A 57,671-nucleotide genomic window follows, 5' to 3' on the forward strand; every position below is an offset into this window, starting at 1 on the left:
TTGTAGTCCCACTGAAACGGTCCGTCGTTGTGGGTTAGGCTTGAGACGGACTCCTGTCCCGGATGGTCGTGGCCGGGGATACCGCAGGTCACGGTGCCGTCGAAGGCGACGTTTTCCAGGCTTTTGGCGGAGGCGATCCCGCCGATCCGGATCTGTTCGTTTCCGGCAGCGTGGTCAAGCGCGATCCTGGCCCGTTTCACGGCCAGCACTTTTGAAATGTTTCCGGTGAACAGAATGTTGCCCTTTGCGTTGCCCTGGAAAATCTCGCTCAATGCCTCGAACTGATCGTCCCCGGCATTCTCGTCGATATAGATGATGACGCTCCAGGGCGTGCCTTCTTCTTCATCGCTGTAGCGGCCGGCCATACTCACGGCGATACCGGAGAGGTCGACGCCGTCCGCGCTTCCCCTGTCGATTTGCCATGACAACAGAAAGTCGCAGATACCGTAAGTGGAAAGACCGTTCGCGACCCCGTTCTGCCGGCGGCAGGGGCATATGGCTTCACAGTTGCAAGCCTCGAAGTAGCTGCCTTGAATGTGGTATTCGTTGACGCTTGCCATTTCCAGTTCCTACCCTCCCATGAACTGCGATGCGGCGACCGCAATACATTACACGGCTTTACGCTGAGCGCATCCCCTACGTGACCGCCCTTGCCGTTGGTGGAGCCGGGTATTGGCGTGCCTGGGCCGCTAAGGCCGTACCGCGTCCGCCGTGCCCTGGATGAAAGCGATGATGCGGGTCAGTTCGTCCTCGCTGAGTTTGTCCGCGAAGTTGGGCATGCCGCGCTCCTTCAGGGCGTCGCTGAAGACGATCGCTGCCGCGTTGGTCAGGATACCCGCTTCGGAGTAGGCGAGGTTGGGGATGTTGCCGCCGTTATTGATGCCCGGCACGCCGTGGCAGAACAGGCAGTTGGAGACGTAGAGACCGGCACCCTCCGTCACGTGCTCCGGGTCGTAGGTAACGCCGGCGACCAGGGTGGTGCGGGTATTGGTCACCGTCGCCGGCATCGGGGCCTTGGCGCCGACGGCGAAGGTATAGATGCGCCCCGGCCCCACGCGTTCGGTCGCGCGCTCCAGCATGCCGTAGACGCCGCCCCAGCCGACCGCGACGCTGACATACTGCCGGCCGTCGACCTCGTAGGTCGCGGGCGCCGCCACCACGCCGGAACCGACGGGGGTCTGCCACAGGGTCGCGCCGCTGCCGGCGTCATAGGCGATGAAGCGGCCGTCCGCCGTGCCCTGGAACACCAGGTTGCCGGCGGTGGTCAGGGTGCCGCCGTTCCAGGGGGAGACGTATTCCTGGCGCCAGGCCTCCTCCTGCTTCACCGGGTCCCAGGCCAGCAGATGGCCGAAGGGCTTCGCCTTGGGCGCGACCGTGTTCAGCATGTGGCCGAGGTTCCAGCCGAGATTGCTGTGCGGACGCCCGGGCAGATGGGTGTCGAGTTTGAAGTCCGGATCATGCTGCTGTGTCAGGGGCACGCCCTGTGCGGGGATATAGACCAGCCCAGTCTGCGGATTGAACGACATGGGGTGCCAGTTGTGGGCGCCGAAGGCGCTGGGGATCGTCTCCCAGGCCTTGTCCTTGGCACGGGCGCCGGGCGCCTCGATGGGCCGGCCGTTGGCGTCATAGCCTTCGGCCCAGGTCACCTCGACGAAGGGCTCGGCGGAGAGGAATTCGCCGTTGGTGCGGTCGATGACGTAGAAGAAACCGTTCTTCGGTGCGTGCAGCAGCACCTTGCGCGTCCGTCCGTCGATGGGCAGTTCGGCCAGGATGATGTGCTGGGCGGAGGTGTAGTCCCAGCTGTCGCCGGGCGTCTGCTGATAGTGCCAGACATAGGCGCCGGTATCCGGGTTCAAGGCGACGATGGAGGCAAGATAGAGATTGTCGCCGCCGCCGGGGCTGCGCATGTGGCGGTTCCAGGGGCTGCCGTTGCCGGTGCCGACGTACATCAGGTTCAACTCGGGGTCGAAGGCCATGGAATCCCACATGGTGCCACCGCCGCCGGCCTCCCAGTACTTCGCCGAGGGGTCCCAGGTGGCGGCGGCGCGTGCCATGGAGATGTCCTCGAAAGGTTTGGCGGGATCGCCGGGCACCGAGAACCAGCGCCAGATCTGCGCGCCGGTCTCGGCGTCATAGGCAGTGATGTAACCGCGCACGCCGAACTCGGCGCCGCCGTTGCCGATAATCACCTTGCCGTTGTAGATCCGCGGCGCCCCGGTGATGGTGTAGGACTTGGCGCGGTCGATGACCGTGTCCTGCTCCCAGATCGGCTCGCCGGTTGCCGCATCGATGGCGACAAGGCGGCCGTCATAGGTGCCGACAAAGACCTTGCCTCTGTGCAGCGCCACACCACGGTTCACCACGTCGCAGCAGCCCTTGTAGGCATAGTCGCGCGGTACTTTCGGATCGTAGACCCAAAGCGCTTCGCCGCTACGCGCATCGAGCGCGTGGACGATGCTCCAGGACGCGGTGACGAACATCACGCCGTCGACGACGATGGGCGTGGCCTCGACGCCGCGGCGCGAGTTCAGGCCGTGGGACCAGGCAAGGCCGAGTTCGCCGACATTTTCAGTGGTGATGCCATCGAGCTTGCTGAAGCGCGTTTCCGCGTAGTCGAGGCCATGGCTCGGCCAGTGACGGCTTTCGGCTTCATTGGCCAGCACGGCTGCCTTGTCGACCCCGGCGGTGATTTCTCTGATCTTGTCAGCGGAAAGCGTTTGGGCGGTCAGTTCCGTGGCCCCCGCGACCAGGCCAACCGCCATCGTCAGCACCGCAATGCACCGCATTTTCGTCTCCCGGTTTCGCGGTCATCGACTGCTCTGTCTCCAGATGCGCCGTGACCTTGTTTATTATCTTGGGTTTCTTCTTTTGGCTTCACCGGTGAGCCCTTTAGTACTGCCCCGGATATCGGCAAAGCACGCTGTGATGGTAGCCGGAACCGCGTTGCAACGGAATAGCGAACCGCTGTGCCAATTTCTCGTCAGACTTGCTTGTGCATTGCTATGGGGGCTGGCGATGCAGCATTAGCGGATGGTGATCATCACTGATGGTGTGGTCCGGAAGCCACGTCAAAACCGCTGCGTCCGCTGCGGTTATGCCAGCGTCACGCTGTAGGCGGTGTCGCCGGTGTGGCAGAGGGAGATGCGCCATTCGACCGGCCGCCCGTCGAGCGCCAGGGCGATGCGGTCGATTTCCAGAAGCGGGTGGTCCCGTTCCAGGTCGAGTTGACGGGCGACCTCCGGACTGGCAGGCACCGCGCGCAGCCGTTCCAAGGCCTTGCCGACGGTGATGCCGTAGTCGCGGGCGAAGAGGGTATAGAGGGTATTCGGTAGTTCGCGGCCATCGTGGAGTTCGGGAAACAGCTGGTAGGGCAGGGCGATGCGCTCGAAGATCACCGGTTTCCCACTGATCGATCTGACGCGGGTGATGCGGATCACGGGGGCTTCGGCCTGGATCTGAAGCCTGGCGGCCTCGTCCTTGCGCGCCGTACCCAGGCCGCGGCGCAGAACGCGGCTTTCCGGCACAAGCGGTTGTCCCTCGCGGTCGGTCATCTTGAAAAAATGAAAGAGGGCGTGTTCCTGATCGTGTTCCGCCACGAAGGTACCGCGTCCCTGACGCCGGACCAGCAGGTTGTCTGCTGTCATTTCGTCGAGAGCCTTGCGCACTGTGCCCTGGCTGACACCCAATTCGGCCGCCAGCTGAAATTCACTGGGTAGAAGGTCCCCGGGTTTCCAGAAGCCACCGATCAGGCGTTCCACCAGAAGCTCTTTCACCTGCTTATAAAGCGGGCGAAAGCCGGGGATCGTGGATGCTTGGGTCGCCAAGTTTGACATTCCCCTAACCATGCGCGGCAGAGAGCTGAAATCAGTCTCTCGGTTCGAAAAGCCCTTGTCTTATATAAGATATAACATATAATTCCATATCCTTGAACAACAGATTGCCCGCCGCTGACCGATTGGCCCTTGGGCTGCCCGGGGGGCTCGCGATCTTTTTCAGGCTTTGAGGCAATCAATAAAGGGAGAGCATCCGAAGATGTCTGCACCTGATTTCATCGTGCATGATGCCGAAGACACGGTCGGGGTGATCGTGAAAGAGGGCATCGATGCCAACAGCACGCTTTCCGGCTGGATTCTGGAAGACGATTCGCGTTTCGAGATGGCGTGCATCGACGCCATTCCGCTGGGCCACAAGATCGCTCTTGGCGATATTGCCGAGGGGGACACCATCCTCAAGTACGGCCATGACATCGGCAAAGCGGTGGCGGGAATCGCCAAGGGCGGCCATGTCCATACCCAGAACGTCAAGACGAAGAGGTGGTAAGATGAGCGCTCAGAAAATTCACGGTTATCGCCGGGAAAATGGGCGCGTCGGCGTCCGCAACCACGTCGTCATTCTGCCATTGGACGACCTTTCCAACGCCGCCTGCGAGAAGGTGGCCAACAACATCGACGGCTGCCTGGCACTGCCGCATCACTATGGCCGGCTGCAGTTCGGTGAAGACCTGGAGCTGCATTTCCGCACCCTGATCGGCACCGGCAGCAATCCCAACGTCGCGGCGGTCATCGTCATCGGCATCGAGCCTGTCTGGACCGCCCGTGTCGTTGACGGCATTGCCAAGACCGGCAAGCGGGTCGAGGGCTTCGCTATCGAAGGCCACGGCGAGATCAAGGTGGTCGCCGATGCCTCGCGCAAGGCCAAGGAGTTTTCGCAGTGGGCGACCGAGCTGCAGCGCGAACCCTGTGATCTAGGCGAACTCTGGGTCTCCACCAAGTGCGGCGAGTCCGACACCACCTCCGGGCTGGCATCCAACCCGACCGTCGGCAACTTCATCGACAAGTTCGACGAGCTTGGTGCGACGACCTGTTTCGGCGAAACCTCGGAGCTGACCGGCGCCGAGCAGGTCTGTGCGACCCGCGCCGCGACGCCGGAAGCGGCGGAGAAGTTCCTGAAGACCTGGCAGGCCTACATGGACGAGGTTATCGAGCCACATAAGACCAGCGACCTTTCCGACAGCCAGCCGACCAAGGGCAACATCGCCGGCGGCCTGACGACCATCGAGGAAAAGGCTTTCGGCAACCTGCAGAAAATCGGCAAGAAGACGAAGTTCATCGACGTCCTGCAGCCGGCCGAGCAGCCAGCAAGCGGGCCGGGGCTCTACTTCATGGACACCAGCTCCGCCGCTGCGGAATGTGTGACCCTGCAGGCCGCCGCCGGTTTTGTGGTACATCTTTTCCCGACGGGCCAGGGCAACATCATCGGCAATCCGATCGAGCCGGTGATCAAGCTGACGGCCAACCCGAAAACGGCGCGGGAGATGGGCGAGCATGTCGATCTCGACGTCTCGGGCATTCTGCGTGGTGAGATGAACATGGACGAAGCCGGGGATGCCCTGATCGACATCACCCTGCGCACCTGCAACGGGCGTCTGACCGCGGCAGAGGCCTTGAAGCATCGCGAGTTCGTCATGACCAAACTCTATCGCAGCGCCTGATCGGTTCCGACGCAGGCACAAAACAAGGGGGAAGCGGCGTGAGCGAAGGTGAACGCTTTACGCTGGCCGAGGCACGCGACTTGGCGGTCAAGGCTTTGGTGACGGCCGGCACGGCGGAAGGAAACGCCCTGTCGGTCGCCACCGCCCTTGTGGCCGCCGAGGCCGACGGTCAGAAAGGCCATGGCCTGTCGCGGCTGGCCAGCTATGCCGGCCAGGTCCGAACCGGGAAAGTGAAGGGCGCGGCCGAGCCGCAGATCGAGCGACTATCGGCTTCGGCGATCCGGGTGGACGCCGGCGCGGGCTTTGCATTTCCGGCTTTGGATTGCGCCCGGGACGCCCTGGTGTCGATGGCCCGCAGCCAGATGATCGCGGTGGCGGCGGTCTATAACTCCCACCACTTCGGCCAGGGCGGCTATCATGTCGAGCGGCTGGCGGAGCAAGGGCTTGTCGGGCTGATGCTCGGCAATTCGCCGCAGGCCATTGCTCCTTGGGGCGGCACGCAGGGGCTCTTTGGTACCAATCCGATTGCGATGGCCGCGCCACGACGCGAGGCGCCGCCACTGGTTATCGACCTTTCCCTCGCCAAGGTGGCGCGCGGCAAGGTTATGGCCGCCGCCAAGACGGGCCAGGAGATTCCCGAGGGCTGGGCCCTGGACGCGGAGGGCCGTCCGACCCGGGACCCGGAGGCGGCGCTGGCCGGCACCATGATCCCGATGGGCGAGGCAAAGGGCGCCGCGCTGGCGATGCTCGTCGAAATCCTCTCGGCAACCCTGGTGGGCGCCAACCATGGGTTCGAGGCCTCTTCATTCTTCACCGCCGAGGGGCCGCCACCCGGTGTGGGACAATTGCTCCTGGCGTTCGATCCGACGCCGCTCTCCGGCGGTGGCTTTGCCGATCGCCTCGAAATCTTGGTTAATGCACTCCAGTCACAGCCGGGCGCCCGCCTGCCCGGGACCCGTCGTTTGACGGCGAGAGAGGTTGCCGAGCGTGACGGGCTACTCGTTCCGGCTGCAATTGTGGCAGAGATCAAGGCCTTGTTGCGCTAAGGCAGGCGGTATTGCCGGACCTCACGGTCCCTATCCAAGCTTGTAAAACCTTTCCGGCGGCTACCTCTATTACTCCAACAATTTGACTAATCAACTTGTTGATTGGTGATGGTAAGTCCATGCTATCCTATGCTTTAGGGTGGAATTGCGGGGCGGTACGCTAGCTCATGTATCGGCAGGGAGAGCAGATAAGGCGAGCCATTGAGGCGGCGCGGGCGAAGAAGCGTCGTCATGCCCGACGAAGGCGGTGGACTCAGGCCTGGGTTGATGGTGCCTCTTTGCTCCGCGTCGGACGATTGTCGGCGAGCGAGGCCGCTGGTGTTTAGGGACGAACGACGATCGGCGGGTTCAGGACTTCTTGCGAAAACCGCTGGTGGCTGGGTCAGGAGAGGGCTTCTTTGGATGGTTGCCATCCTGGTTGTGTCTCTTCGTTTCGCCGATCCGGAGCCGCTTCCGACCTTTCGGGACGCATTTTTCGATTTTGCCCAAAGGCTTTTGCCTGCGGGTGCCGAGGAGCCTGCCGAGAACCTTGTCATCGTGGATATCGACGAGCGGAGCTTGGCGGCGCTTGGCCAATGGCCCTGGCCGCGTGATCTGCTGGCCGATCTTGTCGGCCGGATCGCCGCCGGCAAGCCATCCGTTCTGGGTATCAACATCATCTTTTCCGAGAGCGACCGCCTGTCGCCGGAAAATCTGCTGAAACGCTTTCCCTTGGATGCCCCTTTGCGCGAGAGCCTGGCGGCTTTGCCGTCCAACGACAGCATGCTGGCGGCCAAGCTGCGCACGCTGCCGGTTGTGCTGGCCGCAGCGACGGCTGGTAATGAGGTTCCGGTTGCGGAAGGCGGCGCTGTGCAGACGCCGGTCCTGTTGCGGTTGGGCCGGCAGACGGGCTCGGAACTGCGACGCTATCCGGCTTTGCTCCGGAACCTGCAAGTGCTGGAGGACGCGAGCGCCGGTGTTGGTGTTGCCAGCCTGGCATTGTCCGGCGATGGCGTGATCCGCAAGCTGCCCGTCGTGATGCTGGTGGGCGATGCCATCCTGCCGAGCTTTGCGGTCGAGGTGCTGCGTATCGCCAAGGGAGCCGAAGCCATCTCGGTTGAGATCGACGGGCCGGGCGTGACCCGTGTGACCTTGGCCGAGACGACGATCGAAACGGCTTTTCCCGGTCATGTCTGGCTGCGAGACCGCAGCGCCGAATCGTTCTCGCGAATCTCCGCCGCGGCCTTGTTGGCGGACGAGGTTCCGCTTTCCCGCCTGCAGGGGCGTATCGTGCTTCTCGGCTCTACCGGGGTAGGCCTTGGCAAAAGCTTTATAACCCCTGGCGGAGAGTTGCGCGCGGCCTTGGACGTCCAGGCGCTTTTTGTTGAGAACCTGGTGAATGAGAGCTACCTGATCCGGCCCCACTATGCGGCGGTTTGGGAAGGAATTGCGGCCGCCCTCTGCTTCGCGCTGGTTATCGCCTTCACCTCCCGGCTCTCCGGTTATGTCAGTCTGGCAGCCGCTTTTACGGGATTGGTTTTCCTGTTTGCCGTTTCCCTCTATGTATTTGACCGGCATGCGACCCTGCTTGATCCGAGCTACGCTGCCCTGGTCCTTGTTCTCAGTTATCTGGTGATGCTGTCGCTTGGCATTGTGGAAGCGCAGCGGCTACGGCGCCGCAGCGACGAGGAAAGGGAGATGGCCCTGGTTCTGGCCGAAGCGGCCAATCGGTCGAAAACCAGCTTCCTGGCGAATATGAGCCACGAACTGAGGACGCCGTTGAATGCGATCTTGGGTTTTTCGGAAATGATGAAACGCGAGATTCTTGGGCCGGTTTCACCGCCGAAATACCGCGATTATGTGAGCGATATTCACCACATGGGCCAGCATCTGTTGTCACTGGTCAATGACATATTGGAGATGTCGAAGGTCGAGGCGGGCGAGAGCCAGATCACGGAATCGGAGTTTCCGGTGCGCGAGATCCTTGAAGAATGTATGCGAACGGTAAAGACGGCTTACCAGCATCGTGCCACCAGGATCGTTCAGGAGAGCACGCCGTTCTCGCCTCTGCTTTGGGGCGACCGGCGGATGTTCACGCAGATGGTTCTGAACCTGCTTTCCAATGCGGTGAAGTACACACCCAGTGGAGGCCAGGTAAAGCTTACCGGCAAGGTAGGCGATGACGGTGCCTATCGCCTGTCGATTTCCGACACAGGCATCGGTATGTCGGACAAGGAAGTGACCGAAGCCTTTGAGCCCTTTCGCCGCGTCGACCATGCCCTGGCATCCAACCTTGAGGGCATTGGGCTGGGCCTGCCCCTGACCAAGGCGATGATTGAAATGCATGGCGGAAAGCTGGAGGTTGCCAGCGTTAAGAACCACGGTACGACCGCAACCCTGGTTTTTCCCGCCGAGAGGGTTCGCAGTCCGATCGAACGAGTGAGCGAAGAGGAAAAGCGCTATGAAGAGTCCGCTTGAAATGCGCCGGGTTATCCCGGGACTGATGCTGACCTCGGCACTGCTGTTGCTTGGGGGAACGCCCACAGCGGCGCAGCAGGAACAGGTCGCTCTGGTCAAGGTGATTGCGGGAGAAGCCTATGCCCTGCGGGCCGAGCAGCGCGCCGAACTCGACGTTGGCGAGGCGATCTTCGCCAAGGACATCGTGGAGACCGCCGATGGATCCGTCGGTCTGACCTTCAAGGATGGATCGCGGATTTCGATCGGTCCCAACTCGCGGGTTCAGTTCACACAGTTCCAGTTCGCCCCGGCGGAGGGGCAACTGTCTTTCCTGATCGAGTTCTTCCGTGGAACCATGCTTTACGTCTCGGGCGTGATTGCAAAGCTCTCACCAGACGCTGTGAAGGTGAAGACGCCGGTGGCCACGGTGGCTGTGCGCGGAACCCGTTTCCTGGCAGAAGTTGAGGGAGATTGATCTATGCTGCGCGCCCTAGTTACGCTGATAATTCTGCTCGGTCTTTCAGCCTGTGCCGGGAACAATCGTTTCGTGCTGCTGGAGGAGGAGGACGGCAGCGTCGGTTCGATCGTCATCGAGAACGAGGCGGGTTCGCAACTGGTCGATGAGCCGCGGGAGACGACCCGGGTCGGCAGTGCCACGACCGCGCCAAGCGAACCGAAGGTCATCAGCGAGCAAGAGATTGCGGAGACCTGGGGCTCGACGATCGAGGCCAGTCCCCTGAAGCCGAAGACTTTCATTCTGTATTTCATTGTCGGATCGAATCGCCTGACCCCGGATTCACAGGCTCAGTTGCCGGCGATTCTGGAATCGATCAAAGAGTATCCGGCCGCTGAGGTTTCCGTTGTCGGGCATACCGACCGCACCGGATCGGAACGGCGCAATGCCCAACTCGCGCTGGATCGGGCAGAGACGATCCACGATCTCCTGATAGCCGAGGGCCTGGACGCGGGCCTGGTCGATGTCGATTCCCACGGTGAGAGCAACCCCTTGATCCTGACCGAGGATGAGGTCGCCGAGCCGCGTAATCGCCGCGTCGAGGTGACCGTGCGCTAACCTTGTCCCGGCGAGCGCAAGACCCTCTTCGGAGTGGTAGGGACTGCCTCTGAGAGAGCCTCGTATTCGGCCATATTCTCCCGACCTCTGTCCCGGGAGGGACATCGCGCTCTATTGAACCTTTTTGGCCGTTGCGGCGACCAATAGCGGATGCCGTTTTGCCTGCAAGGCGGTGTCCTGCCCGCAGCGACCGGAGGATCAACAGGTGGTCGAATCTCTCATTCTGCGCTTTCTGGCGCTTCGCGCCCTGGTGGCCTTTACCTTGGTCGCGTTGTTGATCGTCGCCCTGATCAGCGACGTCGGGGCCAGTAAGGTGGGGGCCAGCGAGGTGGGAACCGGTCAGCCGGAGCTGGAGGAATGCGGTCGTGTCGGCGAAGTTCCGAACTAAAGTCTCTTATCTTGGCTACGCTGCGATGCTTTTCCTCGTCGTGATCTACTGGCTGATGGTGCTCTTACGGAGCGCCATCTATGCGTTTCATAGCCCCGTGGAGGAGCCGTCAAATATAGTTGACTACGGTCGCGAAGATGCCTGGTTCGAGATCGCGGTTTTCCTGTCGGACGCTGCGGATTACGTCATTTTTCTAAGTGTCGTCTGTGCGGTGCTGGCTTTTGCATCGTCTGTTCTGCCGGCTGGCAAAGCAGCGACGGCTAAACAAGACTATCCCCTCTACCAAAGCCACAGGGCATATCAACGACGCTATGGGACGATCGCGCTTTGCTTTCTCCTGCTCTTCCTTTTGACGCTGCAGCCATTCGGTTTTTATCTCGAGATCGCGGCAGTCGCGGTGCTCGCCTGGTCTTCCTGGATCATCGTTAAAGGGTGGCGGGCCCTTGCCGGCGAGAGGATCGTGACCGGGCCGCCAGCATGGTGGTTGGGCCTGGCTGCCAATCTGCTCTTCGTCGCTGGGGTTGTTGCACTTTTAGCTGCCGTTGAACTCGTCGGCCTTCGGCTGCGATAACCCAAAAGCCGGATTAATTTGAGGAACCCCACGATGGCATCGAGTTGGATGGTAACGACCTCTTATCTGGCTTATGCGGTCGGCCTCTTGTGCATGGCCGCGAGTTGGTTTGCTTTCCTGGCTGTCTGGGTCGTCTATCGACAGATTGACGCAGGCAACCTGGAGGAATCTTGGCGCGCGACCGGCCATCTTGTCGCGCGGTCTTCATGGCTTGCTCTGTGGCTTTCTGCTGTTTCGATTCTCTCCGGCTTCGCGGCGGCCTTGCCGGGTGGGGTGGAGGCCGGTTCTCTCGGACAGACCCATCGGTCATTTCTTCTGCGTCTGGCGCCCATCGCGGCGCTCTGTTTTGGCTTGGTCTTTCTGGCTGAGGGGCGGATGGGGTCGCTTGACGCCGATCTTCTTTCCGTTGCTGCCTTGCTTTGGTGTTTCTGGCTGCTCGCCGCCGGTTGGCGGGCGTTCTGCACCGATGTCACCGTTGCCGGCCCCTTGGGATGGCAGGTCGCACTCGCTGTCAGTCTTGCCGTCGGGGGTTTCTGCGTTTGGTTCTTCTGTTGCTTTCGCATGACCCGCCTCTTTTAGGTTTACCGTGCCGCTCGTTTGCCGGTCCGTTCCCCGAATGCGCCATTGACGGCAGGTTACAAGCGGTCGCAGGCTCTAACCTGCGGTCGGTGAGGGAAGAGGGATCTATGGCAATTGTTCCGCAGATAGTTCAGGGGTCTTACGATGCCGCGCTTTTCGACTTCATTGCGAAAAGCGAGGGTTTCGTGGCGCGGGTCTACAGCGATCATCGCGGCATACCGACACTGGGGCTGGGTTATGCCCTCTTGGTGGACGCGCCGGGCTGGCCGAAACGGCAGGGACTTGGCGACGATCTTTCCGCTATCGGCGTGACATTGAGCGAGGCCGATGAGGCCCTGCTCGATTCACTCAGCCGCGCTCTGGCCGGCGGCGCGGTGGACGAGGCAAAAGCCCTGGTAGCGCCCTGGAAACCAGGCGAGGACCCGGCCGCCGGCAATGCTTTCAGTTTTCTGATCACCCGTGAGCAGGGCCGGGCGCTCTTTGAGCGTATCCGGCCGGATTATGAGGGCATTCTGACCCAGCGTCTGGGCCGCCCTTTGCTGCAGGCGCTTGCCGGGTCGCAGGAGTTGATGGTGCTCTTCTCCCTGACCTACAACAGCCCCGCTTTGATCGGCCCCGGCCTGACCGCGGCCCTGCGCGAGGGCGCGCGGGAGAGGGCCTGGTACGAGATCCGCTTCGGTTCCAACCGTGAACGGCACCGCGGTCTTCAGAACCGGCGCGATCACGAAGCGGAGATGTTCGGCGCCCTGAATGCCCAGCCTACGGCGGCCGAACAGCTTGCCTTTCTTCAACTGATCGATACGCGGCGCGACAAGATCACGCGCTATCTTGGGCAGGTGGGCTTGGAAAGGGACGGGATAGAGACTGTCCTGGCGGGCCTGGAAGACAGTGCCCGCACGACGCGCCTGGCTTGAGGGGCGCGCGCTTTGTTGTGCCGCGACGGCATTTCGCCCGCGAAATTTAGCGAGTCATCGTGTTAGCTTGCCGACCGTAAAGATAATCGGTGCTTCGGGAGGGCAAGCTATGGCGAAAACGCGTGTCGGTGTGATCGGTCTCGGTTCCATGGGGTTTGGCATGGCGGTGTCGGCACAGAAAGCCGGCCTGGAGGTTGTCGGGTTCGATCTCGCTGCCGAGCGCCGGGACGCGCTGGTGGCAGAGGGTGGCAGCGTCGCTGCCTCCTTGCGCGAGCTTGCCGGGGGTGTAGACGTTCTGGTTTCGGTCGTGGTCAACGCGGCCCAGACCGAGGCTGTGCTTTTCGGCCCGGACGGCGTGGCTGAAGTGATGCCGGAGGGGGCGGTCTTCGTGTCCTGCGCAACGGTCGCGCCGAAGTTTGCCGGCGAGGCCGCCGCCCGTTTGGAAGCCGGTGGCCGGCACTACCTTGATGCCCCGATGAGCGGTGGCGCAGTCGGCGCCAATGCGGGGGCGCTGACCTTCATGGCCTCCGGCAGTGCCGCGGCCTTCGAGCGTGCCGATCCGGCGCTGCAGGCCATGGGCAAGAAGATCTACCGGCTCGGCGATACCGCGGGGCGGGGGTCTTCGATGAAGCTGATCAACCAGTTACTGGTCGGCATTCATATTGCGGCTGCCGGTGAGGCCATGGCGATGGCGGTCAAGCTGGGGCTCGATCCCGAGGAGGTCTATGAGGTGATCAGCAATTCAGCCGGCGCGTCCTGGGCCTTCTGCGACCGCGTTCCCAGCATGCTGACCGGCGACTACAGCCCCAAGTCCGCGGTCAGTATTTTCACCAAGGATCTTGGGATCGTGCTGGATACGGCGCGGGCCGAAGGCTTTCCCGTCCCGCTGGCGGGTAATGCTTTGCAGTCCTACCTGATGGCGGAAGCGGCGGGCATGGCCGGCGATAATGATTCTTCGGTGGTGCGGGTCTATGCAAAACTGGCGGAGCTGGATCTGCCGGGCGGCTGAGTGCCGATGGCTTGGGTCCATCGGCTGCGTCAGTCTTTGGCCCCCGGTGCTTCTCCGAGCTTGACCCTCTCTTCCAGCAGGCTCCACAGTGCTTCGATCATCGGGCCGCGGGGGGCCTTCAGCCGATAGGCCGTTATCATAACCTCCGGCGCCAGGTGCTCCCCCGGCAGACGGACCAGGGCACCGGCGGCCAGATCGGTCGCAACCAGTTCGGCCGGCAGCCAGGCCACGCCGGTTCCATGCAGGGCGACCCTGCGCAGGCTCTCGCTCAAGGGGCTTTCAAAGACCGTCCGGAACTTGCCTGAGTAGCGGTAGAGAATCGGCGCCACGATCTTCTCGGAGAACGAGAAGCTGGTATAGGAGAGGATCGGGATGGGCTCTTTTGCTCCCTCCAGCCAGTTCTCAGGCAGCGCCGCCGCAAGGGCGGGGGAGGCTACGGGAATCATCTGGTCCCGGCCGATCCGCAGAACGCTCAACTGAGAGAGGGTTGCCGCGTCCAGCTTCACCATCGCGCTCTCGTAAGACAGCACGACGTCCGACAGGCCGGCCTGCAAAGAGTCGAAGTAGGCTTCGATGTCCTGGATTGAGGGCAGGATCGAGAGAGATCCTTCGGGATGCAGCCGGGCAAAGCGGGCGGCAATGCGCGGCAGCAAGCTCAAGGCCAGCGTGTGAAGCGTTACGATGCGCACCGCCGTCTGGCTGCGGGCGTGCATCAGGCGCAGGTCTTGGCGTGATAGATTGATATCCGCGATGAGGGCCTGCGCCCGGGGCAAGAATTCTTCGCCCGCCGTGGTCAACTGAACCGGGAAAGAAGACCGGTCAAACAGCGTTACCCCCAACCAGTACTCAAGCGAGCGTATCCGGCGCGAGTAAGCGGGTTGGGTGACATTGCGTTCATCGGCCGCCCGGCTGAAGCTTCCGGTTCGGGCAAGCGCGACAAAATCATCGAGCCATTTCAGTTCCATCTGCCACCAACAATAGCAGCATCGCTTTGGCTCAAAAGAGCAAAGGTCAGAGACTGTCTTGTAACGGCCAACCGCCAACGGCCGGTTGAGTCTTCACGGTTGGCTGCCACTCCCGGGAATCTAAAAAAGCTCATCAGCGGTACCATCGCGCGTGGACGGCCTGGAAGTCTGCATTGACTCTGTAAGTCATCGAACCTCGTCAATCATTGCTGCACGGGCCTTTAGCTTTGCGCGGATCTGATCCACCGGTCAACGGGGCGGTCGCTGGAAAAGTAAGATAACTGACTGGAATGATTGGCATTCCAAGTCATGCCGTATCGGCATAACGATCCAACGCAAAGGTATTGGACAACCCCCTCCGAAGAAAACCAACTAGCAGGCATAAAACCAAGCGTGACAGGGAGACGCAAACAACATGAAACTGAGATGGACTCTGATGGCCGTGGCGGCGACGCTTGCCGTGGCCATGCCGGCGCAGGCCCAAAAGGCCAAGGATACGCTGATCGCCGCTTTCCCGCGCGAGGTGAAAACCACCGACGGGCTCTACTCGACAATCCGGGAGAACGACATCCTCGGGTTGCTTGTCGACGACGCGCTATACTACGTGGATCCGGAAACGCAGCAGCCCGTTCCGCTTGCTGCGCAGGGTCATGAGTTCACTGACGACAAGACGTTGGTCGTCACGCTGCGCCCCGACGTGACCTTTCACGATGGCTCCCCGTTGACCGCTGCGGATGTCGTCTACTCTTTCAGGCATATCGTCAGCGAGGCGGGCGAGACCCGCTATGCCACCCGGATCGGGCGCTGGCTGGAAAGCATCGAGGCTGTCGACGACACTACGGTTCAGTTCAATATGAAGCACCCCTACGCAATGGTGCTTTACGATCTGAGTTACTATTCCAAGCTGCGCAAGCTTGGCGCCTATGAAGTCGACGGGGTCATCACCCCCAACGCCCAGCAAAACCAGGTCAACGGAACCGGCCCCTATCGGGTTGTGGATTTTCAACCGGGCCAGAGGATCGAGTTGGCGCTCCATGACGGCTATCGCCAGGATAGCCCCAAAGCCATGGCATCGATTCAGAACATCGTCATCCGGATGATCCCGGATTTCTCGACCCAGGCTGCGGAGGTCATGTCAGGCGGTGTTCAGTGGACCTTCAACGTCCCCACGGATATCGCAGAAAACGTCGGCCGCACCGGGCGTGCTCAGTTCGTTGCCGGCCCTTCGATGCGTGTCGGCTACATTGCGCTGGATGCCATGGGCCGCTCCGACCCCAATGCACCGACGAGAGACGTGCGCGTGCGTCAGGCGATGAACTACGCCATCAATCGCGAGGATATCGTTTCCAACATCACCGGCGGTACGGCGCGGCCCCTTTGGACTGCCTGCCAGCCGATCCAGTTCGGCTGTACGGAAGATGTGCGGACCTACGACTACGACCCCGAAAAGGCCAAGGCGCTTCTGGCGGAAGCCGGTTATGCCGAGGGTTTCGACCTGGAGTACTGGGCGGCCCGCGACCGTCCCATTCAGGAAGCCATCGTGAACTACTGGCAGGCGGTGGGCATCAATGTAAGCCTGCGCTATGTGAAGTCTGTCTCCAAGCCGCGTAATGCCGGCGAACTGACGGCCTTCTACGGCTCATCCGGATCATTCTCCATCCCCGATGCGGGCGCGATCATGCCGGACCGCTTCATCCTGGATGTTGCGCGCGTCTATACCGGCGATCAGGAACTGAGCGACCTTGTGGCGAGCGCCAACGCGACCTATGACGCGGCGGTGCGAGAGGCGCGGTTCCATCAGGCGGTCAAGCACATTGCCGAACAGGCTTATTGGGTGCCTGTGCAGAAGTATACCCAGAACTTCATGCTGTCGAACGACCTGGTCTACGTGCAGCCGGAAGACGGCATGCCGCGGCTGTTCATGGCCAAGTGGAAATAGTGAGTCGTATCGGTCACGCAAGGCTGGCCCCCAAGCTTAGGTTTGGGGGCCGCCGTTCAACGGCAATGGCAGTATGTTAATCTATGCTCTAAAGCGCGGCGCTCTGGCACTGTTGGTCGCCTTCACGATCAGCCTCGTCGCCTTTTTGCTGCTCAACTTCGCCACCGATCCGGCCAGTCTGATGGCCGGCGATGAAGCCGATATCGCCGATGTCGAACTGATCCGCAAGCAGTTCGGGTTCGACCGCCCGCTCTATGTACAGTACTTCTCCTGGCTGGGCAGTGTATTCCAGGGTGATTTCGGCGACAGCCTCTATTGGCGCTCGCCGGTCGTCGACCTGGTCGTGCGGCACTTCCCGGTCACCTTGGCCCTGGCCGGGTCGTCCATTCTGGTGACGATCCTGGTCGCCATCCCTCTCGGTGCGGCGGCGGCGCTGAATCCAAACACTCTGATCGACCGGATCGCATTGAGCCTGGCCGTGGCCGCTCAGGCGGTTCCGAATTTCTGGCTCGGCGTGATGGCGATCATGCTGTTGGCCGTGACGTTTCCGATCTTCCCGGTATCCGGCGCCGAAACCTGGTGGCACTTCGTGCTGCCGGCCTTTGTTCTCGGGCTCTCCTCGGTTCCCTCCGTGATGCGTCTGACGCGCACCGGATTGTTGGAGGTCATGGCCTCCGATTACATTCGTACGGCCCGGGCAAAGGGTTATCGCGGCCTCGGGCTGCTGCGGCGTCATGCCATGCGCAATGCGCTTTTGCCGGTAGTAAGTATTCTGGCGGTTCAACTCGGCGAAAAGCTTGGCGGTTCGCTGGTCACGGAAAGCGTTTTCGCCATCAACGGTCTGGGTCGCCTGGCCATTGAAAGCATCATCGGGGGTGACGTACCAACGGTGCAGATGCTTGTTTTCATCTTCGCGCTCACGTTCGTTCTTTTCACCTTTCTGGCTGACCTCCTCAATGCCTGGCTCGACCCACGGATAAGGCTCGGCTGATGGCGGCTCTCGACACTGAACTGGAGCTTGTCGGTGAGGACTCGCGTCATGCCCTGGTTCGCCGCGCCTTGCAGCATAAGGGCTTTCTCTTCGGAGCGGCCGTTATTGCCGTGATCTGCGCCATGGCGTTGCTGGCCCCGCTTCTGGCGCCCTTCGACTATACCCAGCAGAATCTCGGTAACCGGCTCGCCTATCCGGTCTGGGCCGGCGGCAGTTGGGACCACCCTCTCGGCACGGATCATCTCGGCCGCGACTATCTCAGTCGCCTTCTCTTCGGAGCACAGATCTCGGTCATCGTCGGCTTCTCGGCGGCGGTTATCGGCTGCGTGATCGGTGTCTCGTTAGGCGTACTCGGCGGCTTCTTCGGCGGCCGGGTCGATCACGCGGTGAGCTTTCTCCTTTCCTGCCAGTTGGCCATGCCAACACTGCTCCTCGGCATGGCCATGGTATTTCTGATCGGACCGTCGGTGACGGTTGTGATCTGCGTCATCGGTGTCCTGCACTGGAACCTCTTTCTGGTCGTCACCCGCGCGGCGACACAACGCGTCCGTCAGCTTGAATTCGTCACCGCATCGAAGGCTTTGGGGGCGGACAAGTTCTCCATCATATGGCGTGACGTCTTGCCTAACCTGACCAGTCATATTCTGGTGATCTTCACCTACGAAGTCGGCAAGGCCATCCTGGCTGAAGCCGCCTTGAGCTTTCTCGGTGTGGGTATACCGGCACCGACACCATCCTGGGGCCTGATGATCGCCGAAGGCAAGGACGCCATGTTCTTCCAACCTTGGCTGGTTGCCATCCCCGGTTTCGCGCTGTTCCTGCTGGTGATCGCGATCAATCTGATGGGCGATGGCCTGCGCGATGTTACCGCGCCGGAGGCCCGGCACTGATGGATCAGCGTGAAGTGCAGCGGCCCGCCGTCACCATCGAGGGCCTGACCGTTACCCTGCCCATTCCCGGTGGCGTGCTGACAGCCGTGAAGGATATGTCGTTCAGCCTGAAGCGCGGCGAAACCCTGGGCATTGTCGGCGAAAGCGGATCGGGCAAGTCGATGACCGCCCATGCGTTGATGGGCCTGCTGCCCAGCGCCGCCCAGTGGACCGCCGAGCGGGTGGAGCTTGGCGGGCACAACCTGCTGACCATGTCGCAGAAGGCGCTGGCGACGGAGGTGCGGGGCCGGGAGGTCGGCATGATCTTCCAGGAGCCGATGACGGCCCTCAATCCGGTCTATTCAATCGGGCGCCAGTTGGCGGAAGGCATGACGCTGCACGGCGGAACGGCGCGCGCTGCCAAAGCGCGGGCGATCGAACTGCTGAACGCTGTCGGTCTGCCCAACCCCGAGGAGCGGTTCAATCAGTATCCGCATCAGTTCTCCGGCGGGCAGCGCCAACGCATCGTGATTGCCATGGCGCTGATGAATGAGCCGGACGTGCTGATCGCCGATGAGCCGACGACGGCCTTGGATGTGACGATACAAAAGCAGATTCTGGACCTGCTGAAAGACCTGCAGGATCGGCTCGGCATCGCCATCATTCTTATCAGCCACGACTTCGGGGTGGTCGCCAATTTCACCGACCGGGTGATGGTGATGCTGAAGGGCGAGGTGGTGGAGCAGGGGGCGACCCGTCAGGTCGTGAGCGATCCGCAGCACGACTACACGCGCCGGCTGATCGACAGTATTCCCAGGCCCTCCGGCCGGATTGCCCAATCCAAACTGCGTCAGCCAATGATAACCGTGGAGGGCGTCAGCCGGAGCTACTACGTGAAGCGCGGACTCTTTGGTCCGGTGCGGGAGATCGCCGCGGTCAATGCCCTGTCGCTGACGGTCGGCAAGGGAGAGACCTTGGCCGTGGTGGGGGAGAGCGGTTCGGGGAAATCCACTCTGTCGCGCCTGATTCTGGGTCTGGAGGCGCCGGACAAAGGACGTATCACGCTCGATGGGGTCGATGTCGGGCAGGTCCCGCAGCTCAAGCGCGCAAGGGTGGTTCAGCCAATTTTCCAGGACCCCTATGGGTCGTTGAACCCGCGCATGTCGGTCAGCGAAATCATCCGCCGGCCCCTGGATATCCACGGTATCGGCTCAAAGGAGGAGCGGCGGCAGAGCGTTCAGGCGGTTATGGAACAGACCGGTCTGACGGCCCGCTTCACCCACGCCTATCCGAACCAGATGTCCGGCGGCCAGCGCCAGCGCGTCGCCATTGCCCGGGCCCTCATCCTTAGGCCGGAGGTGGTGATCTGCGACGAACCGACCAGCGCTCTCGACGTCTCCATTCAGGCGCAGATACTGAGCCTTCTGACGGAGCTGCGCGAAGAACTGGGCCTCACCCTGGTTCTGATCACCCATGACCTGGCGATCGTCGAGCAGATGGCCGACCGGGTGGTCGTCATGCAGAACGGCAAAATCGTAGAAGAGGCCCATACCGATCAGCTGTTTGCCGCGCCGCAGCAGGCCTACACGAAACAGCTTCTGGCGTCGGTTCCAAGCCTTGAGTCGATATCGCGATAGCCTGCGCTGCGTTACCAGCCGTCGACCCGGGGCCAGACCTGACCGTCCGTGGTGTGATAGGCGCCGTAGCCTCCTGCGGCGGTCAGGCAGGCATGGCCCGGGAGTACCCGTACCGTGGAACCGATGGGCAGGCGTTCGTACCATACCGGATCTGCGACCTGAACGGTTCCATGCTCCTGATGCACCGCGTTGATCGACAGGCCGCTGGGCTCCAGCGTCTTCGTATCGCAGAGCCAGCCGTAGTGTGCGCTCGAAAGGAAGGCATTGGCGCCGATGTCCTTGGACATCGCAAGGGCGCCCGCATCCAGTGTCAGGACGCCGGCCTTGCGATTGTGGCCGATCACCGTGGTGAGGACGCTGAGCGCCATATCGTCGAGTGTGCAGATGTTGCGGCTGAGCTGTGACAGATCGCAGAACAGATAGACCCCTGCGCGTACCTCTGTGACACCATCAAAGCTGTCGGCGTGCATCACCGTCGGTGTCGACCCGATGCTGACAACCTCCACGGCCATACCCGCGGCACGCAGCTGCCCGGCTGCTGCGTTCGCGGCAGAAATCTCGGCCTTGGCGACCGACTTCACTTCGGCGATCTGATCCGTTGCGTAAGAGTGACCGGCATGGCTGATGACGCCGCGCAGCTGTAGCCCCAGGGCGCGCCCGATTGCGATCAGTTCGTCGGTCTCGGCCGGTAAGCCGCCACGATGCTCCCCGCAATCGATCTCAATCAGGGCCGGCGCCGTGACTGCGCTTTCGGCCAGGGCTTGTGCCATCTCGATGGAATCGACACAGAGCGTGATCGTTTTCCCGGTTTCGGCCATGATGCCGGCCACCCGGGCAAACTTGTTGGGCGTTATCCCGACCGCATAGAGCAGGTCGTTGAAGCCGGCACGGGCGAAGTACTGTGCTTCTGCAAGCGTCGATACCGTGACATGCGACATCCGTCCGCCGGTCGCGATCCTGGCGACCTCTGCGGACTTCGTGGTCTTCAGGTGCGGCCGCAGCGCGACATTCCTGGCCGCGCAGTGTTCGAGCATCCGCTCGGCGTTGCGTCGGAGCCGTTGCGGATCGAGAATCAGGCAGGGCGTTTCGAAGCCGTCGAACATTCAGGCATCCTTGGCGATTGCCAGAACACGTTCAACATCCGAAGCATTGTTGTAAAGGTGAAAGCCGAAGCGAAGCATGCCGCGGCGAATGGAGAAGCGCGCGCCCTGGGCTTCCAGAGCCCGTGCAATCCGGTTCAGCCGTTCGTCTCCGGTTGTGTAGGTATCGCCAAGCCCCATCTCGCCGACCGTCACCAGATGCGAGCGGCGCGTGGATGGCTCGGCCATCGATACTTTCAGCCCAAGCTCTGCAAAGCCCTCGCGCAGCCGGTCGGCCAGGGCGAGCACATGGCGTTCGATGGCGGGGGTGCCGATCTCCAGAATTTCGCCGAGGGCAACATCCGCCACCGCGATGCCGGTCCAGTTGTAGTTGCCGATCTCGAAGCGGGTTGCGTCGGGCGCATAGGTAAAACCGGTTCCCTCAAATTCGCTCTCATGCCCAGAGTGCATGACGGAGTGCCGGGCGACGAAGGCCGGGCGCAGGCGATCGTTCCATTCGGCATTCACGTAGAGAAAGCCCAACCCCATAAGCCCCAGCAGGCCCTTTGAAGTCGATGTCGCCAAGCCGTCGGCACAGACGTCGTTCACATCGATGTCGAGAACGCCGCAGCTCTGAACGCAGTCGATCAGAAAGAACGCGCCCTTCTCACGGGCGGCCAGGCCGATGCTGCGCAGATCGGTTCGAAAGCAGGGGGTCAGGCTGACTGATGAAGCCGTTACAAGCCTCGTCCTTTCGTCGATGGCTTCGGCCATACGCTCTGCGTCGATATGACCGTTTTTATGCGGAACCTCCCGCATTTCCACGCCTCGGTCACGCAGCGCGAGCCAAAGATAGATGTTGTTGCCGTGTTCCAGTTCGGGCGTCAGGACGACGTTGTCGCCCGCCTCCCAGGGCAGGGCGGTGGCGATGGAGTTCAGGCCTTCGCTTACGTTCTTGAGTACGGCGATCTCATTTGGGTTTGACGCTTTCACAAGTTCCGCGAATTGCGTCCGGCAGCGGTCCAGCATCGGTTTGCGTTCCGACTTCGCCATGTCTGACAGCCAGTGCCCCTCTATCATGCGGTCGGCGGCCGCTTTCGAGGCGTTGGAGATAACCCCGCGCGACCCGACATTCAGATAGATCTGGCGCTCTGCAGCCGGAAAGCGGCTGCGCCAGGTGGGCCATATCTCTGCAGTCTGGACGGTGGTTGTCATGGCGGAAACTTCGTGATTGAAGGGATGGCGGAAAGCATACCGCCATATCCGATCAGGGGAAGCGGGAGGCTATGCCGTTTGCGCATAACCCAAGGCGATATCTCTGTTCGCGGCGGCTCCTGCAACTGACTAGTTTGGCACCTGAAATGAAAGGCAGGTGCGTGTGAAGATGTTTGAGGAGTTCGCCCAGGTAAGGCGCGGCGAAGTAGTCGAGAGCCGGCACTTGGGCGTGGCGGTCGTGGCCAATGCCGACGGCGAGGTGATTGCCGGCTGGGGCGATCCGGATCTGGTTACCTATCCCAGATCCTCCATGAAGCCCTTTCAGGCCCTGGCCCTGGTCGAGTCAGGGGCGGCGGAGGCCTATAAGCTGTCGCCTGAGCATCTGGCGCTCGCCTGTGCTTCCCATCGTGGCGAGGCGCATCACACCGAGCTCGCGGCCGCCTGGCTGTCGCAGATCGGCTGTGAGGTTTCCGATCTTGCCTGCGGCCCTGAGTATCCAAAACACCAGGACACCCAGTTCAAGATGATCCGGGCAGGGCAGGCGTCGTCGTCGCTCCACCACAACTGTTCTGGAAAGCATACCGGCTTCCTGACCGTGTGCCGTCATTGCGGCTACGAGATTGAGGGATATCGCAACGCGGACCATCCCTCTCAGCAACTGTTCTTCAACCTGCTTGCCGACCTTGGTGCGCCCGTCGACCTGCCGTTGGGGGTCGATGGCTGCACGCTGCCGAGCCCGGCGCTGAGCCTTGGCGACACGGCCCGGATCGCCGCCAGGTTCGCGGCCGGCCGGGCGCCGGGGAACCGGGCGGCGGCGATGACCCGCCTGATTGAGGCGATGGGCCGCCATCCCGAATACACCTCCGGCTCCGGTCACCCGATGGTGGCGATTGCCGAAGCGACGGGCCGGCGCGTGGTCTTCAAGGTCGGGGCCGAGGCATTCCTGCTCGCCTTCCTGCCGCAGGACGGCCTCAGCATCGCCTTGAAGGTGGCAGACGGCAATTCGCGTGCGCGCATCCCTGCGCTGATCGCCATTCTGGAAGCCTTGAGGATGATCAGTCGCGCTGAGGCCGAGAGCCTTGCCGGCTTCGCCCGCCCCGTCATCACGAACAGCCGGCAGGAGCCTGTCGGCCAGATCGTCCCGGCATCGTTTGTGAGAGAAAGGCAGAACAAGCCGGAGCGGCATAGCGCCTAGGCTGCTTGGCGCTGGCTAGTGGTCGTCTCGATCCGATGGTTCTGAAAATCGCGGGGAAGGTTGGCTGGCTGGGGGACCTGGATTCCAACCCGCCATATTTTTCCCTTTAAATCAGTATCTTACAGGACGCGTGGACAGGAATGTGCCACAATCCGGTTAAGGCGACAAGCCTCTTCAAAGCAGCCCGCGAAGCCGAGGAACCCGAGCGCCGCGCCCAGGGTGTGGTGGAGAAACTGCCCCTCAAACAAACCAGCCGGATCGAGCCACCAGGCCTACCGCCAGCCCCGCCGGGATCAGCGGCAGGGTTAGCACGTCGGGCAGGATGAAATGCTTGGCGTCGATGACCGCCAACGCCAGCAGCGCCCAGCCCAGAGCCGCCGTCGGCCAGGCGCAGCGCGGCGGGCGGTGGAACGAGCTGGGCGTCTTCGCCTCCGATGGTGGCCTCGACTATGCCATCAGCCTGTCGGATGAGCGATCTTTGCCAGACGCTCACGGGCCAGCTTCAGGGCCCGCTCTTCTACCAACACTTCGAGCGGGCACCAGGACATAGGCCACCCGGCAGTCTAGGGCGCGCGTAGCGCGCTCCAGGCTAGTCATGGTGATCGAGTCGTCGGCTTCGGCCTTCTCGATGGCGACAACTAGGGACGAGCCATCCCGGTCCGCCCGGCCAGCTGTCGGGTGGTTATCCCGAGAGCTTCCCGGATGGCCTTCACCCAGCCGCGCGCAGGACGCGCAAGTTCATCGATAGCTCCAAGCGAATTTAGGCGCTTATCGATTTGGCGCCGGGCCATCGCCCGTTCATCGCGCTGCATCATGATCATCCATATGTTTTCGGACCTCTTCTATTTGATCATATAAATACGATCAAATAGATCAAATCAATCATGCGTATATGATCGATTACTCCGTGATGAGGAAAGGTCGTGCGCTTCTTGTGTCGGGCTGGGGCAACCCTGGAACACGGCTGAAGGCGGGATCCGCTGCGAGGTGGGGATTGCGCGCGGCAAAGCAATCTACAGTGCTTGTCGGAAATCCTCGAACCATGAGGTCGTGGAGAATGAACAGGTTCTCTGCCTTGCTCCCGAGAAGAGATCTGCCACCGAGCGAGGCGATGATCTCCGCGAGATCCGCTTCGTCCGAAACCTGCGTTCCACATGAATCGCCTGAGCTCATGGCGGACTCCTTCGATGCGCATGTTCGAACGCAGTTCAATGAGAAACAACCCTCAGCGCGCCGCCGCGCCGATAGGTCTGGCACCCGGGCATCTGGTGGCGCAGGTCGTACTCGGCCCACCCGTCCGCACATTGGAAGCCCCACAAGAGCGAATCAAACCAAGGTGCAAAGTCCGATCGCATTTCTTCGCGCCACGTGCCGCGTTCGCTCTCAGCGATCTCCTGCCGCAGCCTCCTCTCGAACTCGTCCATCATGTCATCGTTCCCCTGTGGTAAGTCGGTCTGCCATGTTGCCGATCAATGGCGTGGCTTGAGGAAGTCCTCGCGGTCCGGGTCGTAGGCGGGCGCGTCGAAGCGGAACCCAGCAGCTTCGTGGAGCGCGTTCTTCATCGCTGAGCGGTTTCCTGGCCATGACCTTCAGGCCTCCTGTGTGAGTAGGAAATGCAAAGTCCTCGTGAGCCCAATTTTTGCGCCTGAGAGCGGGATTTCTATCGGGTTGGCTCCGTAGGCACCGAGAGGATCGGAAATTCGGCTCTCGGCTGAAAAATCGGACCCTGCCGGCGATGTCATGAGGGAGACTCCCCCTCTGCCGAGGCACTACGCCACTGCGGGCGGGCCTTCGGCGGCCGGCCGCGCCGCTTCGTCGCCGTGGTCTCGGTTGGCGGCCGGGCCACCGCCGCCTGGCGGGTACGGTTCGGCACCGGATCGGGCAGGGCCTTCACCTCGCACAGCGGCTTCAGAACACGGATCCAGCAGCCGGGCCAAAGCCTCTTGCGCGCCAGGGGGAAGGCTTTGCGCAGCTCGCCCGGATCATCGGACCAGTTGATCTGGGCCCGCGCTTTCGTTGCTCGGGCAGTTCTTGGCGGGCTGCGACGATGAGCCATGCCAGCTCCAGGCGACGCAGTTGCTCTTTGTCTCCCGGTGGGACAGCTTCGAGCCTGACGACCAGCAAGCCGCTCCGCCTGGAAATGACTCTCGAGAGCACTGCGGCGGATGAAGTTCGCGGCAATCGGCGGGACTTGTTCCCTCGGCCGAGTTCAACACGGGAGCGCGTGATGTGCTGCCTGATCCTTGCACGGCGATTCTTGGTCGAGCCGATGTAGAGCTGCAGCGGCGCACTGGGGACGACCAGTCCATAGACGCTGGGCGCGGTGGCCTCCGCCGGTGCATGAGGCGGGCCTGTCAAATCCAGCACCCAGATCGGAACGTCCTTCGTGGTGAGGGCATAAAGCAGCATCGCTTCCTCCTTGGCTGAGCCAACGATGGGTCGGAAGCGGAGGCAAGATCAACGAAACCTTTCGGCGAAAATTCAGATATTTGCGTTGAGCCGGCCGGCCAGCGCTATGGGTGTTTGCTTTGAGGTGTGGGGTCGGGCTTCCCGCGAAGCCCCTCAAGGGGCCTCTCGAGGCCACGTCCTGCCTCGCGATTCCGTGCTTGGGACCGTATCGATAACTCCTATGAGCGATGATGTCGGAACGGGCGGAAACAACATCCTGGAGCAAAGGCCCGAGAAAGAGGTGGCTCACCTTGGTTTGGGACAATCATGTTAGCTTCTTGCTCAAGAAGGTATGCCGTCGCAACTGATTTGAGATGGGGCGCTGTTGAATCTGAGCCATTGGGCTGTGTTTAAAGATGGGCCGAACAAGGACAACGCAGTGAAGTGGTCCAACGCCTATGAGAGAGTGTGGCGCGGGCCAATTGCGCTGTAGAGTTTGGGCGGGATTGGGGTCGCGGCTGCCTGATACCCATCGAAGCGGCCATTTGGTCGGGCACTCATCCCTCGTGACGGATCGTCTCTTCGATTCGCTGAAGCAATGCAGTCGACAATACTGTCGGCCGGTCGTTTGCGTAGTATGGAACGAGTGCAGCTTTTGGCAGAGCTGGCAGGTGACGATTGGCGGCCAAGATTTTCATTTCCGATGGAATACTGCCCCGGATTACTGCGGAAACGGCGAAGCCAGCCCCCACGAAAGCCAGCACTGCCGCCAGACTATCACTTGATACGACAACCCTATGCGAGATACCGGCATCCGAAAGTGTGCGAAGCACGGTTCTCCGGTAAACGCAGGGTTCCGATATGAGTGCCAGGGTCAATCCCGAGGAATCGTCACTGATCGCAGCTTCCTTCCCTATCCAGACAAGGTCCTCGACAATCAGCGTACCCGCAGGTTCGTCTCCGAGAATCTCCCGCACAAGCACAAGATCAAGATCGCCGGCACGCAAGCTTTCCAGCAGGTTGTCGGCTAGGCCGGCTCTCACTTCCAACGTGACGAGTGGCTGCTCTCGCGAAAAATCGGAAATCGCATGTGCGATCGGATTGAACAGATGGTAGTCGTCGGGAACGCCAACCCTTAGCTCCCCACGAAGTGTGTCGGGCCGATACTGCCTCTCCATCTCATCGAAGCGGTTGACGACATCTCGCGCCTGCTCGAGCAGAGTCCGGCCCGTCGCCGTGAGGTCGCAACGGCGGGTGGTGCGCTCGAAAAGCCGCCGGCCGATATGACCTTCAAGCCGTGCGATCTGATGACTGACCGTCGACTGTGTGAGATTGAGCTTGTTAGCGGCACCAGAAAAACTGCCGGTGTCAGCGACGGAAGTGAAGCTTCTAAGAAGCGTGAGGTCCATTCTTTAACCATCCCTATGACTAGAGCCCTATTCATGGCGCTGCGCCATCAATGGATGAAAACATATCGTTACCGCACCTCGCAAGCTTCCGGCAGGTTGTTAGGCACCGATAGCTCATTCTGCGGAACTCACTGTATTGCGATGAAAGCTGATACACACTTCAACGCTTTAGAATTTTTGCGAAATCTTATCACGATAGAGACTTGCGACCCGCCTGGCCGGGAAGTGGACGCGGCCCGCTACATTCGCAACACTCTGGCCGCGAGCGGAATCCCGGCCGAAATCGATGAATTTCTCCCTGGCCGCGCAAACCTCCTTGCCAAGATTGTCGGCGCAGGTGAGAAGCCCCCTCTTGTTTTCTCCGCGCATCTCGACACCGTGCCGGTTGGTCATCAACCTTGGTCCGTACCACCGTTCTCCGGCGAAATCCGGGAAGGTCGGCTTTTCGGTCGAGGAGCATCGGACATGAAGAGTGGGGTCACTGCGATGGCAGCTGCCGCGGCTCGGCTCGCATCCGGTGGCACATCGCTGGCGGGCGATCTGATATTGGCCTTTTCTGCTGGGGAGAGTTCGAATTGTCTCGGGGCCAAGCGCTTTGTCGAACGCGGGGATATTGCCGACGCCGGCGCAATTCTCGTTAGCGAGCCTTCATCCTTAGGGATCATCGTCTCCGAAATGGGTGTCTTGTGGCTGCGGGCTGTCGCACATGGGCGCCTTGGCCACGTATCAGGCAATTCTGGGGTCAATGCTATTGAAGCAATGTCCGACTTTCTCCGTGACCTCCGCACAATCAATCTGCCATCCCCGGAACATGCCCTGTTGCCCAATCCCTCTATCTGCGTTGGTACTATCTCAGGAGGTTCGGCAGTCAACATCACTCCTGATCGATGTGAGGCAGAGATAGATATTCGTTTGCGGTCGGGCACAGATCAAAAAGTCATTATTTCAATTTTGAAGGACATAGCGCCGCCCGAAATCGAGCTCATCGTTTCTGACTTCAAGCCGCCGGTTGAAACTGCACCGGACCATCCATTCGTGGTGACTTGCATGAGGGCTTTGGAAGTTGGGAGCGGGGCCGCGCCGATACCGCAGGGCGTGGCTTACTATTCCGACGCAACCATCTTCAATGAGGCGCACGGAACCCCTTTTGCGATCATTGGGCCCGGCGACAACGGAATGAGTGGGCAGGTCGACGAGTCTGTAGACCTGAACAACGTCGAACAAGCCATCGAAATTTATTGCCGTATCGCGAAGAGTTGGTTGGCGTCATGAAAACGAGTCTTCCACCCCGCCCGCTAATTGGCATTACCTCAGATCAGGAGATATCTGGCGACTATGCGGCAGAACCTTATTACGCTTTGCGCTCGAACTACGTGACGGTTGTCCTGGCAGCGGGCGGTATTCCCCTCGCACTTCCATACGCGGCCGGTAATATTGGCTCGCTCTTAGACATCCTTGATGCTGTCGTAATCAGCGGCGGTATGTTCGATATTCATCCAAGCATCTACGGTGGGAAAGCCTGTTCGGGCGACCTAAGCCTAAAACCAGAACGGACTGCATTCGAACGAGAACTGGTCTTAGCTGCACTGGCGCGGAACATGCCGATCCTGGGAATTTGCGGTGGAATGCAACTCCTCGGTGCTGTTGTCGGTTCGAAACTCCTGCAGCATATTCCGAGTGAGCTTCCAAGTGCGATTGAGCACATGAAGCCGCGTTGCCCAAACATGCCGGCCCACCCCGTAGAAATTCAGCCACAGACTCGCCTCGCTCAGCTGATCGGCCACCGCTGCATTGATGTAAACAGTGTTCATCACCAGGCGATTGCCGATCCAGGAGAGAAAGCGGTCGTTTCGGCCGTGGCCTCAGACGGGATCGTCGAGGCCATAGAAATTCCAGAAGCGCGCTTCGCTATCGGCGTTCAGTGGCATCCAGAATACAACGTTGCCGGCGAGACAGGCATCTTTACTGGGCTTATCAGCGCGGCCAACGAATACCCCGGCACCAAGGTTCAAACGGATTAATGCTGGGTCGATCCAGAATTATCTATGGAGCTTTCGGAAAATTTTTGCAACTGATCAGCCCCAATCGATCGGTCCGGATTAATTGTTAGTGCATGAACGGTCTCTGATCCATTGGTATAATGGTCTCTGGTACGGGCGGCCGGTATTCGAGCGCAGAGTGTTGGCGCCTGGTTTTGTAGTGTCTCTGCCACTGCTCAATGATGACCTGGGCCTCTGAGAGAGAATAGAAGGCCTCCCCGTTTAGCAGCTCATCGCGGAAATGGGCATTGAAGCTTTCGATGTATCCGTTTTCCCAGGGTGATCTAGGCTCGATGTATGCGGCCCTTGCACCGACCGCAGTGATCCACCTGCGGACGGCTTCAGCAACAAACTCAGGGCCGTAGCACATTGGGAAAGGCATTCGGTGGAGGTCATGACCGCCCGTGTAGCCCTCAGTTAGCTCAAACGAGCGGTCATGGCCGGGCCACGGATCTCTAGAGTGATTGTGTTCCACCACGCACTTCGGCGTCGGACCGACCATGACCAAGGCAGGGTCGGACCAAACCCGCTTGAGCCGGAGTATGGCATTCTTTAGCCTCCGGCGATGCACAACCCCTTTCGCTATTTCAACAGTTCAACCGAGATCATCCGCTCACGGTGATGATGTACGTTCGTTATCCGTTGTCGCTGCGCCAAGCCCAAGATTTGTTGTGCGAGCGTGGCATCGATATCTGCCGCGAAACCGTGCGGTTCTGGTGGACCCGGTTTGGGCCTATTTTGGCTGCGGAGATCCGGAAGCGGCGTGTCCAATACCGGTGCTATTCGCAGTGGCGCTGGCACCTGGATGAGGTGTTCTTGCGGATCAACGGCGAGATTCACTACCTCTGGCGAGCTATCGATCACGAAGGTGAGGTGCTCGAGGTTCTCGCGACGAAACAGCGGGATCGCAGGGCTGCGCTCAAGTTTCTGAAGCGCACGATGAAACGTTACGGTCGACCAAAGGTGATCGTGATGGACCGACTTCGGTCGTATCGAGCAGCGATGAATGTGATCGGTAATGTCGCCGACCAGGAATGCGGACGTTGGCTAAACAACCGGGCGGAAAACTCACACCAGCTATTCCGAAGACGGGAGTGTGCGATGGCGAAATTCCGGAACGTAAAGACTCTGCAGAAATTCACCTCTGTCCACGCCTCGGCCCACAATCATTTCAATCTTGACCGTCACCTGAACTGCCGCGAAACCTTCAAAGAGGACCGCGCCGCCGTTCTGGCAGAATGGCGCCAGTGGCGGCGTGGATATTCCCAGTTGCAGAAATTTGCACACTGCTTCGCGTTTGTCTGACAGTGCCGCCCATTGTGTTCGTTAGCTCAGCTTACCCGATTAAACAACCGGTACCGATCAGGGTTTGCGGTAAAGCTCGAGAGCAGTCTTCCGGCGGCATCGTTCACTGTGGTGTCAGGTGTTCTTGAGCTTACTCTTGCTTCGGTTCTCGATCAGGTCCAGCACGCGGTCGATATCAGCCTCGTTGTTGTAGATGTGTGCGGAGAAGCGAAGCATTCCCCGGCGCACCGTCAGCCGCACTCCGTTGTCGTTGAGATGCTGATAAAGCTCCTTCATCTCAGGATCTCTGGCGACGTCGTGGGTGTTGCGGACGTACTGCCCGGTTGTGACGATGTTCGACAAGTCCGATCCGGAGGGGTCGCCACTGACTTGCATACCAAGCAGGCGCAGACCTTCGGCCAGCTTGCGCGCCAGGCCGGTGACATGAGCCTCGACCTGGGGGATGCCGGTCTCCAGCAGCATGTCCAGCGACGGTTCGACCGCATGGACCGCTGGATAGTTGTAGTTGCCGGCGTCGAACCGACGCGCCCCTGGCATCAGCACGTATTCGTCGCCGCCGACCGAGGCTTCGTGATGGCCAGCTTCGCCAAGGTCGACGCTGAAGCGCGCAAGTGCCGCCGGCGCCATCACCTCTGCCCATTCGCGTCGGCAATAGAGGAAACCCAGGCCGTAGAGGCCTAGCAACCCTTTCTGCGTCGATACCGCAAGCCCGTCGATCATCAGCCGCTGTACATCGCTGTCGATCAGGCCGACAGACTGCGCGCCGTCCAACAGGAGGAAGCTGCCGTTCTCCCGGCAGGCGCGGCCCAGAGGCTCGATTTCAACGCGCAGGCCCGGGGAGAAAGTGACCTGGGACAGTGTCACCAGCCTCGTACGCTCGTCGATCGCGGCGATCATCGCCTCTATGTCGATGGCGCCTTCGCTGTCGCGCACTGTCCGGATCTCCACGCCGAGGCGAGTCCGCAAGTTGAGCCAGGGATAAATGTTGTTCGGGTGTTCAGCAGCTGTGCAGAGGACGACATTGTCGCCGGGTTGCCACGGGATCGCCCCGGCGACGATGTTCAGTCCGTCGGAAATATTCTTGGTGAAGGCGATCTCGTCCGGGTGGGCGTTGATCAGGCGGGCGAACTTGCCGCGCACAGACTCCACCTTGGCGAAATAGGCGTCCTTGTCGGCGCGGCCATCCCGCAGCTCTTCGAGGTGGTGTTGAAGCGCCGTTTCAACATCGAGCGAGAGAAGGCCGCGTGCGGCGACATTGAGATAGGTCGTGCGCTCCGCACCCGGAAACCGCTGGCGCAGGGACTCAAAGGCCGATGAGTCTGGTGGCGCTACGGGGCGGTGCCAACGCTGCTGATCTGGGTGGCTGCTACTCATTTCGCCGCCACCATACTTTGTTCGGTGGCCGGTAGTACCGGATGGATTGCGTGCACTTTCTTGAAAAAGTCGGTGAGGCCATCCGCCAGGGCATCGAACAGCAAGGCGCCCTTGGCCGCAGTACCCAACTGCGGGTTGTCGGTATAGCCGAGGCCCAGACCGGAACGCCGGGCGGCCAGATAGACCCTGGTGCCGTCGACGATCACCTTCGACTCACGGGTGGGCGAAGGGGCCGGGATGCCGTCGGTGACCAAGTCAGGAGTAAGGTGCTGCATTATCGAGGTTTCAAACTCACCGGCATGACCAAGAGGCACAGAGAGTGGGGTTTTCACGATTGACCAACAGTCTGCGCCGGTAATGGTCACATCGTTATGGTTGTTGATCTCCCGCGCCACAATGCTGACGTAGTTCGAGTTTCCGCCGTGTCCGTTGATAATGGCAATGCGGTGGAAACCGGAGTCTATGAGGCTTTCCGACAGTTCCATGAGCACGGCAATCATCGTGTGGCCGCTCAGCGTCAGGACGCCGGGGTGCGGTTTATGGTGATGGGACACGCCATAGGCCACCGTTGGTGCAACGAGGACCCTGATATCTGGGAAAGCACGCTCCGCCGCCTCGAAGCAGACACGCTTCACTATCTCTGTGTCCGTGTTGACCGGCAGGTGCGGTCCGTGCTGCTCAATGGCCCCGACGGGGAGGACGGCCAGACTGTCGGGCGCCACCGCGCGGATCTCCTCGCGCGTAAGAGTCGCCAACTCCAACATCTTTCCGGAACCCATTCTACCTTCCTCCAATGTCTTTCTAGAATGCATTCAGTATACGGTATGCATAAAAGAGACTAGCGAGAACCTCAGCGAGATGCAAGCTCTGCTAACTGATTTTGTGGAGGGCGGCGCCGATGGTGCGAGAGGCGGGAATGCCGCGACAGCATGGCAGCTTTCGGGAAAGAGCAGCAACCCACCTGCCGGCAAATCGAAACAGACGGCGATACCGTCGGGGTCAAGGTTTCGCTTTCGCTCTATCCGCAGCCTGTAAGTCGTCGAGATTGGCTAGGCGCAAAGCTTCGCCGCTCGACTGACATCTTTAGGGTAGGCTTGGCTCTGGAGATCGTTCTCTGCACGTTGGTGGCGTAGCGCAGCGTTACGGCCGGCAACCTCGCCGCTGACTATGCACTCGGCAGCATTTTCACTACCCAGATAAAGATGGCCGAACGCTTTGCCGCATTCGCGGGCCACATAGAGGCCGGGGATCGGCTTGCCGAAAGGATCAAGCACGAACTGCTCTTTGTCGCGCGTGGGCCCACCTTGCGTATTTGAGAGGGTTTGGTGGACCTCGGTGACACAGAACGGCGGCTCCTGAGAGCAGGGGATTGCAAACCGGCTCCGAGAGCACTTTCAAAATGAGTTGGCTGAATTATTGGTATACGGTATTCTTAATATGGTTGTAGAGAAGCAATCTAAGAAATGGAGGCGGGGACAATGAAAACATTTGTTTTTAGATGGCTGGCCGCGATGGCCCTGAGCGTGGGCTTCGCGGTAGGCGCCGTGGCACAGGCCAAAGCGGCGGAACTGCGGATCGGAATGGACGGGGCGATCAGTTCGATAGACCCGCTGTATCACAACAATGGCAATAACCTGATGGTGTCGGCACACATATTCGACCCATTGGTGGACAGGGATGAAAAAGGTGAGCTGATTCCAGGCTTGGCTCAGTCGTGGCAATTGGTGAACGATAGGCTTTGGGAGTTCAAACTACGCCCCGGTGTTAGGTTTCATGACGGTGCACCGCTGACAACAGGAGATATCAAGTTCTCTCTTCAACGCCCGCCCAAGGTCCCGAACAGCCCATCGTCCTATGTCGGTTACGTGAGATCGATCGAGCGCATAATCCAAGTTGATGAATTAACCCTTCAAATTGAAACAGAGGCACCCGACCCGGAGCTTCCGCGAGATTTATCGTACGTTTATATTCAATCGAAGAAGGCCGCCGAGGGTAAGACAACGGACGATTTCAATAAGGGAGTTGCGGCCGTCGGTACGGGCCCCTTCAAATTCGTCGAATACATCCCCGGCCGGCAGATCGTCCTTGCGCGCAATGATGATTATTGGAGAGGGGTCTCCAATTGGGAAAAGGTAACGATTTTGCCGATCAAAAACAGCGCGGCTCGGCTTGCGGCGCTGCTCACCGGTGATGTCGATGTAGCATCGGGAATCCCAACGGTCGATCTGCCTAAGCTGCGTCAAAATCCCAAAATTGCCATCGTCTCGGGACCGCAAAACCGCGTTTTCTATCTGCAAGTAGACCACCGCGACCAATCGCCCATGACGTTCGACAATGACGGCAATGTGCTTGCAAAGAATCCTTTACAGGATCTACGCGTGCGCCAGGCAATGTCCAAAGCTATCAATAGAGAGCTTCTCATTGATCGACTTCTAGAAGGGCAGGGTACTCCGGCCGGGGAAGCTATTCCGCCGGGGTTTAGGGGTTCGAACCCGAAACTGATCGCTGACGCCTATGATCCGGAAGGTGCAAAAAAGCTCCTGACTGATGCCGGCTTTCCAGACGGGTTTCGTTTGATACTGCACGGCGCCAACGATCGGTATGCGTTCGATGAAAGCATGCCTCAAGCGATTGCTCAGATGTTTTCTCGGATCGGCATCAAGTCGGAAATTGAACTCTCCCCAAACTCCTTGTTCCGAAAGCGTGGTAAGGCCGGTGAACTCAGCCTCCAGTTCGGTGGTTGGGGGAATTCCAGCGCGGTTTCGATGCTGGTTGCTGTCATGCATTCTCCCGACAAGGAAAAGGGTTTCGGATCTTCGAACAGAGGGCGGTATTCGAACTCGGAGTTCGACGAATTCCTCGAGCAGACTCTTGCAACGATGAACCCAGAGGAACGGCTCGCGTCGATCCGGAAAGCCACTGAAATGGCCATGAAGGATCTCGCGGTCATCCCATTGTTTTGGACCGAGTTCGCATGGGGTATGCGAAACGATCTCTTGATGAAGCCCAATTCTCGAGGGCTGACCTTTGCGAAGGACGTTAAACCAAATTGAGAGAAGGCTTGGCTGACCCTGGTTCAGGTTTTGGCGTACATAGGCCCGAATGGTGGTGCTTTCGCCATTCGGGCCGTCCCTGCGCAAGGGGTTGCTCGCCCGCTGATATGATGACCTTTTCGAAAACCTGAAAAGCTATCGGAAGAGGCTTTCCATTTTTCTGGGCAAAGCCTGGCCCATTCTGTTACCAGGGTTATGGCAAGTTTCGATATCGCCTCTGCGAGCCAGGAGATACCCCTTCACTACAATTTCTGGAGGGGTACGTAGACTCTCCCACCAAACAGCTTTCGACTGGTACGCACAATCGAGATGCCGGAGACGGATTCTTCAGTATCCGAGTTTTCCTTATCAACAGAAAGTGTCATGAAGCCGGACGGATGCTCTATACAGAAGTCAATCTTGTGGCCAGCTGGATTGAGGGTGGCAATTTCGGAAGCTACTGTCCCCGATAGCACCGAGGCCATCGTCAAGCAAACCGCACCAGAACCGGAATAAGCAGCATGACAGCGGGCCGGCGAACCGGGGTGGGTTGCCAATTTGCGTGACGCTATCGAACCTTTTTCTTGCGGCGGTGCGATCATGATTGAGCCTGGTGAGGTGTTGTTTGCAAAATCCTCAAGGCCGATCAATCGACCAGCTTCTTGCCTGATCGGTTCGATCTGTGCGGCAAGCGCCTCGTCCGCATCTAGCTCTTTCTTGCTCTCGTAGCCTGTTCTGCCAAATGAGTCGGCACGAAAGACTATGCATACCGTGCCGCCGGCATCGACAACTGTGATAGGGACCCCATTGACCACATCGAGTCTGTGGCCTGTTGGGAAAAGTGCGCCAACAAGGTTTCCAAAGGGGGGCCGGTAGGTCACCAATACCGGAGCTGACGTACCGGCCACCCCGTCGATTGCGGTGTCGCCCTCATATGTGACGGCGCCTTGTGGTGTCTTCACTTTGGAAGTGTAGTTCATCTGAGAATTCACGGCAAAGATACGCACCTCCGTTTCGTCACTCGATGCTGTTACAAGACCGTTTTCGACAGCAAAAGGGCCAACAGATGTCCCCATGTTCACGCTGTTCCCAAACCCGTCGATTCTCGTGCTGTGCGGAGTGATTTGAAGAAATGTGTAGTCAACATCAGCTTCCGGCCTTTGCGACTTTGAAACAATGATGACCTTGTTGGATAGCGTTTCCGCGCCGCCGACGCCGTCTATTTGACCTGGGTGTTCGGGGTTCAGTGCCGCCAGAATGATCCGATTCCGAAAATTCTCATCGCTCGGTAAGTCAGAAGCTAGGAACACGGGGCCCTTGGAAGTGGCGCCTCGATACAGAGAACAAGGAATTCCAACAAGACCACCTGCGATTTCGAGGGATGGGGTTTCGAGCCAGTCAGCTAGCGATGGTGTATCGGGCTTGTCAGGCATTTCGGCGGATTTTTTCATGCTGGTATTCCTCCAGATAGGTAATGGCCATTTCCTGCTACGAGCAGGTATCGAGGGAAGGTGCTCGGCGGAACTGATTGCACCCGCTAACCATGATCCGCTCCAAGGGAGAGCTAGTGCATTTCCAAACAAACTATTGAGTGCTGAGCCGTCGTTTGGGTCAAAGAGCCAAGATCAAACAGGTTCAGGGACCCTTCGACCCAATGTTTCACCAAAGCATGGTAATGGTATACTGAATACGAATTTAAGGGAACTCTATTGTCCTGCCTCTTGAGCACTTTTCGAGACGGCGCACTCCGGAGGTTGGGAGTAGGCAGCCCTGGACTGGAGGGTTTGCTCGGACGACGGCCGAGTGAAACTTCACATCGGGCAATGCTTGTTCATCACTTGATTTCTGCCGCCATTGGAAATGAGGCGACTATCCAACGAACGCCATTGGCGGAGCACGGTTTCTGGCCCAGCGCGCTCGACCCAAGGCGCCCATAAGCATAGAGGCTTGTCGAATCGTAAACTCGGCAGAGCATGGCGGCATCACCGGTTTATCGTCGACTTGTTTCGGGAAAGGACGCCGCGATGCAGGAGCATGCCGCATCGTATTCCGTCCGTCTTTTGTTATGTTGACAGTAGAGTATGTTAGGCAATTACTTTCCGTTTCATGACAATTAATATTTATGAATAGTATACGAAAGAAGGAGTGATATTTAGAGCGCAATATTGGTTTCATATTATTCATTATTTAGTTTCAGGAAAATCCCGAAATTTCCAGTGTAATAGGGCAGCGTATTTGCTGTGTCCGGCCACCGGGTTTCAGGCAGCCTCCGAGGAGATTTTTAAAAAAGTTGGCTGTACTCATTGTATACGGTATACTGTGCGCGGCCGTATAAAGACAACCTAAGCAATGGAGGCAGGGATGATGAAATTATCTGTTTTGAAATCACTGGCGGCTGTGATCCTGAGTGCCGGCATCACGGCAGGCGCCTTGGCGGAGACCAATGGGACCGAGCTTCGAATCGGTGTCAGCGGCGCTTTCAATTCGGTGGATCCGATGTTCCACAATCTCACGCCTAACCTGGATGTTTCGAAGCACCTTTTCGATGGTTTGGTTAAGCTTGATGAGAACCTGGAACTGAAGCCGGGTCTGGCTCAGTCGTGGAAGCTGGTGAACGATACCGTTTGGGAGTTCAAACTGCGCCCCGGCGTGAAATTCCACGATGGCAAGCTGCTGATGCCGGAGGATGTTATCTTCTCCATTGAACGCGCGCCCAACGTACCGAACAGCCCCTCTTCGTTTGCCGGTTATGTGACGTCCGTTGAGAGGGTTATTGAAATTGATCCGTTGACGATCCACGTCGAAACCAAGGAGCCCAATCCAACCCTGCCCCGGGACTTGGTCAATATATCTATTCTGTCGAAGAGCGCGGCCGAAGGTAAGACAACAGACGACTTTAACAAGGGGGCAGCCGCTGTCGGCACAGGCCCCTTCAAGTTCGTCGAGTTTGAGCACGGCAGACGCATTGTCCTTGCCCGTAACGGCGGCTACTGGGGTGAAATGCCGGCTTGGGAGAAAGTGACCATCCTGCCGATCACGAATAGCGCAGCTCGCGTCGCGTCGCTGCTTACCGGTGACGTCGATGTAATTGCCGGGATACCACCGATTGATCTGCCGAAGCTTCGGGAGAATTCGAAGATCACGATAGTTTCGGGGCCGCAGTCTCGCATCTTCTATCTGCAGATCGACCACCGCGACCGAGCGCCTATGGTATTCAATAACGATGGCGAAGTGTTCGACAAGAATCCACTTCAAGACCTGCGCGTCCGACAGGCAATGTCCAAGGCAATCAACCGCCAGCTTCTGATAGACCGGGTGATGGAGGGGGAGGCTGTTCCGGCGGGTCAGATCTTGCCAAATGGGTTCTACGGGGCCAATCCGACGCTTGACCAGGCTGACGCATACGATCCGGAAGGCGCCAGGAAACTATTGACCGAGGCTGGTTACCCGGACGGCTTTCGTATGACGCTAACCACCTCGCATGACCGTTATCCAACTGCGGAGAGCATGGTCCAGGCAATTGCTCAGATGTTGACACGGGTAGGTATCAAAACCGATGTCGAACTGGCCCCCCACTCTATCTTCCGCAAGCGCGGCAGGGCGGGAGAGCTCAGCGTTCAGTTTGGCGGTTGGGGCAACGACGGTGCCACGTCTTTTATGGTGGGCGTTTTGCATACGCCTGATAAGGAAAGGGGATTTGGACCTGCGAACCGTGGTGTTTATTCCAATCCGGCATTCGATCAGGCTCTGGAGGAAGCGCTTCGTACGATGGATGTGGACGAGCGCCTGGGTAAGATTCGTAAGGCGACCGAAATGGTTATAAACGACCTTGCGATTATCCCGCTTTACTGGGCGACGCATTCGTGGGGGATGCGGAAAGACCTCGCTTTCATTCCCAATCCGTTGCAACACACGCCGGCCATGGAAATAAGGCCACGATGAGATAACCTGTGTTTCGCCGATTGTAAACGTCGTGAGACAGCTTTCGTGGGGTTCGAATGGCCTTCGTGCCGTTCGGGCCTCAAGGCGACAGGGTATCTCTCACGGTATTGAGAGCCAGTAGCGGCAATCCATGTTGCCGGAGGGTTCTGACTTATCAGCAAGGCATGGGCCACGTATCTCATCAAGAGCGACATTCCGCCCACTTTCGAGTAACCCATAGTCAGAACTGCGACGATTCTGACCGACAAGGGAAGGGGTCCTCGTAGGCCGGCCCGAGCAGATCGAGGATGGCAACATCAGAGTCAAGCGGCATAGTCCGATGGCTTTGTCGAGAGTCCGCACAGAGCCTCACTCGGCGAAAACTTCGGCGTCATGAAAAGAAAAAAGTGTTACGAAGTGTACCAAGTAGAGGTGGGCGAGTTTTGATGCATACCTCACACTCTGAGACGCCGAGCGCCATCGTCGAGCGTGGCAAGATTGCCGAGGTGCCGCAAAGATTTTGCAAAGATGGGCTGCCAAAGACGGAGAGCGCGAAACATGCTTTATGAAGCAGATAAAAGAAATCTATCGTTAATTGCAGCCGGTGACGCCCTTATTGGCCATCGTTTATCAATACACAATGAAGAACGTTTTAGATTTGTTATAGATCGAATACGAGAGGCAGATGTTTCTTTCGTCAATCTAGAAGTGCTCATACATAGTTTTGAAGGTTTTCCTGCCCAGCATAGCGGCGGCAACTACATGGCCATGCCTCCTTTCATTGCCGAGGAGTTAAAGTGGGCTGGTTTCAACCTTCTATCTCGGGCCAACAACCATGCCATGGATTACTCGCATGGTGGAATGGTCGCGACGTCTCGTTATCTTGATGCTCAAGGCTTGGCTTATTCCGGAGTCGGAGAGAATCTGGCTAAAGCGCGTGCCCCGGTTTACTTGGATACTCCCAAAGGTCGGGTGGCCCTACTTTCGATTTGCTCCACTTGTCCGCCCGGATCGCGGGCGGGGCAGCAACGTCCAGATATCCAGGGGCGGCCCGGCGTGAATGGCTTACGTCATAAAAAGAGATACGTTGTCCCTGCCAGGGAGATTGGAACCTTACGCCGCATTGCCAATAGCATCGGAGAAAGTGATAACGCCGAGGAAAAGCCTGATCAGTGCAATTTCTTGGGTCATGAGTTCGTTTCGGGTGAAAAGCCAGGCGCCTATAGCGAGCCGGATGAATCAGATCTCCAAGCGATGGTTAAGGGCATTGAGGCGGCGAGGCGCCAGGCCGATTTTGTGTTTGTCAGTATTCATCATCACGAGCACGATGAAACCATCGAGATACCGAGCCAATTCGTACAGACCTTCTCCAGAAAATGTATCGATGCAGGCGCGCACGCGGTTATTGGTCATGGCGCCCATATCTTGCAAGGTATTGAAATTTATTCGGGCTATCCAATTCTCTATAGCTTGGGAAATTTCCTTTATCAGAGTCAGACCATTGATTATCTTCCGGCAGAGGTTTACGAAAAGCATGGGCTTGATGAACTACGGTCTTTCCCTGCGGACGCTTTCGACGCTCGCATACAGGGTCGCGCCTTGCTACGTGACTCTCGTTGGTGGGAAACCGTTTTTGCTCGCTGTGACTTCGAAGCAGGCAAGCTGACAACGGTGATCTTACATCCTGTAGAGTTGGGTCAGCATACTCACAGGGCGCAGCACGGGCGCGCGATGATAGCGCGTGATGAAAAAGCGGAGCAAATTATCCAGGATCTAAAGCGGCTGTCTCTGCCCTTTGGTACAAAGATTGATTTTAAAGATGAAGTAGGCGTTGTTAACCTATAAGTTAAATAATCGAGAAACTCGCGGTATGATTTCCATTGCGCCTTGCTCTGGGCTGCCGGTGAGTAGAGTTTCTGAGCCGCAGGTCATGAGTAAAAGAGTTCAAGAACCGCTGCTTCTTTTAGAAAACCGCTAGATCGGATCATGTTTTGACGGAACCACTTCGTGGTTGCGCCAAAACATGTGAATCCGATCGCCATCAAACAGTGAGAGCAGATTCACCCGGTCGATGGATCGCCTTCGGCGATTCCATCCGATCGGGATCTGCTCTAGAACGCGCCGCGCGCATCGACCGGCCAGATGTCGACCAGAGTATCTCCGTCGACCACATGATAGTGGCTGTATAGGTTCACCGTTGGGTCGCAGTGCGGGACAAGACACTCGACACAGTCTCCAATCTCCAATGAGTCATCCTTTGAGCTAAAATAGATTGCCCCGTGCTCGTCGCTTCGTGGTTCATATCGTCTCGAGCGAGACCCACCCTTGTGGATTCTTGGCAGTGCCCCATTACTGCCGGCAAAGTGTTTATGCCCGGCATCGGTTGTGACCATACCAGGCCAGTTTTTGCTGATAACCGTGGTTCGAACAAAAAGTGAGGGTTCAAATAGTGCTCCACCCCGACCGTCCAAATTCACCTCTTGGTATTCGACGTCGCTAAAAACGTAACTCCCATATTGTAATTCTGAATAAACGTCCACTTGAGCATCCACTACTATTGTTCCCATGCTACCGCCTGAGATTTTTTTTACCGTTATCGATTGATCATGCAGCGCTACACAAACTTCGCGAACCATGTTCGCAACGACCTTGGCGCCTTCCATACGCGCTGAGAAATCTGCAAGATGCGACAGGTGACCGGCGTAGGCCTGAAGTCCGATAAACTCAAAGCTCTTATTCTGCGTCAGCAAGCGTGCCAGTTCGACGGCCGATTGTATCGAACTCACTCCTGTTCGATGCCGCCCGGTATCGATATCAAGGTAAACAGGCACCGCTGCATTCGCTTGAGAGGCGTGTGCGGCAAGGCGACGCGCGACATCAATATGGTCAACGACCACCGCCACGCGGCGGCTCACCTTCAGCAACCGCATCAAACGGTCAAACTTTGCATCCGATACGAACGGAGAGGTAATCAAGATATCGTCAATTCCAGCGGCTGCGAAAATCTCCGCTTCCCCGATGTTCGCGACGCAAATTCCTTGTGCTCCAGCATCCAACTGCTTGAGCGCGATCTCCACGCTCTTATGTGTCTTGGTATGGGGCCGAAAGGCACACCTCGCCTCTCTGCAGTGGGAGGCAGCTGTTTGGATATTCCTATCGAGAGCACCGAGATCAATGCTCAAGCAGGGTGTGGTTAAACGTTCTCTCGATCCTGGGAGACCAATCAGCGGCTCATTGGGCCCAAGTTCAAATTCTCGCAATTCATTTGACGCGGTTAGCTCTTTGACCATCTTTGCTCTCTTAAATGCGATAGAGCTAAGCCAGTTTGACCGGCTATGTTTATTTCGACTCCATTCGGCGAAATTACTATCAACTGTTGCAGCGCAGTTCCTTTTCGTAAGTTGGGTTATCTCTGGCCAAGTCATCAACCATCTTGGTGCTGCTACTGGCGTGGAGTTCGTCGCTGTCAAGCCGAAAGCGCTTGACTTCAAGTCAATCTGTCCGCCGTGGCCGGCACATCTCTGCGAGGGTTGATTTTTCTGGTTACAGGCCTGACGAGAGGCGTGTTGCCATAGTGACTGTTGATGATCGCAATTCGACGGGACCCTGAGTTGACGGTACTCTCAGTTGGTTCGGCACGAAGTGAGGTCAATGTGTTCACACTCACAGTAAACACGCCGGGACGTCGGCCATGATCGTAAGATACGCCATGTGCCACGGCTGAAGCGTCAAGAGCTTTGAGGCTGTCTGAGGCGCGACGGGCGGCTTCAAAGCAAGGGCGCGTGATAATCTAGGTGTCGGTACTGACCGGTAGATGAGGTCTATGTTGCTCTGCCACGCCAACTGGTGGTACCGCCAGGCTGTTTGATACTGCACATGAATCTCTTTGCCTGTGAGTGCGGACCGCTCCGAGCATTTTCTGGAGTTCACTTTAGCTCTCACAACACTGTAGGCACTATTGACAGAGGTTCGGCCAAAACCAATCCGGTTCCTTTTTTTGAGTGGTGCGCAAATGGGATCCAGGTTACTTCCTCATCATCGAATTCGCCGGCCATCTGGGCAATGAAGTTCAGATCACGGCTTGCTCACTGTTAGTTCTTCAGCAGCATGCTCGAGTGAAACCACTCCTGACCAAGTTGCTTGCGGATCTAGGGGGTACATGGGCCTGGGTATTTTGTGGAAAGGAAAGGCATCGAGTTGCCGCGCGGTGAGACCGGGCGAATCGACGTCGTAGACCTGCTCAGGTCCGAAGAACTCGCTGAAACCTGCCCTGAAGTGCCCACGAGACTTTACGGCCACGCTGCGCACTTGGGCGAGGTCCACCCCAACCATTTCGAAGAAGACCGGGTCATAGCACTGCTGCCGAATCGAGATGACGAGAACTCGGATGCCGCCAATACGAAGGAGACAACTTGCTCCCAAGTCCAGGCTTTGCCCTTCCATGACGCCTTTTCGGCCGACGCAGCGGCCATTGTGTAGGCGCTCGATAACCGCTTCCGCATCGAATTTTCCTGATAGGGGGTCTTCTTCATTTCGGTTGAACTTTGCCCGGAACGTTGCGCCCTCGCCGAGGCGGTGAGCTTCCGCCGCCAGCATGGGGTCGTTGAGTCCGCCCATGACACAATCTTGGATACCGGCTTCATGAAATGCGGACAGCAGCCAGATCGTGTTGCCGCGGGCGCCGCCGCCTGGATTATCGCTGGTGTCCGCGAAAATCACCGCAGGCTCGTTCCGGCTCAAATTCGCCTTTCGTGCCAGGGAGACGGCGTCGTCTATGGTGATAAGATTCAGGACGAAGCCGTCACGTTCTTGCCATAGCTTCGATGCGACGGCCGTTGCGACCCGCTTTGCAGTCTCCTCATCATCTTCGGTGGTCACGGTGACGGCCATACCGCTCTTCGGGCTGTCGCCATGGGTATAGCCGGTGGTAAGGGAGATGTGGAGGACCGGCGGCTTCCAGAGGGACTGCGCGTAATCCAGAACATCACGAATAGGATACTTATCGGTGAGCTGCGTCGGTGACGGCGCAATCAGCGGCAGTTTCACGAAGGCGCTTCTCGTTTGCATCCCCTTAAGCATGCGGGCGACAAGCTCCGCGGCTTCTGTTCCGCATTCGGCCATATCAACGTGGGGGTTTGTACGATAAGCGATCAGAACGTTAGCCAACTGGGCCATTTCCGACGACACGTTGGCATGGAGATCGAGAGTGACCACAATCGGCACCTTCGGTCCAACGATGTGCCGAACCTGATTCAGCAACGTGGCCTCTGGATCTTCATCCTCGGCACCCTTGGCCGAGCCATGGAGCGCCAGGTACACGGCGTCAACCGGAAGAGCGCTGCGAATACAATCGCAGATTTCGGCAATCATCTCGTCGAGGAAAGACTGCTCGATGGGACCGGTGGCTCCGCCATAGGCACTGATCAGAGGGATGAGTTGGCAAGTCGGTTCCAGTTTCCTGAACTGGTCGGTAAAAGCCTTCAACTCCTGTGGCGCGCGGGGATGGCTTTGCCGTATGTCGTCCATCAACGATTCGCCGGCGAAGAATCCGTTGGCGTAGAACTCCTCTTTTGTCGCGGTAGGCGAGCGAGGATTGCACTCCGCCATCAGGCTTCCGACCGCTACTTTGTAGTGATTGCGTGACGAACTCATAGGCTATTTCCTCAAGACGTAGAATACAGTATACCGTATTAAGTTGAGATGGTCTTGTCAATCGCGGAAGCGATCGGTGGGTTGGAAGCTTTGTCAGATGTTTAGTCTTGGACTGTCGTTGTGTTTTTCAATTTGTCAGAGCAGGTGCAGGACCTTGAAAGGCGACAAAAGCGGCAGGCAACATGTTTCCAGCCAGCGGACGTGATCTCCGCAGAATGCGGAAAAACAGAGGGAAAATCATGACCTTCGACATACTGATCAGAAACGCGATGATCGTAGACGGAACCGGAAAGCCGGGCTACCGGGGCGATGTTGCAATACAGGGCGATCGCTTGGTCGAAGTTGGTGCGGTGCACGGCCGTGGTCTTTTCGAACTGGATGTTCAGGGTTCCGTCGTTTCTCCTGGCTTCATCGATGTCCACACCCATGATGATCGCCTTGTTCTCATCGACAGGTCGGTCGAACCGAAAGTCAGCCAGGGCGTGACCACGGTGGTCGTCGGCAATTGCGGCGTAAGTCTTGCCCCTCTCGTGTTGTCGGTCGATGACCCTGTGCCTCCGCTCAATATCATTGGATCGCGCGACGATTTCCGTTTCGGAACGTATCGGTCTTATCTGAACGAAATTAAATCATCGCCCCCCGCCGTAAACGTGGCACCGCTGGTGGGTCATATGACGCTCCGGGTGGCAGAGATGACGATGCTGAACCGGCAGGCCTCGCCCAGTGAGATCGCCGGCATGAGATGTCGCTTGGCCGAAGCTTTGGAGGCCGGCGCCCTGGGTCTTTCGAGCGGTGTGTTCTATCCGCCGTCCAGCGCCGCCACCCGCGAGGAGATCCTGCCGCTCTTGGAAGAGGTTTGCAGGCGCGGTCGGCTCTATTCGGCACACATCCGCGATGAAGGCGACCGCATCTTCGAAGCGCTGGATGAGGCGCTCGATTGTGCGCGCTCGGCCGACGTTCCAATCATCATCTCGCATCTCAAATGCGCCTCACCCAAGGTGTGGGGTGAAAGCGACCGGGTCCTTCGCTATCTCGACAAGATGAGTGACCGGCAGACAATTTCATTTGACGTATATCCTTACATGGCCAGCTCTACGATGATCCGCAAAGAAATGGTAGAGGACGCGCGCCGCGTGACCATCAGCTGGTCAAAGCCGCATCCGGAGGCGGCAGGCAGGGATCTTGCGGAGATTGCCCGTCAGTGGGATTGCAGCCTGGAGGTCGCGGCAGACAAGCTTAGTCCTGGCGGGGCAGTCTATTTTCGCATGGACGAGGAAGATGTTCGGCGAATCCTGCGGCACCCAAGGTCGATGATCGGTAGTGACGGGTTGCCCCATGACATCCATCCGCATCCGCGCCTTTGGGGCTCTTTTCCCAGGGTTCTCGGGCATTATGTTCGGGAGGTCAATTTGTTCCAGCTGGAAGAAGCGGTTCGCAAAATGACATCGCTGCCCGCTGAGGCCTTGGGCCTGAAAGACCGGGGCGTGATCGCACCAGACAAGTGCGCGGACCTTGTTGTCTTTGATCCCAAGGAAATTGATGAGCGCGCAACCTTCGACGAGCCAATGCAAGGGTCCTCAGGGGTCAGCCATGTTTTTGTTAACGGCGAACTCGTCTGGGAGGCAGGAAAGAGTTCAGGAAGAACCCCTGGGCGGGTGCTTTCCCGGGCGAGCGGAGCAGGGCAATGATGGTGGAAAACGCCAATTCAAAACAGCCCAATTTTCAGGGGCAGATCAGAGACACGGCCGTATTTCTTGACTGTATACGGAATACATGCAAACATCGTTTTGCAGGATACAATAAGACTGAGGCTTGGATTCAATGCTTCGGCGGTGCAGCAGGGGTGGTTGATGTCGCATTCAAGGTTTGCTGACCGCAGGCTGTGTTCCGGCAGTAGTGTCGTCGGCAATGAGGGCGGAAGTGGTTTCTTGGCGGGTGGCCAGGGTATCGCATCTTGGCGATTTGGTGAGTCATCGGGTGTTGGAGCGGCGTTGTGACTGTTTTTGTTATTCGCCGACTGTTTCAAAGCATCCTGACTCTGTTCGTCACATCGCTCCTGATATTCTTTGCTGTCTTTGCCATCGGCAACCCGATCGACGTACTGATCGATCCTGCGGCGGATCAGATCGAATTCGAACGTGCCATGAAAGCCCTTGGTCTCGATCAACCGATCTGGGATCAGTACTTCATCTTTCTGAAGAATGCCCTGCAAGGGGACGTAGGGCGTTCGTTCGTCTTCAACACTCCCGCGCTTGAGCTCATTTTGCAGCGTTTCCCGGCGACGCTGGAACTGGCACTTACTTCCCTGGTGATTGCGAATGTGATTGGAATTCCGCTTGGGCTGTATGCCGGACTCAAACCGGAAAGCGTTGGCGGGCGTTCTATCATGGCCGGATCAATTCTCGGGTTCAGCCTACCTGGTTTCTGGGTCAAGTTGACAATGATCATGTTGTTTGCGGTCGAGCTTGGCTGGTTTCCAGCAGGGGGGCGGGGTGAAACGGCGACGTTCCTCGGGATTACCTCAAGTCTCTTCACAGTCGACGGCCTGAGTCACATCGCTTTACCCGCTACGGGCTTATCGTTGTTCACCATGGCTTTGGTGATCCGTCTGACTCGCTCCGGGGTTCGCGAAACCTTGCCGATGGACTACATCAAGTTTGCCCGTGCAAAAGGCCTTAGGGAGTCACGGGTGATTTCGGTGCACGTCCTCAAGAACATTTTGATCCCGATCGTGACGGTGATGGGATTGGAGTTTGGAGGCACGGTCGCCTTCACGGTGATAACGGAAACCATTTTTTCTTGGCCGGGTATGGGCAAGCTCCTTATCGAGTCGATAAACTTTCTCGATCGCCCGGTTGTGGTGGCCTATATCCTGCTTGTCGCAACGATGTTCATTGGCATCAATCTCATGGTCGATCTCGTTTACGCGGTACTTGACCCCCGCGTGCGACTCTCGGATACGGGAAGCGAAAGCAAATGACCGTCGTTTCTTCTACGCAAGGATCTGATACCACCAGTGATGAAGAAGGCAGAGTCTTCGTAGAAACGCCGCTTCGGCGTTTCATCTCGGACTTCAGTGAGTCATGGCTCGCTCTTGCCGGCTTGGTGATGTTTCTCACCATAGTGTCTTTGGCAGTATTTGCTCCATTAATCGCACCGCAAGATCCCTACGATCTTTCCACGCTCGACCTTTTGGACAGTAAGCTTAAACCGGGAGAACTGCTGTCCAGCGGACAGGTCGCCTGGCTCGGAACAGATGGGCTGGGCCGCGATATCCTGAGCGCGATCATGTATGGCTTGCGCATCAGCCTCGCGGTCGGGGCCTCAAGTGCGTTCATTGCACTCTTCATTGGTGCTTCTATCGGGTTGGCCGCCGCTTATGCCGGGGGACGTGTCGATGCGATCATCATGCGAATCGTCGACATTCAGCTGAGCTTTCCATCAATACTCATCGGCTTGGTTCTGATCGCAGTGTTGGGGAGCGGTACTGAAAAGATCATCGTTGCTCTGGTGGCCGTGCAGTGGGCCTACTACGCACGGACCGTGCGCGGTACTGCGCTGGTTGAACGGCGAAAAGAGTACATCGAAGCAGCACGGTGTCTTGCGCTCAGCAGTCGTGTCATTCTCTTTCAGCATCTTCTGCCGAACTGCCTGCCGCCCTTGATCGTCCTTGTCACCGTGCAGGTCGCCCACTCGATTGCGCTGGAGGCCTCCTTATCCTTTCTCGGTGTCGGCTTGCCCGTCACGGAACCCTCGTTGGGCCGGCTGATCGCCAACGGCTTCGAGTACATGATGAGTGGGAAGTATTGGATTAGCTTCTTCCCAGGCCTCGCATTGCTGTTTCTGATTCTCTCGATCAATCTGGTTGGCGATCAAGTCCGAGACGTTCTAAATCCACGGCTCCAACGGTAGATCTATGACACATATTCCCACTCTGGCTGTTGAGGGCCTTCAAACTTGGTTTCACACCAAAGCCGGCGTACTGAAGGCCGTCAACGGGGTTTCTTTCGAAGTCGACCGCGGCAAGGTTTTGGGCCTGGTTGGCGAGTCCGGGTCGGGTAAGACCGTAACAGGTTTCTCAATCATCGGGCTCGTGGATCCTCCTGGTAGAGTCGAAGGTGGGCGTATACTTTTTAACGGAACCGATCTTGCCCGTTTGCCGGCTGAGGAGCTGAGGCAGCTCCGAGGTGCACGCATCGCCATGATCTTCCAAGACCCTATGATGACCCTGAACCCGGTCCTTCGCATCGATACCCAGATGATTGAGGCTATCCGCACGCATTCGAACGTTTCTTATAAGAAGGCGCGAAGCCAGGCTCGTGATGCGCTTGGTCAAGTTGGCATCCCGAGCCCAGACGAGCGGCTTGCAGCTTACCCGCACCAGTTTTCAGGCGGTATGCGTCAGCGTGTCGCGATCGCGATCGCACTGCTCAACAAGCCAGACCTGATCATTGCCGACGAGCCGACCACCGCTCTCGACGTGACGATCCAAGCCCAGATCCTGTTCGAGGTTCAGAAGCTTTGCCGTCAGACGGGAACGGCATTGATTTGGATCACGCACGACCTTTCTGTGGTCGCCGCGATCGCCGACGAGGTCTGTGTCATGTACGCGGGTCGAATTGTCGAACAAGGCGTTATCGACGAAGTGCTTGATCGGCCAACCCATCCCTACACCCAAGGACTCATTGGCTCTGTCCCCGGCCACAATCGCCCCGGCTCGCCTCTTCAGCAGATCCCAGGCGTCATGCCGTCTCTGCTTACCTTGCCAAAGGGTTGCAGTTTTCGCCTACGTTGCCGTTATGCCGACAGCGCCTGTCAGGTTGAGCCGGAGATGCACGTCGTCGCGAATCCTTACCACGCCACCAAGTGTTGGCACCCCCTTTCCGGTGAGGTCAGTCATGGCATCTGAGTCGACACCACCTGCTCGTCGTGAATCGGTGGCAGCACCGCTCATCGAACTCGCCGGCGTGTCGCGGCGTTTCGAAAAGAAGCGCGATATCGCTGTAAAAATTGCCGGAGCGTTGGGACTCGGCGTTCAAGAGGAAATTGTCCAAGCAGTCGACCAAGTTGATTTGGTGGTACGTGAAGGTGAAGTCGTCGGTCTGGTTGGCGAGTCCGGCTGTGGCAAGTCTACGCTGGGCCGCATGGCCGCCGGAATACTGCCGCCAAGCGAAGGCCATATCTACTATCGAGAGCGGGACATCTCGAGTCTGGATAAAGCAGAGGCCCGCGCTGCCGCGCTTGCTGTTCAAATGATCTTTCAGGACCCCTTCGGGTCACTCAATCCGCGCATGCGCGTCAAGAATATCATTGGCGGCGCGCCTGTTCATCACGGGTTGGTCCGGCGTTCGGAAGTCAGCCGTCATGTCGATGACGTGATGCAGCGGGTCGGCCTCGACCCAGCGTACAAGCGTCGCTTCCCTCATCAATTCTCCGGCGGACAACGTCAACGCGTCGGAATCGCCCGGGCCCTTGCGGTGAACCCTAGGCTTATCGTTTGCGACGAAGCGGTGGCGGCCCTGGACGTTTCGATCCAGGCCCAAATCCTGAACCTCTTTATGAAGCTGCGCAGGGACCTTGACCTCACGTACCTCTTTATCAGTCATGATCTAAGCGTGGTGCAGCATCTTTCCGATCGCGTGGCGATTATGTACCTGGGCCGTATTGTCGAAGAAGGGCCTGCCGCCGAGTTGTTTGCAGAGCCCAATCACCCCTACACGATAGCGCTGTTGAAAGAAGTGCCGCGATTGGATGTGCGCCGCCAGGAGTTCGCGCCCATAAAGGGCGAAATTCCCTCGGCGCTCAATCCTCCATCGGGCTGCCACTTTCATCCGCGTTGCCCACACGCCACGCCAAAATGCCGCACCGAGACACCTGAGCTTAAGGAGATCGCACCGGGAAGGCGCTCCGCCTGTCATTTGAACGCCGAACTATAGATTCGGTCTTTGAGAAGCCGATACGAGGAGGCTCTCGCTTTAAGAAAGCAGGTGGTTGTGGCGATGAAATAGACCAGACAGAACGCTCGATTACCTGAGGACCAAGCGAAGAAAATGGCCGAGATAATGAGGAAGCGCTAGCATGACCACATTTCGGTCGCGTGACGGTGCCAGGTAACAGAGGGTCAGCAATGGGGCTTGGGTCAACGAGTAATGGCGCGCTCCTGATGCACCGATTTTTGAATTAGTTCCAGAAGATAGTCTGTTGAGATGAAGCAGGCACATCATCTGAAACTATGTTGGTGTTCGTGAAGGTCAGGCAGATAGCCGAGAAATCATCATTCACCATCATATCATAGAACCAAGCGGCATAGCATAGCTGGTTAGAAAGACTTGAAGCTTCGAAAATCGGAAAAGGAAATCCTGTGTCGCGGGTCGTTTACGTCAATGGAGATTTTGTGCGAGAGAAGGAAGCAAAAGTGTCCGTCTTTGACCGCGGTTTCCTTTTCGGTGACGGTGTCTACGAGGTCTGTTCCGTCCTTGATGGAAAGTTGATTGATAAGGATGCACATCTGGCTAGGCTGGGGCGATCTCTGGAAAGCCTGAAAATGAACTGTCCGGCCTCGCTCGAAGACATCACCAGCATCCAAAGAGAACTGATCGCTAAGAACGGTATTGTCGAGGGAACGATCTATCTACAGGTCACCCGCGGCGTGGCGGACCGGGACTTCAACTTTCCCAATAGCGTTACACCGTCTCTGGTGATATTTACGCAGAAAAAAAACCTGCTGAACGACCCCATAGCCGGCAAAGGCATCTCGGTGATCACCTTGCCCGACATCCGCTGGCGCCGGCGGGACATTAAAACGGTTATGTTACTGCCCGCATCTTTGGCCAAGCAGGAAGCTTTGGAGCGTGGTGCCGGCGATGCCTGGTTGGTGGAGGATGGCTATGTGACCGAGGGCTCGGCCAACAATGCCTATATCGTCACTATGGGCGGCGTCATTGTGACACGGCAGTTGACTCATTCCATCCTTCACGGCATCACGCGCAAGGCTGTTCTGAAATTGGCTGAGCAAGACGGCTACGAGGTAGAGGAGAGGGCGTTCACGCCGGGCGAGGCTTGTGAAGCGGCTGAAGCCTTCATCACCAGTGCATCAAGTTTTGTCACGCCAGTCGTGAAGATCAACGACAGGGTTCTCTGCAACGGCATACCCGGCCCTGTCACCAGTAAGTTGCGCAGGCTCTACATAGAAATGGCCCGGGCTGAAGCTGAATAGGCAATAAGCCCGTCGCTTCAACTGCAGCGATCACGGGCGAGATCTCGCCACGGTTATCCGTGGTGGTAGTTCATGTCGGGCTCGGGGACTGATGCGCTGTCGATTGTGACGATTCCGCCCTGCTGGATTTCCATGCGGTCTGAGCGGAGGTCGGGATGCTGAGGCCCTGACCATGGATAAACAAAGCCAACAGCGAAGACGACGAACTGCCCGGTGCAGGCAGCAAGCCGTGATTGGGCACCAAATTGATAGGATTTGTCATCCCCACGTGATAAATGTGAATTCTGTATACGGGCTTCTGACTCTCGGATTACGCAGTTTCTAACGCTCGCTGAAAAATCGGAGGGGATTTTGGGGCAAATCTCGCTATAGGATTGTCGCTCGCTATAGGATTGTCGTAAGTGGCAGGGATTGAAATTGTCCGAACATTGAAACCGCTGTAGTCATTGATGAAAAACGATTGAACATTGCCCACGAAGATGAAGGTATCTGATATGTGCTTGCGCTTTCATGAGTGACCGCCCGAACCGAGTTCCGGAGTCGAAAACTCCTCCATTCTGCATAGCCCTTACTATAGAACCGAGTTAACTGTCATGGATGCACCAGCCCGATCCTCTCATCTGTTCGAACAGATACACGAAATTCTCTGGGGAAAAATCCTCCAAGGTGAAATTGAACCAACTCAGCGCCTGAAAGATGTTGAATGGGCTGCGAAGCTCGGCGTAAGCCGGACGCCGGTACGCGAGGCAATGAGAAAGATGCAACAGGAAGGTATCCTCATCCCGCTCAATCAAGGTGGGTATGAGGTACGATCGGTCACGATGACCGATCTCCAAGATCTTTACCGCTGCCGGTCGGCGCTTGAAGTGCAGGCTGCACGCGAGGCTGCGGAGCATTTTGGGCCGAAGGTCGCGAAGCATTTCACTGGCCTCATCCGGATGATCGACCGTGCCCTTGAGCGTAAGGACTTAGACTTGGCTTTGGCATTGAATGGCGATTTCCATCGTGATTTGATCAAGCAGAGTGGAAATGTTCATCTGCTAGGCCTCTACGAAACGATCAGAAAACTCACGCTCTTCTACCGCACAACATTGTTGAATCGTGCCAAGGCGGACACAGACCGAAAGAAAACATACGCCCGGCGCTTCATGGCTGGCAACAAGGAGCACCGGGCCATTATCAAGGCGTTGACTGAACAGGATGGTGAAAAGGCCGCCAGCCTGATGCAGAGTCACATGCTTCGGGCTACCGAACACTTGAACCAGGAAATTTCGAAGTGAATCTCATATAAATCCACTACGGCCGCTCCAGAATCCCCAAGCAGCACGTGTAATGGCGTTGTCAGAGTAAATTGGCTTGAGCCGAGAAGGGAATGTTCTGCAATCTCCGGCGATGCGTAATCTGTTCCGCTGTTTCAACAGTTCGCTCGAGGTGATGACGTACATCGGCTATCCTTGAGACAGGTTGAGAATCTTCTGCTCGAGCGCGGTGTCGATATCCGCCACGAAACGGGGCGGTTTTGGTGGAACCGGTTTGGCTTGTTGTTCGCCGCGGCGGTCCCGAAGTGGCGCGTTCATTCTTTATGGTATACCCAATGGCGATGGTAATTCGACGAGATCTTCGTGAAGATTAACGGCGGGATGCACTGTCTCTCGCGAACGATTGATCACGAAGGCGAGATGCTTGAGGTTTTGCGACGAAACGACGGGATTCATGGTCATGCTGAGGTTCTTGAAGCACACAATGAACCGCTACGGCTGACCATGATTGATCGTAACAGACCGGTTTCGCTCTACGCTACGGCACCGAAGGTTATCGGTATCGGTGAGCTTCAGAAGTGTGCCGTTAACTCAACAACAGAGCCGAGAACTCACACCAACCGCTCCGACGATGAGAGAGGGTGGGGAGGGGGAATTCAGCGGCATCGAGACTCTTGAGGAGTTTGCCTCCGTTCGTGCTTCGATCCATAGTCACTTTAGTCAAGACCGCCACCCCAACCGCCGGGATATCTTCAAGCAGAACCGCGCGCTATCCGGGTCGAGTGGCGGCAGTTGGCGGTCTGACGACGCTGAATCCGTGAGTTTTGAAGACTGGTACCCTCTAGATTGACTCTACCCTCACGCTCATCAAAGGATCATAATCGCTTCTGCATAGCCCTTACTATAGAACCGAGTTAATTGTCATGAATGCACCAGTCCGATCCTCTCATCTGTTCGAACAGATACACGAAATTCTCTGGGGAAAAATCCTCCAAGGTGAAATCGAACCAACCCAGCGCCTGAAAGATGTTGAATGGGCTGCGAAGCTCGGCGTAAGCCGGACGCCGGTGCGCGAGGCAATGAGAAAGATGCAACAGGAAGGTATCCTCATCCCGCTCAATCAAGGTGGGTATGAGGTACGATCGGTCACGATGACTGATCTCCATGACCTTTACCGCTGTCGATCGGCGCTTGAGGTGCAGGCTGTACGCGAGGCTGCGGAGCATTTTGGACCGAAGGTCGCGAAGCATTTCACTAGCCTCATCCGGATGACTGACCAGGCTATTGAGCGCAACGACCTAGACAGGGTATTAGCGCTGAACAGCGAGTTCCATCGGGATCTGATCGAGCAGAGTGGGAATGTTCACCTGCCGGGCCTCTGCGAAACGATCAGAAAACTCACGCTGTTCTACCGTACCGCTTTGTTGAATCGCGCCAAAGCAGACGCACGGCGGAAGAAAGACTACGTCCAGCGCCTCAAGGCCAAGCAGAAAGAACATCGCGCCATCATTAAGGCGCTCACCGAACAGGATGGAGAAAAGGCTGCCAGTTTGATGCAGAGCCATCTACTCCAGACTGCCCAGCACATGGAGTTGGAATCTTGAGACAGCCTTTTTGGCAAGTCCACTACCGCGCAGTCGGCATCCCTGCCAGTTCGTATGATCGATTCTTGAATCGTTCACGAAGGACCCGGAGATAGACTGATCCGTCGCCTGATCTGGGCTAGCAGTTCTGCTTTTAGGCAGGCCGCTAAGTCCGCCTACTACCAGTCACCGTTCATCGATCGGAAAAAACTGTCCGCTCTTCTCGCCTGCGTAAAGCAGCAACGGTCTGATCAGGATATCGTTCTCCTGCTGCTCAAGGATTTGAGCGACCTAGCCGGGCAGGCGGTCGATCAGCTCCTCGGTCCCGTAGGTCTGGAAGTTGCGGCGTATCTCGTAGAGCTGCTGGCGGCTAGGCGCAGGCGACCATAAGCGATCTGCGCGAGGTCACTCAGAGCACCATGGGGGTAGACGTCCACCTGCTATGTCATCAGTACCGGCATCTATCGCCGCATAGGGCCAGGTTAGTTTTTGCTGTGCTTCTGACAGGCTTTCATCGAACCATTTGTCGAACGCCGCAGGGTCTGCACCGTTGAGCGGAAAGAACTGCCAGATGCGGGCGTCTTCTGCGATCTTCGTGCGGAACCAAAGTTGGCTCGCTGCCTGATCGCGGTCACAATGGAATTCCGTCACCCGGCGCAGTTAACGTGTCAGTGCCTCCGGGGGACTGCAACACTAGGAAAGAAGATTGATCGATGAAACAAAGGACAATCAAGGCCGTTTTCATGCGTGGTGGTACTAGCAAAGGTTTGTTCATGCATCGTTCGGACCTGCCTGAAGATGCTTCCATGCGTGATGCCCTTATCTTGGCCGCGATGGGTAGTCCGGATCCGTTTGAACGCCAACTCGATGGAATGGGTGGTGGCATCTCTTCACTGTCAAAAATCATGATCGTGGATCGATCCACCCGGCCTGGTGTCGATATTGAATATGTCTTTGGCCAGGTCTCGGTTGACGAAGCCGTTATCCACTATCAAGGGAATTGCGGAAACCTGACGTCGGCGGTTGCGGCCTTCGCTGTAAACGAAGGCCTGGTTAATCCCAAAGACGGCTTGGTGAAACTAAGGATGTTGAGCCTGAATACAGGAACTATTGTTGGGGCAACCTTGGGGGTGAAAGAAAGCGAGGCTGTGGTGGAAGGGAACTTCGTTGTCGATGGGGTATCGGGCTCAGGAGCACTGATCCAACTGGACTTCCTCAATCCTGCCGGAGCAGTGTGCGGGAAGTTGCTTCCGACCGGTATGCCTGTCGATGTGCTTGAAGTTCAAGGGGTCGGAGGTGTCAGTACAACGATCATGGATGCCGGCACTCTCGTCGTGTTCGTGAACGCTGAGGCACTGCGATTGTCCGGGCGGGAACGGCCAACCGAAATACAAGCTGATAAGCCTATGATGGCCAAGCTTGAAGCGATCAGAGTCGAAGCTGCGGTCCGTATTGGGGCGGCCCGCTGCACCTCAAGAGTCAGTCACCTCTCCCCTTCAAAACTATCTATTTCTCTGGTTGCCTCGACAGAGGGACAAGCTGCGGCGGAATCTGAGACTATTCGACATAACGAAGCCGACATATATGTCCAGAGTATCTCGATGGGCGTTCCACATAGGGCAATCCCGGTTGGTGTCGCAATGTGTACTGCCGTTGCTGCAAAGGTTGAAGGCACAGTGGTCAACCACCTGATCCGGCGTAATGTCGACGGGCGCACAATCCAGATCGCCCATCCCGCAGGCCTTTGTCCTGTTGATGCAGTCGTAAGCAATACTGATGGCTGGCATGTCGATTCGATAGCAGCGTCGAGAACGGCACGCCGTTTGATGAGCGGCTTGGTTTACGCACCGGAGTCGCGGGTATGCCTTCCACTCTGATTCACGGCCTCGGAACAACACTGAATTGAGCGACAGGCATCCGCGATCTTACGTTCGAGGAAGCCGCCGCCGTTAGGGCATGGAGTACTGATAGGGCCTTTTCGGCAGCCGGTTGCCAGTCCTCGACAATTTGCTCTATGCGCTGGCTCATCATGCCGGCCTTACCTGTCAAGTTGTTGGTGTCGTCGTGGACGCGGATCATGAGATCTTTGAGACAGTCGACATCGTTGGGGAAGGACTCATGTGGACATAGGTTGAACAACCCGGTAGGCAGCAAGACATAGAGTACTGGATCAATCTCGGGCTGTTGACGAATCACGGGACAATAGAATTTACGCAGGTAATTGGCCACACTACGGAAGTATCCGCGGGCTCTGGGTGGATAGCCCGCCATCGGAATGCCACCTCAGTGGAGATGTGGACTGCAGGGACGCGTCAATTCCGACGGTACTTCGTCGAGGGCTGGATAGTGACTCTGAAGAACTGAATAAAGCATTTGGATTATGGAAATGGCTGGAAGAGGCATTTGTTCGGGCAGGTCTTTGATCCTTTCCACAAAAACACTCGGGCTGAGCGGTGAGTAGGATCGGGAGCATTGCGTGGTCTATGAGTTCACGAATGTCAGAGTAATGCGCCGTGTTCATCCGGAACCCCTGTCCCGATAATTCGAGCGGCACTCGAGTGACGCGGCCGTCCAAGCTTACACAGCGATCAAATATGCGCTTCAACAACTGCTCTGGTTGCTTGTGACCACGGGCATCATCGAGTAGCACGCCAAGTATCTTCCGCACGAGCCCCTCATGGCGTACGAAGAGTGTCGACTGAAAACGGAACTCTCCAAGATCATTGAGGTTGTTGCGGTGAAGTCTTGTAAGGGGCAATAGCTGACCGTCGATGGAGGTAAGAGTGAACGGAGTGAAAAGAGGCCCGCTCCTGTCTCTTTTGCGAAAGCAAGAGCCATTCCACGTGAAAAGGTCCAGCATTCTTCGTTCTGTGCGATCGACCATCGAGCCGGGCATACAACTCCAGTCACCGGCGTCTGGGGCTTCGGCTTCCGTCTGATTGCAATCGAAAATAAGGGGATACCCCAAGCGACGTGAGCCAAAGGCAATGTGGTTGTAATCGCGCGAACCGGCGCGACCGTGAACCATATTTGCCCAGTTACCAATATGTCCGGTTCGCGAAGGAAGTATGAAGGGGTCTTGGCGCAGTGTATCTAT

Annotated in this window: 48 protein-coding genes and 3 pseudogenes (2 of these 51 only partly in view); 31 read left to right on the forward strand and 20 right to left on the reverse strand. The window is 58.0% G+C overall.

The window, feature by feature from the left end:
* The 3 genes from HBA54_RS20240 to HBA54_RS20250 all read right to left on the reverse strand — a co-directional run.
* A protein-coding gene (locus HBA54_RS20240; RefSeq protein WP_167228041.1) for a DUF1326 domain-containing protein crosses the window boundary here: on the reverse strand, window positions 1-560 show its 5' portion. Its footprint begins 43 nt before the window's first position; only the first 560 of its 603 coding nucleotides appear in the window; it begins with the start codon at window positions 558-560; its stop codon lies beyond the left edge, outside the window.
* Window positions 561-689: 129 nt separating this feature from the next.
* Window positions 690-2,786, reverse strand: coding sequence for a PQQ-dependent dehydrogenase, methanol/ethanol family (locus tag HBA54_RS20245; protein ID WP_167228043.1), 2,097 nt, complete (start codon window positions 2,784-2,786; stop codon window positions 690-692).
* 306 nt (window positions 2,787-3,092) lie between these two features.
* Window positions 3,093-3,824: a GntR family transcriptional regulator gene (locus tag HBA54_RS20250; protein WP_205944788.1), complete on the reverse strand. Its 732-nt coding sequence runs from the start codon at window positions 3,822-3,824 to the stop codon at window positions 3,093-3,095.
* 208 nt (window positions 3,825-4,032) lie between these two features.
* Between HBA54_RS20250 and HBA54_RS20255 the strand changes: the two genes are divergently transcribed.
* The 11 genes from HBA54_RS20255 to ltnD all read left to right on the forward strand — a co-directional run bounded on the left by HBA54_RS20255 (window position 4,033) and on the right by ltnD (window position 13,506).
* A complete protein-coding gene (locus HBA54_RS20255; protein ID WP_167228047.1) occupies window positions 4,033-4,320 on the forward strand; it encodes a UxaA family hydrolase in 288 nt (95 codons plus the stop codon).
* Window position 4,321: 1 nt separating this feature from the next.
* The gene (locus HBA54_RS20260) at window positions 4,322-5,491 is read left to right on the forward strand and encodes a UxaA family hydrolase (protein WP_167228049.1); all 1,170 of its coding nucleotides are present in this window, start codon (window positions 4,322-4,324) and stop codon (window positions 5,489-5,491) included.
* A 38-nt stretch (window positions 5,492-5,529) separates the two neighbouring features.
* The gene (locus tag HBA54_RS20265; RefSeq protein ID WP_167228051.1) at window positions 5,530-6,537 is read left to right on the forward strand and encodes an Ldh family oxidoreductase; all 1,008 of its coding nucleotides are present in this window, start codon (window positions 5,530-5,532) and stop codon (window positions 6,535-6,537) included.
* Between the two features lie 402 nt (window positions 6,538-6,939).
* Complete coding sequence (locus tag HBA54_RS20270; RefSeq protein ID WP_167228053.1) at window positions 6,940-8,994, forward strand: CHASE2 domain-containing protein; 2,055 nt, start codon at window positions 6,940-6,942, stop codon at window positions 8,992-8,994.
* The gene (locus HBA54_RS20275) at window positions 8,978-9,448 is read left to right on the forward strand and encodes a FecR family protein (protein WP_167228055.1); all 471 of its coding nucleotides are present in this window, start codon (window positions 8,978-8,980) and stop codon (window positions 9,446-9,448) included. Before HBA54_RS20270 ends, HBA54_RS20275 begins: the two co-directional genes overlap by 17 nt.
* Window positions 9,449-9,451: 3 nt before the next feature.
* Entirely contained in the window at window positions 9,452-10,045 is a 594-nt protein-coding gene (locus tag HBA54_RS20280) for an OmpA family protein (RefSeq protein WP_167228057.1), read from the forward strand.
* 205 nt (window positions 10,046-10,250) lie between these two features.
* Window positions 10,251-10,433: a hypothetical protein gene (locus tag HBA54_RS20285; protein ID WP_167228059.1), complete on the forward strand. Its 183-nt coding sequence runs from the start codon at window positions 10,251-10,253 to the stop codon at window positions 10,431-10,433.
* Window positions 10,411-11,004 carry a hypothetical protein gene (locus HBA54_RS20290; protein ID WP_167228061.1) on the forward strand — a complete coding sequence of 198 codons (594 nt, stop codon included), beginning with the start codon at window positions 10,411-10,413 and terminating at the stop codon, window positions 11,002-11,004. Before HBA54_RS20285 ends, HBA54_RS20290 begins: the two co-directional genes overlap by 23 nt.
* A 33-nt stretch (window positions 11,005-11,037) precedes the next feature.
* Complete coding sequence (locus tag HBA54_RS20295) at window positions 11,038-11,583, forward strand: hypothetical protein (protein ID WP_167228063.1); 546 nt, start codon at window positions 11,038-11,040, stop codon at window positions 11,581-11,583.
* A gap of 107 nt (window positions 11,584-11,690) precedes the next feature.
* Entirely contained in the window at window positions 11,691-12,497 is an 807-nt protein-coding gene (locus HBA54_RS20300; protein ID WP_167228065.1) for a lysozyme, read from the forward strand.
* Between the two features lie 109 nt (window positions 12,498-12,606).
* Window positions 12,607-13,506, forward strand: a complete 900-nt coding sequence (gene ltnD / locus HBA54_RS20305) for an L-threonate dehydrogenase (RefSeq protein WP_167228067.1) — start codon at window positions 12,607-12,609, stop codon at window positions 13,504-13,506.
* 29 nt (window positions 13,507-13,535) lie between these two features.
* On the opposite strand, the gene HBA54_RS20310 is transcribed toward ltnD, so the two are convergent.
* Window positions 13,536-14,471: a LysR substrate-binding domain-containing protein gene (locus HBA54_RS20310; protein ID WP_167228069.1), complete on the reverse strand. Its 936-nt coding sequence runs from the start codon at window positions 14,469-14,471 to the stop codon at window positions 13,536-13,538.
* 415 nt (window positions 14,472-14,886) lie between these two features.
* Here HBA54_RS20310 and HBA54_RS20315 point away from each other — a divergent pair, with 415 nt between their 5' ends.
* The 4 genes from HBA54_RS20315 (at window position 14,887) to HBA54_RS20330 (ending at window position 19,907) form a co-directional block, all read left to right on the forward strand.
* Window positions 14,887-16,410 (forward strand): ABC transporter substrate-binding protein, encoded by a 1,524-nt coding sequence (locus HBA54_RS20315; protein WP_167228071.1) that lies wholly within the window; start codon window positions 14,887-14,889, stop codon window positions 16,408-16,410.
* 73 nt (window positions 16,411-16,483) lie between these two features.
* Window positions 16,484-17,401 (forward strand): ABC transporter permease, encoded by a 918-nt coding sequence (locus HBA54_RS20320; protein WP_167228073.1) that lies wholly within the window; start codon window positions 16,484-16,486, stop codon window positions 17,399-17,401.
* Complete coding sequence (locus HBA54_RS20325) at window positions 17,401-18,291, forward strand: ABC transporter permease (protein ID WP_167228075.1); 891 nt, start codon at window positions 17,401-17,403, stop codon at window positions 18,289-18,291. Before HBA54_RS20320 ends, HBA54_RS20325 begins: the two co-directional genes overlap by 1 nt.
* Window positions 18,291-19,907 carry an ABC transporter ATP-binding protein gene (locus tag HBA54_RS20330; protein WP_205944789.1) on the forward strand — a complete coding sequence of 539 codons (1,617 nt, stop codon included), beginning with the start codon at window positions 18,291-18,293 and terminating at the stop codon, window positions 19,905-19,907. Before HBA54_RS20325 ends, HBA54_RS20330 begins: the two co-directional genes overlap by 1 nt.
* An 11-nt stretch (window positions 19,908-19,918) precedes the next feature.
* On the opposite strand, the gene HBA54_RS20335 is transcribed toward HBA54_RS20330, so the two are convergent.
* Entirely contained in the window at window positions 19,919-21,010 is a 1,092-nt protein-coding gene (locus tag HBA54_RS20335) for an alanine racemase (RefSeq protein WP_167228077.1), read from the reverse strand.
* Window positions 21,011-22,201: an aminotransferase class V-fold PLP-dependent enzyme gene (locus tag HBA54_RS20340; RefSeq protein ID WP_167228079.1), complete on the reverse strand. Its 1,191-nt coding sequence runs from the start codon at window positions 22,199-22,201 to the stop codon at window positions 21,011-21,013.
* A gap of 157 nt (window positions 22,202-22,358) precedes the next feature.
* On the opposite strand from HBA54_RS20340, the gene HBA54_RS20345 reads away from it, so the two are divergent.
* The gene (locus HBA54_RS20345) at window positions 22,359-23,396 is read left to right on the forward strand and encodes an asparaginase (RefSeq protein ID WP_167228081.1); all 1,038 of its coding nucleotides are present in this window, start codon (window positions 22,359-22,361) and stop codon (window positions 23,394-23,396) included.
* A 240-nt stretch (window positions 23,397-23,636) separates the two neighbouring features.
* On the opposite strand, the gene HBA54_RS20350 is transcribed toward HBA54_RS20345, so the two are convergent.
* The 4 genes from HBA54_RS20350 to HBA54_RS20365 all read right to left on the reverse strand — a co-directional run bounded on the left by HBA54_RS20350 (window position 23,637) and on the right by HBA54_RS20365 (window position 27,193).
* On the reverse strand, window positions 23,637-23,768 hold the full coding sequence (locus HBA54_RS20350; RefSeq protein ID WP_167228175.1) for a prepilin peptidase: 132 nt from the start codon (window positions 23,766-23,768) through the stop codon (window positions 23,637-23,639).
* Between the two features lie 836 nt (window positions 23,769-24,604).
* Window positions 24,605-24,823 carry a hypothetical protein gene (locus HBA54_RS20355; protein ID WP_167228083.1) on the reverse strand — a complete coding sequence of 73 codons (219 nt, stop codon included), beginning with the start codon at window positions 24,821-24,823 and terminating at the stop codon, window positions 24,605-24,607.
* Between the two features lie 311 nt (window positions 24,824-25,134).
* Window positions 25,135-25,452 carry a hypothetical protein gene (locus tag HBA54_RS20360; protein ID WP_167228085.1) on the reverse strand — a complete coding sequence of 106 codons (318 nt, stop codon included), beginning with the start codon at window positions 25,450-25,452 and terminating at the stop codon, window positions 25,135-25,137.
* Window positions 25,453-26,341: 889 nt separating this feature from the next.
* Window positions 26,342-27,193 carry a LysR family transcriptional regulator gene (locus tag HBA54_RS20365; protein WP_167228087.1) on the reverse strand — a complete coding sequence of 284 codons (852 nt, stop codon included), beginning with the start codon at window positions 27,191-27,193 and terminating at the stop codon, window positions 26,342-26,344.
* Window positions 27,194-27,226: 33 nt separating this feature from the next.
* On the opposite strand from HBA54_RS20365, the gene HBA54_RS20370 reads away from it, so the two are divergent.
* Together HBA54_RS20370 and HBA54_RS20375 are read left to right on the forward strand one after the other, a co-directional pair.
* Complete coding sequence (locus HBA54_RS20370; RefSeq protein ID WP_205944790.1) at window positions 27,227-28,465, forward strand: M20 family metallopeptidase; 1,239 nt, start codon at window positions 27,227-27,229, stop codon at window positions 28,463-28,465.
* Window positions 28,462-29,214: a gamma-glutamyl-gamma-aminobutyrate hydrolase family protein gene (locus HBA54_RS20375; protein WP_167228089.1), complete on the forward strand. Its 753-nt coding sequence runs from the start codon at window positions 28,462-28,464 to the stop codon at window positions 29,212-29,214. The genes HBA54_RS20370 and HBA54_RS20375 overlap by 4 nt, the downstream gene beginning before the upstream one ends.
* 85 nt (window positions 29,215-29,299) lie before the next feature.
* On the opposite strand, the pseudogene HBA54_RS20380 reads toward HBA54_RS20375, so the two are convergent.
* Window positions 29,300-29,593, reverse strand: a pseudogene (locus tag HBA54_RS20380) (integrase core domain-containing protein); the annotation flags it as partial.
* 260 nt (window positions 29,594-29,853) lie between these two features.
* Between HBA54_RS20380 and HBA54_RS20385 the strand changes: the two are divergent.
* Entirely contained in the window at window positions 29,854-30,537 is a 684-nt protein-coding gene (locus HBA54_RS20385; RefSeq protein ID WP_240932797.1) for an IS6 family transposase, read from the forward strand.
* A gap of 114 nt (window positions 30,538-30,651) precedes the next feature.
* On the opposite strand, the gene HBA54_RS20390 is transcribed toward HBA54_RS20385, so the two are convergent.
* The 3 genes from HBA54_RS20390 to HBA54_RS20400 form a co-directional block, all read right to left on the reverse strand.
* Complete coding sequence (locus tag HBA54_RS20390) at window positions 30,652-31,911, reverse strand: aminotransferase class V-fold PLP-dependent enzyme (RefSeq protein ID WP_167228091.1); 1,260 nt, start codon at window positions 31,909-31,911, stop codon at window positions 30,652-30,654.
* Window positions 31,908-32,690, reverse strand: a complete 783-nt coding sequence (locus HBA54_RS20395; protein ID WP_167228093.1) for a creatininase family protein — start codon at window positions 32,688-32,690, stop codon at window positions 31,908-31,910. Before HBA54_RS20395 ends, HBA54_RS20390 begins: the two co-directional genes overlap by 4 nt.
* A gap of 270 nt (window positions 32,691-32,960) precedes the next feature.
* Window positions 32,961-33,185, reverse strand: a complete 225-nt coding sequence (locus HBA54_RS20400; protein WP_167228095.1) for a hypothetical protein — start codon at window positions 33,183-33,185, stop codon at window positions 32,961-32,963.
* Window positions 33,186-33,389: 204 nt separating this feature from the next.
* Between HBA54_RS20400 and HBA54_RS20405 the strand changes: the two genes are divergently transcribed.
* The gene (locus tag HBA54_RS20405) at window positions 33,390-34,964 is read left to right on the forward strand and encodes an ABC transporter substrate-binding protein (protein WP_167228097.1); all 1,575 of its coding nucleotides are present in this window, start codon (window positions 33,390-33,392) and stop codon (window positions 34,962-34,964) included.
* A gap of 242 nt (window positions 34,965-35,206) precedes the next feature.
* Here HBA54_RS20405 and HBA54_RS20410 read toward each other — a convergent pair whose 3' ends face one another.
* Window positions 35,207-36,394 carry a PrpF domain-containing protein gene (locus HBA54_RS20410; RefSeq protein ID WP_167228099.1) on the reverse strand — a complete coding sequence of 396 codons (1,188 nt, stop codon included), beginning with the start codon at window positions 36,392-36,394 and terminating at the stop codon, window positions 35,207-35,209.
* A 910-nt stretch (window positions 36,395-37,304) separates the two neighbouring features.
* On the opposite strand from HBA54_RS20410, the gene HBA54_RS20415 reads away from it, so the two are divergent.
* Complete coding sequence (locus tag HBA54_RS20415) at window positions 37,305-38,885, forward strand: ABC transporter substrate-binding protein (protein ID WP_167228101.1); 1,581 nt, start codon at window positions 37,305-37,307, stop codon at window positions 38,883-38,885.
* 537 nt (window positions 38,886-39,422) lie between these two features.
* Window positions 39,423-40,709 carry a CapA family protein gene (locus HBA54_RS20420; protein ID WP_167228103.1) on the forward strand — a complete coding sequence of 429 codons (1,287 nt, stop codon included), beginning with the start codon at window positions 39,423-39,425 and terminating at the stop codon, window positions 40,707-40,709.
* Between the two features lie 266 nt (window positions 40,710-40,975).
* On the opposite strand, the gene HBA54_RS20425 is transcribed toward HBA54_RS20420, so the two are convergent.
* The 3 genes from HBA54_RS20425 to HBA54_RS20435 all read right to left on the reverse strand — a co-directional run bounded on the left by HBA54_RS20425 (window position 40,976) and on the right by HBA54_RS20435 (window position 44,516).
* On the reverse strand, window positions 40,976-42,289 hold the full coding sequence (locus HBA54_RS20425; RefSeq protein ID WP_322096079.1) for a DSD1 family PLP-dependent enzyme: 1,314 nt from the start codon (window positions 42,287-42,289) through the stop codon (window positions 40,976-40,978).
* Between the two features lie 62 nt (window positions 42,290-42,351).
* The gene (locus tag HBA54_RS29915) at window positions 42,352-42,654 is read right to left on the reverse strand and encodes a creatininase family protein (protein ID WP_167228179.1); all 303 of its coding nucleotides are present in this window, start codon (window positions 42,652-42,654) and stop codon (window positions 42,352-42,354) included.
* Window positions 42,655-42,938: 284 nt separating this feature from the next.
* Window positions 42,939-44,516, reverse strand: a complete 1,578-nt coding sequence (locus HBA54_RS20435) for a M81 family metallopeptidase (RefSeq protein ID WP_167228107.1) — start codon at window positions 44,514-44,516, stop codon at window positions 42,939-42,941.
* Window positions 44,517-44,755: 239 nt separating this feature from the next.
* On the opposite strand from HBA54_RS20435, the gene HBA54_RS20440 reads away from it, so the two are divergent.
* The 9 genes from HBA54_RS20440 to HBA54_RS20480 all read left to right on the forward strand — a co-directional run bounded on the left by HBA54_RS20440 (window position 44,756) and on the right by HBA54_RS20480 (window position 56,451).
* Window positions 44,756-46,204 carry an N-acyl-D-amino-acid deacylase family protein gene (locus HBA54_RS20440; RefSeq protein ID WP_167228109.1) on the forward strand — a complete coding sequence of 483 codons (1,449 nt, stop codon included), beginning with the start codon at window positions 44,756-44,758 and terminating at the stop codon, window positions 46,202-46,204.
* A 305-nt stretch (window positions 46,205-46,509) separates the two neighbouring features.
* On the forward strand, window positions 46,510-47,496 hold the full coding sequence (locus tag HBA54_RS20445) for an ABC transporter permease (RefSeq protein WP_167228111.1): 987 nt from the start codon (window positions 46,510-46,512) through the stop codon (window positions 47,494-47,496).
* Window positions 47,493-48,428 carry an ABC transporter permease gene (locus HBA54_RS20450; protein ID WP_167228113.1) on the forward strand — a complete coding sequence of 312 codons (936 nt, stop codon included), beginning with the start codon at window positions 47,493-47,495 and terminating at the stop codon, window positions 48,426-48,428. Before HBA54_RS20445 ends, HBA54_RS20450 begins: the two co-directional genes overlap by 4 nt.
* A 4-nt stretch (window positions 48,429-48,432) precedes the next feature.
* The gene (locus HBA54_RS20455; protein ID WP_167228115.1) at window positions 48,433-49,425 is read left to right on the forward strand and encodes an ABC transporter ATP-binding protein; all 993 of its coding nucleotides are present in this window, start codon (window positions 48,433-48,435) and stop codon (window positions 49,423-49,425) included.
* Complete coding sequence (locus HBA54_RS20460) at window positions 49,415-50,452, forward strand: ABC transporter ATP-binding protein (protein WP_167228117.1); 1,038 nt, start codon at window positions 49,415-49,417, stop codon at window positions 50,450-50,452. Before HBA54_RS20455 ends, HBA54_RS20460 begins: the two co-directional genes overlap by 11 nt.
* Window positions 50,453-50,877: 425 nt before the next feature.
* Window positions 50,878-51,732, forward strand: coding sequence for a D-amino-acid transaminase (locus HBA54_RS20465; protein WP_322096080.1), 855 nt, complete (start codon window positions 50,878-50,880; stop codon window positions 51,730-51,732).
* A gap of 593 nt (window positions 51,733-52,325) precedes the next feature.
* On the forward strand, window positions 52,326-53,012 hold the full coding sequence (locus HBA54_RS20470) for a GntR family transcriptional regulator (RefSeq protein ID WP_167228119.1): 687 nt from the start codon (window positions 52,326-52,328) through the stop codon (window positions 53,010-53,012).
* 902 nt (window positions 53,013-53,914) lie between these two features.
* The gene (locus tag HBA54_RS20475) at window positions 53,915-54,595 is read left to right on the forward strand and encodes a GntR family transcriptional regulator (RefSeq protein ID WP_167228121.1); all 681 of its coding nucleotides are present in this window, start codon (window positions 53,915-53,917) and stop codon (window positions 54,593-54,595) included.
* Window positions 54,596-55,287: 692 nt separating this feature from the next.
* Window positions 55,288-56,451 (forward strand): 2-methylaconitate cis-trans isomerase PrpF family protein, encoded by a 1,164-nt coding sequence (locus HBA54_RS20480; RefSeq protein WP_167228123.1) that lies wholly within the window; start codon window positions 55,288-55,290, stop codon window positions 56,449-56,451.
* Between the two features lies 1 nt (window position 56,452).
* Here HBA54_RS20480 and HBA54_RS29920 read toward each other — a convergent pair.
* Together HBA54_RS29920 and HBA54_RS29925 are read right to left on the reverse strand one after the other, a co-directional pair.
* A pseudogene (locus HBA54_RS29920) lies at window positions 56,453-57,007 on the reverse strand (DUF6025 family protein).
* 7 nt (window positions 57,008-57,014) lie between these two features.
* A pseudogene (locus HBA54_RS29925) lies at window positions 57,015-57,671 on the reverse strand (DUF6025 family protein) (its annotated part continues 123 nt past the right edge of the window); the annotation flags it as partial.

Source organism: Pelagibius litoralis (assembly GCF_011683915.1).
Taxonomy (GTDB): Bacteria; Pseudomonadota; Alphaproteobacteria; order Kiloniellales; family Kiloniellaceae; genus Pelagibius; species Pelagibius litoralis.

What these genes read in the sequence shown, in the direction of transcription:
- HBA54_RS20245 (WP_167228043.1), bottom strand. Translation starts at nt 2,786, where the DNA reads ATGCGGTGCATTGCGGTGCTGACGATGGCGGTTGGCCTGGTCGCGGGG.
- HBA54_RS20255 (WP_167228047.1), top strand. Translation starts at nt 4,033, where the DNA reads ATGTCTGCACCTGATTTCATCGTGCATGATGCCGAAGACACGGTCGGG.
- HBA54_RS20260 (WP_167228049.1), top strand. Translation starts at nt 4,322, where the DNA reads ATGAGCGCTCAGAAAATTCACGGTTATCGCCGGGAAAATGGGCGCGTC.
- HBA54_RS20270 (WP_167228053.1), top strand. Translation starts at nt 6,940, where the DNA reads ATGGTTGCCATCCTGGTTGTGTCTCTTCGTTTCGCCGATCCGGAGCCG.
- HBA54_RS20275 (WP_167228055.1), top strand. Translation starts at nt 8,978, where the DNA reads ATGAAGAGTCCGCTTGAAATGCGCCGGGTTATCCCGGGACTGATGCTG.
- HBA54_RS20280 (WP_167228057.1), top strand. Translation starts at nt 9,452, where the DNA reads ATGCTGCGCGCCCTAGTTACGCTGATAATTCTGCTCGGTCTTTCAGCC.
- HBA54_RS20295 (WP_167228063.1), top strand. Translation starts at nt 11,038, where the DNA reads ATGGCATCGAGTTGGATGGTAACGACCTCTTATCTGGCTTATGCGGTC.
- HBA54_RS20300 (WP_167228065.1), top strand. Translation starts at nt 11,691, where the DNA reads ATGGCAATTGTTCCGCAGATAGTTCAGGGGTCTTACGATGCCGCGCTT.
- ltnD (WP_167228067.1), top strand. Translation starts at nt 12,607, where the DNA reads ATGGCGAAAACGCGTGTCGGTGTGATCGGTCTCGGTTCCATGGGGTTT.
- HBA54_RS20310 (WP_167228069.1), bottom strand. Translation starts at nt 14,471, where the DNA reads ATGGAACTGAAATGGCTCGATGATTTTGTCGCGCTTGCCCGAACCGGA.
- HBA54_RS20315 (WP_167228071.1), top strand. Translation starts at nt 14,887, where the DNA reads ATGAAACTGAGATGGACTCTGATGGCCGTGGCGGCGACGCTTGCCGTG.
- HBA54_RS20320 (WP_167228073.1), top strand. Translation starts at nt 16,484, where the DNA reads ATGTTAATCTATGCTCTAAAGCGCGGCGCTCTGGCACTGTTGGTCGCC.
- HBA54_RS20325 (WP_167228075.1), top strand. Translation starts at nt 17,401, where the DNA reads ATGGCGGCTCTCGACACTGAACTGGAGCTTGTCGGTGAGGACTCGCGT.
- HBA54_RS20330 (WP_205944789.1), top strand. Translation starts at nt 18,291, where the DNA reads ATGGATCAGCGTGAAGTGCAGCGGCCCGCCGTCACCATCGAGGGCCTG.
- HBA54_RS20335 (WP_167228077.1), bottom strand. Translation starts at nt 21,010, where the DNA reads ATGTTCGACGGCTTCGAAACGCCCTGCCTGATTCTCGATCCGCAACGG.
- HBA54_RS20340 (WP_167228079.1), bottom strand. Translation starts at nt 22,201, where the DNA reads ATGACAACCACCGTCCAGACTGCAGAGATATGGCCCACCTGGCGCAGC.
- HBA54_RS20355 (WP_167228083.1), bottom strand. Translation starts at nt 24,823, where the DNA reads ATGATGGACGAGTTCGAGAGGAGGCTGCGGCAGGAGATCGCTGAGAGC.
- HBA54_RS20360 (WP_167228085.1), bottom strand. Translation starts at nt 25,452, where the DNA reads ATGGCTCATCGTCGCAGCCCGCCAAGAACTGCCCGAGCAACGAAAGCG.
- HBA54_RS20365 (WP_167228087.1), bottom strand. Translation starts at nt 27,193, where the DNA reads ATGGACCTCACGCTTCTTAGAAGCTTCACTTCCGTCGCTGACACCGGC.
- HBA54_RS20370 (WP_205944790.1), top strand. Translation starts at nt 27,227, where the DNA reads ATGGCGCTGCGCCATCAATGGATGAAAACATATCGTTACCGCACCTCG.
- HBA54_RS20375 (WP_167228089.1), top strand. Translation starts at nt 28,462, where the DNA reads ATGAAAACGAGTCTTCCACCCCGCCCGCTAATTGGCATTACCTCAGAT.
- HBA54_RS20385 (WP_240932797.1), top strand. Translation starts at nt 29,854, where the DNA reads ATGATGTACGTTCGTTATCCGTTGTCGCTGCGCCAAGCCCAAGATTTG.
- HBA54_RS20390 (WP_167228091.1), bottom strand. Translation starts at nt 31,911, where the DNA reads ATGAGTAGCAGCCACCCAGATCAGCAGCGTTGGCACCGCCCCGTAGCG.
- HBA54_RS20395 (WP_167228093.1), bottom strand. Translation starts at nt 32,690, where the DNA reads ATGGGTTCCGGAAAGATGTTGGAGTTGGCGACTCTTACGCGCGAGGAG.
- HBA54_RS20405 (WP_167228097.1), top strand. Translation starts at nt 33,390, where the DNA reads ATGAAAACATTTGTTTTTAGATGGCTGGCCGCGATGGCCCTGAGCGTG.
- HBA54_RS20410 (WP_167228099.1), bottom strand. Translation starts at nt 36,394, where the DNA reads ATGAAAAAATCCGCCGAAATGCCTGACAAGCCCGATACACCATCGCTA.
- HBA54_RS20415 (WP_167228101.1), top strand. Translation starts at nt 37,305, where the DNA reads ATGATGAAATTATCTGTTTTGAAATCACTGGCGGCTGTGATCCTGAGT.
- HBA54_RS20420 (WP_167228103.1), top strand. Translation starts at nt 39,423, where the DNA reads ATGCTTTATGAAGCAGATAAAAGAAATCTATCGTTAATTGCAGCCGGT.
- HBA54_RS20425 (WP_322096079.1), bottom strand. Translation starts at nt 42,289, where the DNA reads ATGACTTGGCCAGAGATAACCCAACTTACGAAAAGGAACTGCGCTGCA.
- HBA54_RS20435 (WP_167228107.1), bottom strand. Translation starts at nt 44,516, where the DNA reads ATGAGTTCGTCACGCAATCACTACAAAGTAGCGGTCGGAAGCCTGATG.
- HBA54_RS20440 (WP_167228109.1), top strand. Translation starts at nt 44,756, where the DNA reads ATGACCTTCGACATACTGATCAGAAACGCGATGATCGTAGACGGAACC.
- HBA54_RS20450 (WP_167228113.1), top strand. Translation starts at nt 47,493, where the DNA reads ATGACCGTCGTTTCTTCTACGCAAGGATCTGATACCACCAGTGATGAA.
- HBA54_RS20455 (WP_167228115.1), top strand. Translation starts at nt 48,433, where the DNA reads ATGACACATATTCCCACTCTGGCTGTTGAGGGCCTTCAAACTTGGTTT.
- HBA54_RS20460 (WP_167228117.1), top strand. Translation starts at nt 49,415, where the DNA reads ATGGCATCTGAGTCGACACCACCTGCTCGTCGTGAATCGGTGGCAGCA.
- HBA54_RS20470 (WP_167228119.1), top strand. Translation starts at nt 52,326, where the DNA reads ATGGATGCACCAGCCCGATCCTCTCATCTGTTCGAACAGATACACGAA.
- HBA54_RS20475 (WP_167228121.1), top strand. Translation starts at nt 53,915, where the DNA reads ATGAATGCACCAGTCCGATCCTCTCATCTGTTCGAACAGATACACGAA.
- HBA54_RS20480 (WP_167228123.1), top strand. Translation starts at nt 55,288, where the DNA reads ATGAAACAAAGGACAATCAAGGCCGTTTTCATGCGTGGTGGTACTAGC.